Consider the following 56,794-nt stretch of genomic DNA (forward strand, 5'->3'; position numbering starts at 1 on the left):
GCGCTCAACTCGCTGACCCTCAGCCCGGCCCTGGCGGGCCTGCTGTTGCGTCCGCGGCCGGCCGGAGGTGCGGTGGCGGGGCGTTTCCAGCGACTGCTCCAGGCCCTCGGCCGACCGTTGCGAAATGCCCCCGAGGCCTACGGCAACGCGGTGCGCAAGGTGGTGCGGGTGAGCGGCCTGGCCCTGGTGGTGTATGGGGGCCTGCTTGGCCTGACCTGGGTCGGTTTCCAGGCGGTGCCACCGGGCTTCGTGCCGATGCAGGACAAGTACTATCTGGTCGGCATCGCCCAGTTGCCGAACGGAGCGTCGCTGGAGCGTACCGATGCGGTGGTCAGGCAGATGTCCCGGATCGGCCTCGACGAGCCGGGGGTGGAGAGCGTCGTGGCCTTCCCGGGCCTGTCGGTGAACGGCTTCGTCAACGTGCCGAACGCCGCGGTCATGTTCTTCATGCTCGACCCGTTCGAATCGCGCACCTCCGCCGATCTCGGCGCGCTGGCCATCGCCGGGCGCCTGCAAGCCAAGTTCGCCAGCATTCCCGACGGCTTCCTCGGGGTCTTCCCACCGCCGCCGGTACCGGGGCTGGGAACCATCGGCGGCTTCAAGATGCAGGTCGAGGATCGCGGCGGCGCCGGGCTGGAAGCCCTGGCCAGGCAGACCCAGGTGCTGATGATGAAGGCCACTGAGTCCGGCCAGCTCGGGGGCTTGATGACCAGCTTCGATATCAATGCCCCGCAGCTCGAGGTGGTGGTCGACCGCACCAAGGTGAAGAGCCAGGGCGTTCGCCTGGCCGATGTGTTCGAGGCATTGCAGGTCTACCTCGGCTCGCTGTACATCAACGACTTCAACCGCTTCGGGCGCACCTACAAGGTCACTGCCCAGGCCGATGCGCCGCACCGCATGCAGGCCGAAGCCATCGGGCGCCTGCAGGTACGCAATGCCGCCGGGGCGATGTTGCCGCTGTCCTCGTTCGTCACCGTGACGCCCAGCTCCGGTCCCGACCGGGTGATCCACTACAACGGCTATCCGTCGGCCGATATCAGCGGCGGCGCGCTTCCCGGCGTCAGTTCGGGACAGGCGGTGGCGTTGATGGAGCGCCTGGCCGGCGAAGTGCTGCCCGAGGGCATGACCTTCGAATGGACCGACCTGACCTACCAGCAGAAGCTGGCCGGCAACAGCGCGCTGTTCATCTTCCCGCTGTGCGTGCTGCTGGCCTACCTGATCCTCGCCGCGCAGTACAACAGCTGGCTGTTGCCGCTGGCGGTCCTGCTGATCGTGCCGATGTGCCTGCTCAGCGCGATCGCCGGGGTGTGGCTGGTGGGCGGCGACAACAACGTGTTCGTCCAGATCGGGCTGGTGGTGCTGGTAGGCCTGGCGGCGAAGAACGCGATCCTGATCGTCGAGTTCGCCCGCACGCTGGAGGCCGAGGGCGCCCGTGCGCTGGAGGCGGTGGTCGAGGCTTGCCGCCTGCGCCTGCGGCCGATCCTGATGACCTCGCTGGCGTTCATCGCCGGCGTGGTGCCGTTGGTCATGGCCAGCGGCGCCGGAGCGGAAATGCGCCAGGCGATGGGCGTCGCGGTATTCGCCGGGATGCTCGGGGTGACGCTGTTCGGCCTGTTCCTCACGCCGGTGTTCTACGTACTGGTACGGGCACTGGCGGCGCGCCTGGAGCGACGCGCCGGCGGCAGCCTGGCGCATCTGGAGGGAGGCCGTCCATGAAGCCATACCTGCGGTCTTCGTTGAGCGCGCTGATCCTGCTGGGCGGCTGTGCCGCGGTGGGGCCCGACTATGCGCCGCCGAGCGCGTCCGCACCGGCCAGCTTCGGCGCGATGCCGGCGGGTATCGATGGCAGTGGCGTGGAGATCGAGTGGTGGCGCGGGTTCGACGAGCCAGCCCTGGAGTCTCTGATCCAGCGGGCGCTCGCGGCGAACCTCGACATCGCCCTTGCCGGCGCGCGCCTGGACGAAGCGAAGGCGCTGCTGCGCGAGAACCGCGAGGAGTTCCTGCCGCGCGGCGGGCCGGCGTTCGATTACCAGGCCCGGCGGCGCGGCGAGGTGGAAACACCGGCCGGCCAGCAGCGCGACATCGAGACCTATCGCGGCGCGCTGGATGCTTCCTGGGAAATCGACCTGTTCGGCCGGGTGCGGCGCTCGGTGGAGGCCGCCGAGGCGCAGGCGGGTTCGCGCGAGGCCCTGCTGCGCAACGTGCAGGCGAGCGTCGCGGCTACGGTTGCCATGACCTGGTTCCAGCTACAGGGCATCGAGGCCGAACTTGCGGTGGTCCATGACATCGCCGGCAACCAGCGCGACAGCCTGGAGATGGTCGAGCGCCTGGTCAGCGCCGGCTCCGCCCACGAGTTCGACCGGTTGCGCGCCGAAGCGTTATTGCACAACGTCGAGGCGGCCGTGCCCGACCTCGAACGGCGCCGCGCCGCCACCCGCAATGCGCTGGCCGTTCTCCTCGCGGAAGCCCCGCAGGCCTTCAGCCCGCCGGTCGCCCGCGCCTCCGGGGAAAGGCTGACGCTCCGCACCCTCGGGGTCGGCGACCCGTCGGGACTGCTGGCGCGTCGCGCCGACATCGCCGCGGCCGAACGCAACCTGGCGGCCGCGACCGCACGTATCGGCGTCGAGACCGCGGGGCTGTATCCGCAGGTCGAGGTACGCGGCTCGATCGGCCTGGTCGCCGGCAATCTCGATGCTTTGGACGAGAGTGGTACGTCCTTCAACGTCCTGAACCCGGTGATTCGCTGGGCGTTACTCGACCGCGGTCGCGTGCGGGCGCGGATCGCCGCCAGCGAGGCCCGTGCGCAGGAGGCATTGATCCTCTACGACCGGACGGTGCTGCGCGCCCTGCAGGAGACCGATGATGCCTTCAACGGCTATGGCGCTGCCGCTGACAGGCTCCGCCTGCGCCTGCTCGAGGCGACGGCCAATCGCGAGGCGGCGCGCCTGGCCCGGGAACGCTTCGTCCAGGGGGACGGCGAGTACCTGGACGTGCTCGAGGCGGAACGCTCGGACTACCTCAGCCGGCGCGCATTGAGCATCGCGCGCACCGAGCAGCGCCTTGCCGTCGTGGGTATCTACAAGGCGCTGGGTGGTGGCTGGGAAGCCTGCGCGGGGGCGCGGCGCTGTGGCGTGGCTACCGACGATACCTCTCCAGGCGTGGCACGGCAGCGCGACAGTCGCTCCTGATCAGCCGCCGGCGGTTTCCGGCCGCCGGCCTTCGCTCGACTGCCTGGGTCGAGGGCCGTGCGGCGCGTCCTCCGGTTATTTGGCGAACCCCGGGAGTACGGATTGCCTGGCGCGGATCGCTCGTCCCTGTCCGCCTTATCGATAAGTCGGTTCCGAACTCTTTTTCGGTAGCTCATTCAGATGGATGAGTGAAGAGGGCAGATGGAAAGTATCTGCTCGGGACTTCAATGTTCAGAAGAGTGGGGAAGTATTACTTTCTCATTGTTCTTCAGGTACGTTCCGGCTGCCCGCCGTTTCCTATTGAACGAAGTCACTCCTGTGCCTCTGCGCTCGCGCCGCACGGAGACGTCGAATACATATCGTCGAGAGGTTATTCAATGGTGAGTGGAGCTGGCTGACGCGGTATCTCGGTTGTCTGGCGGAGTTGTTCTATATGTTCGAACTTGGCTTTGCCCGTTGTTTTAAGTTTGCGGAATAACCTCTGGAACTATTCATATGAATTTTTGAAAGTTTGGTTTACCTGAGAGATTTATGAGTTGACCTTGTCACGATGGCAGGACTCATGGTTCGCAGGAGTCAACAAACCAGGAGGTTGCGATGTTTTCTTTCCATATTCCGAACATGACCTGCGGCGGTTGTGCCAAGACTGTCACCCGTATCCTGCACGGCGTCGATCCCCAGGCGCGCGTAGAGACCGATCCCCCTCGGCGCGAGGCCAGGGTCGAGAGCACTCTGGACAAGCACGCATTCCTCGAGGCGTTGAGCGAGGCCGGTTATCCGGAGGGCCGTTGAGTGCATGGGCATGACGCAGGCGTAGGGTCGGATAGTAGCGTTTCGCCCAGAGCCGGCAATAGGAAAATGATTTTCATTGAAGTCTGCGCGCCATATGCCATCAATGGCGCTTGGCTATTGTGGAAAGAACGCTTTGGAATTTGTAAATCAATATTTCAGTCGGCCGCGAGGTGACAGTTATGTGAACGGAAAGAGGCGCTGACAGGAAACCCTAAAAGTTATTCTCCGATGGATTCGCAGGCCTTTAGCTCGGGGTTTTTCGCAGCGCATCCAGTGTTATCGAAGAGCACCTTTCGGCGAACTCCGTTGTCCGCCGAGAAGGCCGCTGCATTGCTTGACCTTGCCACCGTGGCAAGCTTTACGGTCGCCCCGCACAACAACAAAAACAAGGGTGATCCAAATGACTTCAAATCCGTTACAGCAATGCTGCAGTTCTTCCTCCGATATGAATATCCGTTCCCAGCGGACAATGTCGGAACCTGCCCGAAATGCATCGGCTCTCCTGGCTGAAGCCTTGAAACCCGGTGCCTCCCTGGACCAGATCACGCTCGCGCTCGAGGCGATTCTCGCGGTCACGGCCAAAGGCCTGGGCGGCGATGCTTCGGCTTACGCGCAGTACCAGGCGTTGCTCCTGGAACTGCACGTAGGCAGCGATCCGCATACGGAGCCGACCCGCCGCTGGATGGCGAGCCAGGTCTACCTGGTCGAGGATCGTTTCGCTCCCGAGCCGGCCGGTTTCAGCGCCGTCCCGGTGGAGGAGTTCCGCAAGAAGGTCGACGCCGAGATCGAGGCGCGCAGCCGGGTGCGCCATCCCATGTCGGTCCACCTGTTCCAGGGCACGCCGCCGGTCGAGGACGTGCGCTTCTTCCTGGAACACCATTGGGTCCGTTCCTACAACTTCTACAGCCTCCTGGCGGAGCTGGCCTTCCGCTTCGAAAACATCGAGGACGCCTCGGTGTTCTACCGCAACCTCTACGGCGAGGCCGGGGCGGAGACGCCGGAGCGCTCGCACCCCGCGTTGCTGTCCCACCTGATGACCTACTTCGACATACCGCTGCGCATCGATTTCCCGGCGCTGCATCCGCTGGAGAAGGCCTACCTCAACAACCGTATCCGTTGCGTGCGGCACACCGATGTCGCCTGGGGCCTTGCGCTCCTGTACGCGGTCGAGTCGGTGAGCTGCGTCAATCACCGGCGCATCTACGAACTCCTGCAGCGCCTGGGCGTGCCCGAGCAACCCAGCGAGTTCCATCGCCTGCACGGCACCCAGGACGAGATCGATACCGAGGAGATGTGGGCGCTGATCGCCAAGTTCGCGCCGAGCGAAGACTTCCAGCGCAAGTTCATGCAGTCGCTGGCGCGCCACTTCGAAATCAACCGGGCCTACTTCGACCTGCTCTGGGAGCAGATGCAGGCGAATTCCCTGGCCATGGCCTGATGCCTATCCAGAACAAGAACAAGGAGTACAGGATGAATACCCGCAATTTTTCCCTGCCGCAGTTGCAGAACCTGCCCATCGAAGAAGCACGCATCGTTGCCGATGCGCTGGCCGTCCACGCTACTTCCCGCCAGATCGATAGCGCCGCGAGCAAGCTGGCCGCGCTGGCCGAGGCAGGGCTCAAGGGCGACCGCCAGGCCTATGCCGCGTACCAGCAGTTGCTCTACGTCCTTTCGTTGAGCGACGACGTGGCGACCGCCCAGACCCGGCGCTGGCTGGCCCGGGCGATCTATCGCGTCGAAGAGCGTTTCATGCCCGCCGCCGATCTTTCCAGGGCGCTGTCCGAGGAGGATTTCCAGAAGCGTCTCGAACAGGAAATCGCCGCGCAGTCCCGCGAGCGGCACCCGATGTCGCAGTACGTGTTCTCCGGCTCGGCCTCCCGCGCGCAGCTCCAGGTGTTCCTCCGTCACCAGTGGTTCCGCACCTTCCGCCTGTACCGCGATGCGGCCGACCTGTTGGTCAACCTGACCGATGTGGACGAGGCCGCGGCGCTCGCGCGTTACCTCTATGGCGAGTTGGGCGAGGAAGACGAAAAGGGTTCGCATCCGCGCCTGCTGGCCAAGCTGCTCGAGGCCATCGGCCTGGAGGCGGACTTCCAGGCCGTGTCGACGATGCCCGAGGAAATCGCCTACCTGAACAATCGTGCCCGTGCCTTCCGGCATGCCGAGGTCGGTTGGGGGCTGGCGGTGTTCTACATCACCGAACTGGTCGTGCCGGGGAACCACGAAAAGCTCTATCGGGCCCTGCTCCAGGCCGGCCTGAGCGAGGACCAGGCGGAGTACTACAAGGTCCACATCAGCCTCGTACCGCCGCGGGCCAAGCGCGAATGGCAACTCATCGCGCGGCGGATTCCGGACGTGCAGTTCCAGAATGCGTTCCTGACCTCGCTATCGCAGCACTTCCGTGTGGAAAGGGCCTATTACGACGCGATCTGGGAAGAGATGCAGAGCGTCAAGTGACTTCCACCGGGACAAAGCGAGCACTCGAAAATGCCAAGTCACATTACGGAATCCCGTATACACGGGGGCGCCTACTCGTCCCCGGCATTCGCCGCGATCTTTTCCGATACCAACCAGGTGCGGAGGTGGCTGGATGTCGAGCGAGCCTTGGCGGCGACCCAGGGCGAGATGGGCATCATCCCCCACGAGGCGGCGCGGGAGATCGACCGCGCCGCCCAGGTGGAGCGCTTCGACCTCATGCAACTGGGCCGCGAAAGCCTGGAGACAGGGCACCTGCTGGTGCCTACCATCCGCGCCCTGGCGAGGTTGTGCGAGGGTAGCTGGGGGGAGTACGTGCACTATGGCGTGACCACTCAGGACATCCTAGACACCGGGCTGATGCTGCAGGTCAAGGAAGCCTGGGGCCATGCGCTCGGGCTCCTGCACTCGATCCGTGGCCATCTGCTGGCGCTCGCCCTGCGCCACCAGCACACGCCGATGGTTGCACGCACCCACGGGCAGCAGGCGCTGCCCACGACCTTCGGCTACAAGGTCGCCGTCTGGGTGGATGAAATCGACCGTCACCTGGCGCGCTTCGACGAGGCGCGCGAACGCGTCCTGGTCGGCAATCTGACCGGTGCCGTGGGAACCCTGGCGTCGTTCGGCGCCCAGGGCTTCGAGCTACAGCGGCGAACCCTGGCCAGGCTTGGTCTCGGCGCGCCGTCGACCAGTTGGCACAGCGCCCGGGACCGGGTGCTGGAGGTTGCCGGGTTGCTGGTCCAGGTGTCGGTGACGCTGGGCCGGGTGGCGAACGAGATCTACCACCTGCAGCGCAGCGAAATCGACGAGGTACGCGAGGGCAGCCGGCCGGGACAGGTGGGCAGCAGCACCATGCCGCACAAGCGGAACCCGTCGTCGGTCGACCTGGTCAGCGCGCTGTCGCGGCTGGTGCGGGCACAGATGGTGGCGCTCACCGATGCCGCGTTTCAGTTGCACGAGCGCGACGGCACCGCCTGGCGCATCGAGTGGGCGGCGTTGCCGGAGCTGTTCGTCTACGCCGGCGCCTTGCTGACCCGCATGGAGGCGGTGCTGGCCGAGGGGCTCGAGGTGCGCGAGGAACGCATGCGCGCCAACCTCGACCTGCTGGGTGGGCTGATCCTGTCGGAGCGGGTCATGCTCGCGCTGGCGGGGCAGTTCGGCAAGCAGACCGCCCACGAACTGCTCCATGAGATAACCCAGGCCTCCCAGCGGCAGGGCGTTCCGTTCCGCGAGGCGCTGCTCGGGCAGCCAAGGTTGCGCGGCTGTTTCAGCGCCGAGGCGCTCGAAGAACTGCTCGACCCCGTCGGCTACGTCGGCCTCGCCGCGGAGATGGTCGACCTGGTCGCCGGCAAACCACGAACCGGCGCGTCGGGCGACAGGCCCGAAGGCGCCGCCTCTTCCCAAGGAAATCCCGGTCAGTCCCAGTACGTGATGGAGGATAGGTGATGGATGCTGAATCGCTGGAAATGCTTGCCCGTTCCTCGTGCACCGCGCATCCGCAGAGCTTCGGCGGCGCACCGGCCGAGTCGTCCTGCAAGCACGAACACAGTCACATCGTTGACTCTAAAACCCATGGCGGCGGCTACGCCGGTCCGGTGAGCCGCCGGATCTTCTGTAGCCACTGCCGCCTGCAACGCTGGCTCGACGTGGAGGCGGCGCTGGCGCTGGCGCAGGCCGATGTCGGCGTCATCCCGCCCGAGGCGGCGCTGGAGATCGCGAAGGCCGCCAGGCTTTCGGCCGTCGACCTGCAGCAGATCGCCGACGGCGTGGCCAGCACCGGGCACTCGCTGATGCCCCTGCTGGGCGCGCTGCAAAGGAACTGCAGCCCCAGCGCGCGCGAGTACGTGCATTTCGGCGCGACCACGCAGGATATCCAGGACACCGCGCAGTCCCTGGAAATGCGCGATGTGCTGGATGAAACGGAGCGGGCGCTGGACATCCTCCTGGACCGGCTCTCGGTGCTGGCGAGCGGGACCCGCAATGCGCTGATGGTCGCCAGGACCCACTCGATCCCGGCGTTGCCGACCACCTTCGGGCTGAAGGTGGCCGGCTGGATCGACGAGTTGCTGCGTCACCGCGAACGCCTGGGCGAGGCGCGCAAGCGGATCCTGGTGGTGCAACTGTTCGGCGGCGTGGGCACGATGGCCGCCTTCGGCGACGAGGCCATGCTCCTGCTCGAAAGCTTCGCGCGGCGGCTGTCGCTGGACGTGCCGCTGGCGGGTTGGCACGTGTCCCGCGACCGGGTTACCGAGTTCGTCAGCACCCTGGCCATGGTCACCGCGTCCCTGGCGCGGATCGCCGACGAGATCCGCACCCTGAACCGCTGGGAGATCGGCGAGCTGGAGGTGGGCTGGACGCAGCAGCAGATCGGTAGCAGCACCATGCCCCACAAGCGCAATCCGGAAGGCTGCGAGCAGGTCGTGGTGCTGGCCCGGCTGGCCAAGGCCCAGGTCCTGCTCGCGTTGGACGCCATGATCCTCGAGCACGAGCGGGACTACCGCGGCACGCGCCTGGAATGGTGTGCGGTGGCGGACGTTTCCCACTATGCGCTGATGGCGCTGTCGCTGCTGACCGACACCATCGACGGGCTCACGGTCCACGACGAGACCATGGCGCGGACGGCGAATGCATACAGCGATGCGATCTGTACCGAGGCGTTCGTCTTCGAGATGGCCAAGCAACTGGGCAAGAGCAGCGCTTACGAAATCATCTTCGAGATCACCCAGGCCTGCCAGCGCAAGCGGATTCCGATGCGCCAGGCGCTCGAGTCGGATCCGCGGGTGGGCGCCGTCATGCCGAAGGAAACCCTGGCCAGGCTGTTCGAGCCGCGGACCCATCTCGGCATGGCCGGGACCATCGTCGACAAGGTGCTGGACAAGGTCGCCAGCCACCACTGAATCACCCGCCGCCAGAGGCGGCGGTACTGCATATCAACGGAGAACAAGAATGACAAAGGCTAACGAGATCGAAACCGCGAAGGTCAAGCAGTTTTCAGCACGGATCATGGAGGACTACGGCAATACCCTGCGCGGCGCGATGCTCTACATCGGCGACCGCCTGGGGCTGTTCAAGGCGCTCGCCCATGGCCAATGGGTGACCCTGGAAGAGCTGGCGCAGCAGACCGGCTACACCACCCGCTACCTGCGCGAATGGCTGGGCAGCATGGTCACCGGCAACTACCTGGCCTACGATCCGCAGAGCAGGAGCTATCGGTTGCCGGCCGAGTTCGTCCCGGTGCTCGCCGACGAGGACTCGCCTTATTTCGCCGGCGGGATCATCCAGTTGAGCGTGCCCTTCGTGAGCATGGCGCCGAAGATCATCGAGGCCTTCCGCTGCGGCGGCGGTTGCCCCGAGGAATCCTTCCCGCTGGAAACCTGGGAAGGCATGGAGCGCATGACCATGCCCTGGTACAAGCACTTCCTCGTGCAGCACTGGATTCCTTCGCTGGATGGCGTCAAGGAAAAGCTCCAGGCGGGTGGCAGCGTGCTCGATTTCGGCTGCGGCAGCGGGCTGGCCGCGATCATGATGGCCAAGGCGTTCCCCGAAGCCCAGGTCTATGGCTGTGACTTCCACGCGCCGTCCATCGAACGCGCGCGGGCGAACGCCGAGGCCGCGGGGGTCGGCGACCGGGTGCGCTTCGAGGTCAGCGATTCCGATGCGCTGGCGGGCAAGAAGTTCGACTTCGTCACGACCTTCGTGGTCATCCACGACGCGACCGACCCGCAGCAGATGATGAAGGACCTGCGCGAGTCGACCGCCGACGATGGGACCTACCTGATGGTGGAACTCAACCTGTCGCAGGAACTGCACGAGAACATGAACCTGTTCGGTCGCGTGATGTACCCGCAGAGCACGCTGTATTGCATGACCTGTTCGCTGTCCCACGGCGGCGAGGGCCTCGGCGCCTTCATGGGCGAGGACCGCGCGCGGCAGATGGCCGAGGCCGCCGGCTTCAGTCGCTTCCGCAAGGTGCCTTCGGAGTGGCCGCCGCTGCCGGCGCTGTTCGAACTGCGACCCTGACGGCGTTATCCGGGACGGCCGGGACGGCGACCGTCGGATAGCGGTTGCCGTGGCCGCCGCCCGGCGCGTGCCGGCTGGGCATGGCGGTCTCGGCTCGATCGCACCGGTGTTCAGGCCCGCTTCGGCGGGCTTTTCATGGCCCCCGGAAAAACGAAGCCCCGCCAATTGCGGGGCTTGCTTGCGGTGTGGGCGGCGCTCTCACAGGTCGAAGTCGTAGTCCGACAACTGGCGCTGCAGGCGGCGTTCTTCCAGCAGGTTGTCGATGATGCGACGCTTGGTCAGGTTGGTCTTGGCCACCTCGACGCTGGTTTCCTCGCCGTCATCCTCTTCAACGCCGGCTTCGTCGTCGATCTCGAGTTCTTCTTTGGCTTTTGCCATGACATTCACTCCAACTTATGGGGTGGTAATGGCGCACCTTATAGCGACAAAGCCGTGGCTGGTAAAAAAGATTTTTTCAATCGTAAAGATAGGATTTCGAATAGTTGATCAATCGTCTGAAGTCTTGTGCTTGTATTCGCACAGGTCCTCGATCCGGCAGCTTCCGCATTGCGGCTTGCGCGCCTTGCAGACGTAGCGGCCATGCAGGATCAGCCAGTGGTGGGCATCGAGCAGGTACTCGCGCGGCACGAACTTCAGCAGTTTCTTCTCCACCTCCAGAACGTTCTTTCCCGGTGCTATGCCGGTGCGGTTGGCGACGCGGAAGATATGCGTGTCCACCGCCATGGCCAGTTGCCGGAAGGCGGTGTTGAGCACCACGTTGGCGGTCTTGCGGCCAACCCCGGGCAGGGCTTCGAGGTCCTCGCGGTTGTCGGGGACCTGGCCGCCGTGCTTTTCGATGAGGATGCGGCAGGTTTCGATGACGTTCTTCGCCTTGCTGTTGTAGAGGCCGATGGTCTTGATGTACTCCGACAGCCCCTCGACGCCGAGGGCGTGGATCGCCTCGGGGGTGTTGGCCACCGGATAGAGGCGGGCGGTGGCCTTGTTCACCCCGACGTCGGTGGCCTGGGCGGAGAGGATCACCGCGATGAGCAGTTCGAAGGGGGTGGTGTAGGCCAGTTCGGTCCTTGGCTCGGGGTTGTCTTCGTGCAGTCGGCGGAAGATCTCCGCGCGCTTGGCGGCATTCATTCAATCACTCCGGTGACGCGGACGCGCTGGCGCTGGGTGGCGGGTACGTCGCCCGCCTGCACCTTGGCGCGTTCCGCCAGGCTTTCATCGATACGGTTCTTCAGGGCGATCAGCAGGCCGAGCATGATGAACGCGCCCGGCGGCAGGATCGCCAGCAGGAAGCCCTGGTACTGCGGGAACGGCTGGATCTTCCAGTCCGCCGCCGCCGGGCCGAACAGCAAGTGCATGTCGGCCAGCAGGGTACCCTGGCCGAGCAGCTCGCGCAGGCCGCCGAGGACCAGCAGGACCAGGGCGAAGCCGAGGCCCATCAGCAGTCCGTCGAAGCTGGCGCGCAGCACGCCGTTCTTCGCCGCGAAGGCCTCGGCGCGACCGAGGATCACGCAGTTGGTGGTGATCAGCGGGATGAAGATGCCGAGGACCTGGTACAGCTCGTAGGTCCAGGCCTGCATCAGCAGTTCGATGCAGGTGGTCAGCACGGCGATGATCATGACGAACGCCGGCAGCCGGATCGCCTCGCTCACCGCGCCGCGCACCAACGATACCGCGGCATTGGAGCAGGCCAGCACGAGCATGGTGGCCAGGCCCAGGCCGAGGGCGTTGACCGTCGAGTTGCTGGTGCCCAGCAGCGGGCACAGGCCGAGCAACTGGACCAGGCCCGGGTTGTTGCGCCACAGGCCGTTGCGGGCGATCTCGCGGAAATCTTGTTCACTCATGTCCGGCAGCCTCTTCGGGGGCGAGCAGGCGTTCGCGGTTGGCGTCGAAGTAGCGCAGCGCCTTGTGCACGGCGCGGACCACGGCGCGCGGGGTGACGGTGGCGCCGACGAACTGGTCGAACGTACCGCCGTCCTTCTTCACCGCCCAGCCGGCGTCCGCCGGATCGCCCAGGCCCTTGCCGTCGAAACCGTGCACCCAGGGACTCTTGGCCAGTTCGATGCGGTCGCCGAGACCGGGGGTTTCCTTGTGCGCGACGACCCGCACGCCGAGCAGCCGACCCTGGGCGGTGACCCCGACCAGTAGCTGGATGGCGCCGCTGTAGCCATCCGGCGCGCTGGCCTGGAGGATCACTGCGCTGGCCTGGCCGTGCAGGCGGGCGACATAGGCCGGACGCGGCGCATCCAGGCCGAGCAGCTTCGGCGCGAAGGTTGGCACCTGGCTGTCCAGCGGATGGTTGTCGTAGCTGCCCGGCGGCAGCAGTTCCAGCAGGGCGCGGCCGCGCGCCTCGCGCTGGGCTTCGGCGATGCGCGCCTCTGTGAATTGCTGCACCAGGGCCACCAGGCCCACCCCGACCAGGGCGAAGAGCCCGAGCAGGAGGGCGTTGCGCAGCATCGAGCGGCGAGTCGCGGCGTCCATCAGTCGCCTGCCTTGAAGCCGCGCTCGGCCTTGCGATGGCCGTAGGTGCGCGGCCGGGTGTAGTAGTCGATGGTCGGCGCCGCCAGGTTCATCAGCAGCACGGCGAACGCCACGCCATCGGGATAGCCGCCCCAGGCGCGGATGACGTAGGTGAGGACGCCGACGCCGAGGCCGAAGACCAGCCGCCCGCGATTGCTGGTGGCGCCGGACACCGGGTCGGTGACGATGAAGAAGGCGCCGAGCATGGTCGCCCCGCTGAACAGATGGAACAGTGGCGAGCCATGGGAATCGGAGCCGGAACCATTCCAGAACAGCAGGCTCATGGCGAACAGGCCGGCGAGCATGCCCAGCGGCGCGTGCCAGGTGAACAGCCGGCGCCAGAGCAGGAACAGGCCGCCGAGGAGGAACGCCAGGTTGACCCACTCGCTGCCGGCGCTACCGAGGTGGCCGAAGGCCGGGTTGCCGGCGAACAGCTCATCGACGGTCAGGCTGCGGTCGGTCTTCAGCACGTCGAGGGCGGTGGCGTGGGCCCAGGCGTCCGGCCGGGTAGCGAGGCCGAGGAATTCGCGGAGGCTGTCGGGCAGGCCGAGGGCGCTGTCCGGCGAGGGCCAGCGGGTCATTTCCAGGGGAAACGAGACCAGCGCCACGACGTAGCCGAGCATCGCCGGGTTGAACGGGTTCTGTCCGAGGCCGCCGTACAGGTGCTTGCCGAATACCAGGGCGAAGAAGGTCGCCACCAGGGTCAGCCACCAGGGGGCGTAGGGCGGCAGGGCGACTGCCAGCAACAGGGCGGTGACCAGCGCGCTGCCGTCCTTGAGGAACACCCCCGGCGGACGTTTGCGCAGGGCCAGCATGGCGGCTTCGCAGGCCAGCGCGACGAGGCTGGCCCAGGCCAGGTTGAGCAGGGTGCCCGGGCCGTACAGCCAGGTCAGCGTCAGCAGGCCGGGGACGCAGGCGCCGAGCACCAGGCGCATGATCGCCGGGGTACGGTTGGAGCCGCGGGCGTGGGGCGAGGTGGGGCGGGGCAGGGCCATGGTCACTCCGTGCCGTGTTCGGTCAGGGCGCGCTCGGCGGCGCTCAGGCGCGTGCGGGCGGCGGCGAGTGCGGCGGCGTCGGCGTTCGCCAGGCGTTCGAGCTTCTTCAGGGCGGCGCGGGCGTAGGCCAGCTCGGTCTTCAGCTCGCGGGTGCGCGGGTCGACCGGGCGCTTGTCGATCCGCACCAGCTCCGGCGCCGGCTTGCCGCAGGCGTCCTCGGCGGCATGCAGGTCGCGCTCGGCGGCTTGCAGCTCGCCGCGCAGGCGTTCCAGCTCGCTGTCCATCACCCCGGCCTGCTCGGCCTTCTTCAAGGCCGCGCGCTTGCCGACCAGGGCGATCTTCGCCCGCTTCAGCGCCGCCTGGCCGTCGTCGCCGGGCGCCGCGGGCTTCGGCGCGTGACGCTCGAGGCGGGCCAGGGTGGCTTCGCAACGCTCGACCTCGGCGCGCAGTTCGTCGAGGGTCGCCCGCTGCTCGGCGCCGGGCGCTTCGCCGAAGGCCTTTTCCGAGCGCTTGAGCTGGGCGCGGGCCATGGCGGCCTGGGCCTTGGCCTTCTTCAGTTCGGCTTCGTCGTCGAGCGCGGCAGGCGGTGCGCTGGGTAGGTCGCGCGGCAGGCTGGCTTCGGCATCGGCCAGGGCCTTGTCGGCGGCCTCGGCGGCGGCGCGCAGTTCCGCGACCAGGCCATGCTGTTCCGGGGTGTCGTGGCTGAGCAACTGTTTCTCGGCCTTCTTCAGGGCCACCCGCGCCATGCTCGCTTCGATCTTCAGCCGTTTCAGCCGTTCGCTGCCGCTACCGGCCTGCTTGCGCGCCCTGGCCCGCTCGATCGCCGCCTGCACCGGGTCGACCGCCGTGGCGGGGGCGGCTTCCTCGCGCTCGGCCTGGGCGGCGCGCGCCAGCGCGGCCTTCTCCGCGCGTTGGGCGCGTTCTGCGGCCCGGCGCTCCTCGTCGCGGCGCAGGCGAGCCTGGCGTTGCTCGAAACGCTCACGGGATTGTTCGGCCTTCAGCAGCTTCTGCCGCTGCTCGCGGACCTCCGCCTTGGACGCGCGGTAGTACTGCACCAGGGGAATGCTCGACGGGCAGACGTAGGCGCAGGCGCCGCATTCGATGCAATCGAACAGGTTGTGGGCGAGCAATTGCTCGTGCTCGTCGCCCAGGGCGAAGAAATGCAGTTGTTGTGGCAGCAGGCTGACGGGGCAGACCTGGGCGCAGTCGCCGCAGCGGATACAGGGCATGGCCGGCACTGGTTCCGGCAGCTCCGTGGCATCGCCGGCGAGCAGGCAGTTGCAGGTCTTGATCAGCGGCACCGAGAGATCGGGCAGGGCGAAGCCCATCATCGGCCCGCCCATCAGCACGCGTTCCAGGCGTCCCTCGGCGAGGCCGGCGAACGCCAGCAACTCGTGTACCGGCGTACCGATCAGCGCCTCGACGTTCATCGGCCGCTCCAGGGCGCCGCCGGCGAGGGTAGTGATCCGCGAGATCAGCGGCCGACCGAGGACGACGGCATCGTGCACGGCGGCCAGGGTGCCGACGTTCTGGCACAGGATGCCGATGTCCGCCGGCAGGCCGTCCGCCGGGACTTCCCTGCCGGTGAGCAACTGGATCAGCTGGCGCTCGCCGCCCGAGGGATAGCGGGTCGGCAGGGCGACGATGCGATAGGGCCGTTCACCGAGGGCGGCGCCGAGGGCGGCGATGGCTTCCGGCTTGTCGTCCTCGATGCCGACCAGCACCTCTTCGGGGCGCAGGATCTGCACCAGGATATCGATGCCGCCCAGCACCTGCGTGGCGCGCTCGCGCATGAGCAGGTCGTCGGCGCTGATGTAGGGCTCGCATTCGGCGCCGTTCACCACCAGCGTATGGATCTTTTCCGCCGGGCGCGCGGCGAGCTTGGCGGCGGTGGGGAAGCCGGCGCCGCCGAGACCGCCGATGCCGGCCGCGCGGATGCGTTCGAGCAACGCCAGCGGGCTTTCGGCGCGGAAGTCCGGGCAGGGATGCAGCTCGGTCCAGCGCTCCAGGCCGTCGCTGGCGATGACGATGGCCGGCGCGGGAAGACCGGAGGCATGCGGATAGGGGTGTGCGCCGATCGCCACCACGGTACCCGAGGTCGGGGCATGCAGCGCGGCGCTGACGGTGCCGTCCGGGAGGGCGATGGTCTGGCCCTTGAGTACGGCCTGGCCGACTTCCACGCAAGGTCGCGCCGGCGCGCCGATGTGCTGGCCGAGCGGCACGATGTAGCGCTGCGCCAGCGGCGCCTGCTGGATCGGCAGGGCGGTGGAGCGCTCCTTGTTGGCCGGCAGGCAGAGGCCGCCGGGGAAGGCGTGCAGGGCGCTCATGCCGCTCGCTCCCGGTCGCTGGCGATCAGTCGCGGCGACGGCTGCGGCCATTTCCAGTGGCGCACGTCGTCCGGTATCTCGCGCATCTCGATGCAGTCCACCGGACAGGGCTCCAGGCACAGGTCGCAACCGGTGCATTCGTCGGCGATCACCGTGTGCATCAACCGTGCGGCGCCGACGATGGCGTCCACCGGGCAGGCCTGGATGCACTTGGTGCAGCCGATGCATTCGGCCTCGCGGATGTAGGCTACCCGCGGCGGGGTTTCCTCGGCGGCGTCGAGCGGCTCGGGCTCCAGGTCGAGCAGGTCGGCGAGGGCGCGGATGGTCGCTTCGCCGCCCGGCGGGCACTTGTTGATCTTGTCGCCGGCGGCGATCGCCTCGGCGTAGGGCTTGCAGCCGGGGTAGCCACACTGGCCGCACTGGGTCTGCGGCAACAGGGCGTTGACCTGCTCGGCGACCGGATCGCCCTGGACGCGGAAGCGCACCGCCGCATAGCCGAGCAGCGCACCGCCGGCCAGGCAGATCGGCAGCAGCGCGCCGATCGCCAGGAACACGCCGTTCATGGCCGGACCAACCCACTGAAGCCCATGAACGCCAGCGACATCAGGCCGGCGGTGATCATGCCGATGGCCGCGCCGCGGAACGGCGCCGGCACGTCGGCGATGGCGATGCGCTCGCGCAGGGCGGCGAACAGCACCAGCACCAGGGAAAAGCCCAGCCCGGCGCCGAAGCCCTGGGTAGTGGCCTGGAGGAAGCCGTATTCAGCCTTGTTGGCGTTGAGCAGGGCGACGCCGAGGACGATGCAATTGGTGGTGATCAGCGGCAGGAAGATGCCGAGCACCCGGTACAGCAGCGGGCTGGTCTTCTTCACCAGCATCTCGGTGAACTGCACCACCACCGCGATCACCAGGATGAAGCCGATGGTGCGCAGGTACTCCAGGTCCAGCGGGCGCAGCACGTAGCGTTGCAGGATATGGCTGCACATCGCCGCCAGGGTCAGGACGAAGGTGGTGGCGAGGGACAGGCCGATGGCCGTCTCGATCTTCCGCGACACGCCCATGAACGGGCACAGGCCGAGGAACTGCACCAGGACAAAGTTGTTGACCAGGATGGCGCTGACCAGGATCAGGGCGAGTTCAGTCATACGCGAAGCATTCGTTGCAGGGCCGGGGCCGTCGGGGAAATCCCCTATTATCGGGTGGGATTGCCCTGCAAGGCTAGCGTACCTTCGCAGTTTGGCATGGCAACCCAGTCAGTCGCAGGCGCCGCCAGGACCCATGGTCCATGGCGGAGGCTCGTGCAAGTGCCCGCGATGTGGGTTTCAGCGCGCCAGCCGCTGCTCGATGCTTTGGCTTAGGGCCTTCAGGCGGGGCAGTACTTCTTCGGGGGGCGGGGTGTAGTCGGTGAGGTCGTCGGTGCCTTTCTGGAAGGTCTGCACCTGGATCGCTACCAGCGGATCGAGGGTGCCGCCTGTATGGGCCAGGCCGAACCAGGCGCGTTCCCGTTCGCCGGAGTCGGGGCGCGGGTCGAGGCGCCAGCCTTCGAAGGCGGCCAGGCGCTTGCCGATGTGGAGGCTGTCGAGCAGCGCGCTTTTTTTCCATTTCTGCCGGTCGTAGCCGGGACGGAAGTCGCTGTCGTAGAGGCCGCTGGTGGGACGGGTCTGCCAGGGATCGTTGGCCGAGGCGGTGAGCAGGCTGAAGATCACGTTGGGCGTGCGGGTGAAACGCAGGCTGTTCTTCAGTTCGTAGGCGGTCTTGCCGTCGTCGGCGATAAAGCCGTAGGGGAAGCAGATGCCCGGTTCGTTCGGCACTTCGTAAAGCTCGCGGGTGCGGAAACGGGCGATTAAGTCCTTGATGCGCTGGGCGGAGTTCTCGGTCGGCTTGGAGAAGGTGAAGTAATAGACCCGCTGGTTGCGCCAGAGCAGGACATGGAAGGGGATATTCTTGCTGCCAAGGATATGGGAGTCGGGGATGCCGAGATCGTGTTCGTAGATCTTGGCGAGAGGAATCTTGGCCTCCATTTCTGCGATTCCTTTTTTTATCCGTTCAATACTTTTCTCTTCGCTCTTGTTTTTTTGGAGCGTACTTATTGCTTTCTTATCTAGTTTTATGTTTTCTCTAAGATGGTCTTGGTATATTTCTGCTGTTCCTTTTATGTAGTTTGAGGCGTTATGGAATTCATTTTTATCAACCTTTTCGGAAACGTAAAAAATCATACTGTCGTAGTCATAGCTGCCGTTGTCACCTACGGCGGTCACCTCGGCGGTAAAGTTATGCCCCCCCCCTTTGGATATCTGCCAGACTCGTGAGGCATCATAAGTTGCCCACTCCATCTCCTCCGGTATCTCGAAGGTCATTCGACCCAGACACTCCTGGTATTTACTTGAGGGGGCTTCTGCCCAAGTTATATTCGAGCTGCTCAATAGGATAAGCCCCATCAAAACCCTTTTCATGTGCGATGCTTTCCTTGTGCCGAGCTATCTCCATTCATGGCGACCTGGGTGGGAAGCGATCTGCTGTCCTGATGTGCCAGGATGCTTAGATTCAAGCCAGAATCATTGCGCTCACCACGGGTCCAACTGGTTGGTAGAGCCGTGATGAAACCGGAAACCCCGTTGGGTGGTGGGAAGGTTTTCACCGAAGTGAGATTAGATGAGCGCCAGAAGATTTCCTGATATGGCATCGGCTCCATCAGTTGTCCGCCCGCCCTTAACTCGCCAGGTTTTCTGTATGCCCAGGTGGGCCATATGGAGGCGGGAAATCCGTCCTCAAATCCTTTAGGCGGCTCTGGAGTCAGTTGCAGTGGAGTCTGGCTGATATTTTGGGGAATAAAATTGAAAGTCCGTTCATAGGCACGAGTATTCTCCTTGGCTAATGTTTGTATAGCTTCCCAGGCCTCTTGAGCCGCCGGGATGGACAGATAAGCACTCAACTCGCTGGCCGGCTTGACGAAACCGCCTGGCCCCTGGCTCAAGCCAAAATGCTTCTTCCACAAATTCACCCGCAACTGGTGGATGGCCTTGCCGACGATGGCGTCGTTCTTGCCGTCCAGCCTGACCGTCAGCGGCTCGCTGTCGCGCACCATCACCGCCAGCTCGGAGTCGCGCTCGCCTTGCAGGCTGCGGTCGTTGATATTGGCGCTGCCGAGGATGGCCACCCGGTCGTCGGCGATCAGCAGCTTGCTGTGCACGTAGATCTGTTCGGTGACCACCCGCCCGCCGAGCACCGCCCAGGTGCGCAGGTTGAGCAGGGTCAGGTAGCGGCTCCAGTCCTGCTGTTCGTAGACCGGGCGACCGCGAGCGTCCTTGCGCTCGATGATTTCCCGGGCCTGGGCCGGGTCGGACTTGCCTTCCAGGGCCTTGAGCGCCATCTGCCGCTGAATGCGCTTGACCAGGCTCTGTTCGCCGAACACCAGGCTCTGCTGGGTCAGGTGCACCTGGTGCATGATGTTCGGCACGTTCAGCGCGCCCTCCGGGTGCACCGGCAGGACCAGGTAGACGTGGAACGGGTGCTCGCGCTGGATGGCCCGTTCGATGCGCCGCGCCAGGGCTTCGCCGATCTCGTTGAGCAGGCCGTGCTGGGCCTCGCCGAGCTTGTGGGTGAGCCAGCCCTGGGCGTTCACGCCCCACATGGCGAGCATCGACTTGAGGAACTGGCGGGCCTCGGTGCCAGGCTCCTGGGCGATCTTCTCCACTTCGGCCCAGTCCAGCAGCCAGAGGTCGCGCTGCTCCAGGGCTTCCTCCAAGCGTATCCGGACGACGAAGTCGCGTCGCAGGCTGCCAACGTCGCGCAGACTGGCCATGGGGCCTGAAAGGGGCAGATCCTTGAAAACTTCACCTTCCTTGCCGAACTCGCTCTGGAAGAACTGGTTCTCGATATAGATGAACTTCTGCGCCCCGGAAATCGCCAGGAGCATGGCGTCCTTGCAGTTGCTCTGGACTCCTTCGGTGGAGACGCCGACCTGCAAGGGCAGGTTCACTCCCGCGCCGAGGCGGCCGGCCTGCTCCTGTTCGAGCATGCGCGCCGCGGCGCTGCGCAGTACCTGTACGGTCATGCCGCCGCGGCGCACCTCCGGCTCTTGCGGCAACTGTTCCGGCGCGTTGATCCAGCAGGGCATGGGTGGGTCCAGTTCGAGCCAGAGGTTGCGCTTCTCGTCCAGGTAGTTCTCCAATCCCGCGGCGGCGGCCAGGCTGTTCAGCCACTTCATCACGGCTTCCAGGGCGCTGCGTACCAGCGCCGTATCCTGTAGCGCCGGCGTCTTGGCCAGGTAGGCCTGCTGGCCGTTCCAGCGGTCGATGAAGTTGCGCGCCAGGTCGTACACCGACGGCCCTTCGATGCGGCAATGCACATCCTGCCAGGGCATGCGCGGCTGGTCGGCGGCCAGCCGGGCGTTGTCCGGCGAGGCCAATGGCTGAGGCGCTTCGTCCAGGTAGCGATAGGGTTGCTGGTGGCCTCCGGCGCGGGCCTGCAACAGCCTGTGGAGTGTCCAGAACAGCGAGCCGGCCAACTCGCCGGCCTTGCCGCTCAGGTTCTGCGGGATATCTTCGAAGCCCTTGCCGCTGATCAGGGTCAGGACCTGGCCCAGTTCGGTTTCGCTCATCCACTGGTTGATCAGGAGCAGGCTCTTGATCCGCAGGGCTTCCGGCAGGTTGAGCGCGGCCGTGCGCAGTTCCTCCAGCCAGGCGCGCAGGCGGCGTTCGAGTTCAGGCTCGATGGGCAGGGAGTCGAGGTTGTCGGCGATCAGGTTGGCAATGGCGCGGATGCTGCTGGCGACCATCTGCCGCCTGAGCGCATCGAGCCGTTCGAAGCCTTCGTCCAGGCCTTCTTTCGAGCTGTTGTAGGCGCGGCCGAGCCATTGCAGGGAGGGCAGCATCGGGCTGCGGAACAGGTCGGAAAGGTAGGCGGCGCCGTTGAGGGCGCGGGCGCGGCTGGGTGCGAGGGGAATGCTCAGCAGCGGTTCGTCGCTGGCGGCGATGTGCGGGAAGGGCGACAGGCGAAGGGTGGGCGCATGCAGCGTCAGGCTGGCGAGCGGCCTGGAAAGGTCGAACAGGGTGGCCATCATCAGGCCCATGGAGCTGACGTGTTCGTCCTCCGCCATCCAGCCAAGATGCGGTAGGCCGGGATTATAGGCGTCGTTGCCCCGGCGCCCGGAGGCGTCGAGGCTGAAATCGTTGTCGTCGCGACGGCCATAGGCAAGGTCGATCCCGCCGACATAGCCGATGCGGTTGTCGATCACCACGGATTTCTGGTGGTGGGAGAAGGCGACGCCCAGTCCCTGCATGTCGCTCTGCTGGATCGCCGGCGTACAGAAGGCGCGCGCGCCGCCCTCGAGTCCGGCGTTGAGCTGGAACACCGCGAGCATGGTTTCGAAGTCATAGGTGCCGAGGCTGCCGGAAGGGCTGAGCCAGGGCATCACGTAGACCTTCAGCGCGGGCGAGCGCTCCAGCGCCTGGCGCAGGCACTGCCAGAGGCTGCGGCGGCCGTCGAGGAGGACGTCGTAGTTGACCTGCCAGCCGGTGATGAAGATGCTCGAACTGGCGCTGTCGAGGGCGCTGGCCAAGTCGCTGAAGTAGTCCCGGCCGGTGGTGAAGAAGCGGACCCGGTTACCGGCCCGCTTTTCGGAAAAGAGGTTGGACCCCTTGATGAAACAGCCCGGTGCGGAAATGGCTACGCAGGGGCTGCCATCCTGCTGGTTGATCTGGTTGAGTTCCTTTTCGTGGAGGCCGTTGTAGGGCTTCTTCTGCAACATGGATCAGTCCTTGGCCAGTAGGTGGGAATAAAGGTCGCCTTCGCAGCAACTGTCGAGCTTGCCGCGCTGGTGTTCGAGCGGGGTGGGCGCGCGCTGGCCGCCCAGGGTGTCATGGAAGTCCAGCGCGCCCAGCGCGTGGCGCGTGGCGTCCCAACCCTCACGCTCCCGATGCGGACGGATGCCTATTCGTTGCCCCGGATACACCAGCCAGACATCGCCAGGCGCACGCTCGCAGGCGTTCGATAGCTGACGCTGTTGAGTGTCGTCCAGCACCAACCGTCCCTTCTCGTCGCTCTCGCCTTCCAATACCAGGTTGTGCTCCTTACCCTGGACGATGCGCCAGGGCGTATGAATCAAGGGGAATCCTTCGTCTCCGGGAATATCCTGCAAACGGATATCGAAGCGGTATTCGCCGTTCTGCTTCGGATCGCTGGCGTGGAGACCGGCGTTGGCGGGTTGTAGCGGGCGTCCTGCGACATCGGCGTCCGCCGCCCCCGGCGTCAACGGCATCTTGATCGCGATCCCCGAGCCGCTTCCCGGTGCGCCGCCTGCATTGATCCGTGCCAGCGGGCCGCTGATGGCGATGCCGCTTGCGTCAAGCCGGATGAAGCTGCCGCCGGCCTTCACCGTCAGTTCGCTGTCAGCCTCGATCACCATCTTCTGCCCGGCCTTCAGGTGGATCTCGCGCCCGGCCCTGGCCAGGTAGGCACGACCGAGCTTCACGTGCTGGCTGTCGCCGACCGTCAGATGGTCATCGGCCTTCAGCTCGACCTTGCGCTCTCCGTGCACGGTGTGATGCTCCTCGGCCTTGAACTCGCTGTAGCTGTTCGCCTCCACGGTGTCGTGGCGTTCGTGGCCGACGCGGATCTTCTGGTCGTGCTCGATGTTCTCGTCCCAGTCGCGCTGGGCATGGACGAAGATCTGTTCCTGGCCCTTGCGATCCTCGATGCGCAGCTCGTTGTAGCCACCACCGCCAGGGCTGCTGAGGCTCTTGAAGACGCTGCGGGTCTGGTTCGCCGGCAACTCGTAGGGCACCGGGTGGGCGGCGTGGTAGACGCAGCCGCTGACCAGCGGCTGGTCGGGATCGCCTTCGAGGAAGTCCACCAGCACTTCCATGCCGACCCGCGGAATGACGATGCCGCCATAGCCGTTGCCGGCCCAACCGCTGGCTACGCGTAGCCAGCAACTGCTCTTGTCGTCGCCCTGGCCCTCGCGGTCCCAGTGGAACTGCACCCTGACCCGGCCGTAGCGGTCGCAGTGGATTTCCTCGCCTGGCGGGCCGGTCACCACCGCGGTCTGGCTGCCCAGCACGCGCGGCTTCGGGTGCTCCAGCGGCGGGCGGAAGAACACCTCCCAGGGCGTGGCGAGGAAGCGGTTGCGGTAGCCCTGCTGGAAGTCGTCCGTGCTGGCCGACGTGTCGGAGGTAACGTTCTCTTCCAGCACCTGCGGCTGCTTGCCTTCGTGGAAGACTTCGCTGAGCAGCCACAGGTCGTTCCACTCCGCGCGCGGGTGCTCGGCGATCTCCAGGAAATGCCCGCTGACCAGCAGCGGCTGGTCGCTGACCCCTTCGCCCAGGCGCCGGTCGGCGCGGTGCCGCTCCAGGGCGCGCTGGCTGAGCAGCTTGCCGCGCTGGCGATCGACGAAGCGACCGGGGTAGTCGTAGTCCTCCAGGTCCGGCTCGGCCGGGGCGTCGGCAGCGGGGCGATTGCCGGCCTCCAGCAGCAGCCGCGGCTTCTCGAAGTCGTAGTCGCGGCGAGTGGTGCGCGTGGTGCGGCTGGCCAGGCGCAGGCTGAAGCGCTTGATCACCGGTTCGTCGGCGACCAGCCCGCTGTCGTGCACGTAGGCGGTGGGACGGCCCAGGCGGGGGAACACCGTCTGGTCGTCGCCGAACACCAGCAGGTGCGCCTCGGCGCTGTGCCGGAAATGGAAATGGATGCCCTCTTCGGCACAGAGGCGCTGGACGAAATGCAGGTCGCTTTCGTCGTACTGCACGCAGTATTCGCGCTCGGGATACCGGGTGCCGAGCTGGAAGCGGTAGGCGTCGGCGAGGATGCCGTGCTCCTCGAGGATCAGGGCGACGATCTGCGGCACCGTGAGGTGCTGGAAGATCCGCTGGTTGTTGCGCTGGGCGAGGTAGGCCAGGTGTGGGACGAGGGTGAGGCGATAGCGGGTCAGGCGCTTGCCGGCATCGCCCTGGGCAGCGCCGTAGACCAGGCCGTGGACACCCTGGCCCTGCGGGGTGAAGGCGAGGAAGGCGGGCCGGTGGAGGAACGTTTCGAGGTCGAGGCCGGCACGCTCTCCGACCAGTTCGAGTTCGAAACGGTAGGGGCGACTGATGCCTTCGTGGCCGTTGAAGGCGAGGACCTGCAGGTCATGGCGGAGGCCGTCGAGGCTGAGGCTGAAGTGGGTCTGGTTGGCCGGGTTGAACATCCGCTGTCCCCTGTTACTCGAAAAACCTGCACGGCTGGCGTCCCTGTTCGCCGTGCTCGATCCGAAGTGCGTGATCGCGCGGATGCTACGTCAAAAAAACTGTGCAAATTGTTGCGCACATCGCCGGAAAACCGCGGCGCGCCTGAGTCTCAGTACTATGAAACAAAATATGTCAGGGAAAATCCGATGGGCGCAGACTGAGCGAAAAAGCGCTACCGCAACCCGAGCAGGATGCTGCTCCGCCCGGATCGACGGAGGTTCCACGGAGCGTCCGGCACTCCGCAGAGAGCGGTTCTATTGCAACCTGGCCCGCTCCAGCAGCGCCCAGGCCAGAGCGAAGGTCGGTTCGCCATCCTCGCTCTGCTCGCTGGCGCTGACCACGATCCACCGCGCGCCCGCCGGCTTGGCTGCCCACAGGCGGTATTCGCTGCCTGCGGAGCCGCCGTCGTCTTCCTCTACCTTGTAGCGCGCCTCGCCGTCGCCCAGGCGCCTGCTCGCCAGGTCGGGCGGGGGCGGCGCGTCCTGGCGCTGGACCTCCAGTTGGCGTGGGTTGCGCAGCTTGCCGCCTTCGTCGAAGCGGAAGCCCTCGGCGCTGCGCCGCGCGTCGAAGCCGACGGGGCGCTCCACCACCAGGCCGTTCGGGTGGGTCAGGGTCTTGTCGAAGTCCACCCCGGACTCCGCGGTGCAGGCCAGCAGGGCGAGGCTGGCGAGAATCAGGGCGACTGTCTTCATGGGAACCTCATTCCAGGGTCGAGGAAGGTGGCGTAGGCATCGTCGACGAACATCGGCCAGCCCGGCGACAGGTTGTCGTCCCAGGGCCGCGAGGTGTATTCCGAGGCCAGCGCGCGGACATTGTCCCGCGGCCAGTTGCGCGGATTGCCGGCGTAGGCGCGGAGATCGATGGAGGGAAATGCGCCGCGGGTCTTCGGCAGCTTGCGCAGGTCCTGTTGCGACGCGAGGTTGGCGACGTAGCGGATGTAACGGGCGGTGGCGAAGATGTTGAATTCGTCGGAAGCCAGCAGGGTGGCGACCGCCTTGCGCGACAGGCCGCGGCGCACCGGCTGGCCGAGCAGGTCGGTGAACAGCTCGTACTTGATCGCGGTGGAGACCACTACCTGGCCGAGGCCGATGGAGGTGTTGGCGCTCTTGATGCTGACTGCCGCCTGATAGTCCTTGGCGTCTTCGTCGCGAGTCTGGTCACGCTGCTCGGCGAGGATGATCGCGCCGATCAGTTGCGGCGTCAGGTCGTACTTGCGCGCGGCCGCGGACATGACCTTGGCCCGCGACGGCGGGTTGCCCGGATAGGCGTCGGGGAACAGCGTGCTGATCGGCTGGCCGACCAGCGTCTGTGCCTGGTTCAGCTTGTCTTGCGGCGACAGCTGGCTCAGGTAGGCGCCCAGGTCGCCGAGCGGGTTGCTGTACTTGGTGACGGTCGCCGGGTCCTTGTTGAGCAGCTTGAGCTGGTCGCCGAAGGCAATGGACGGCAGGTCGGTCGGATTGACGCCGGTGGCGCCGACCCCGCTGAACGGACCCTGGATCGCCTGGCTGGCCACCCCGGTGGCTCCCGCCGCGGCGAAGCCCAGGCGACCGGCGGCGTCGGCGAGGTCGGCGCAGATGTCGAAGAAGGTGATGGTGGGGAAGTAGATCCAGTTGTCGGTCTGGGTGCCCAGGGGATTGTTGATCAGGCTGCGGATCAAGGCATTGCGTGCCTGGTAGCGCTGCATGGTGGTGCGCCCGGCGATGCTGGCGATCAGCGAGCGCGCCAGTTCCGGCGGGCCCACCCGCTGGAACAGCTTGATCAGCGAGCCGCTCTTGTCGAGTGCGGCGATGGTCGCATCGGGCACGTTGTCGTTGCGGATCGCGGCGATCACCCGGCGGGCTTCCTGGCGGGTCACCTGCCAGTCGTCCCAGCTATAGGAAATCAGTGACTCGATCAGGTCGCTGGTGGCGGTCATCGGTCTTCCTCCTTGTGAGTTGCCAGGCCCGTCAGGCGGTCCTGGGCGAAAGAGCGGACCCTCCCGGTCCGCCCGTATGCCTGGGCTCAGCGCGCCTCGTTCTTGCCGGGCCGCCGCAGCCAGCGCCACAGGCCGCGCAGCAACAGGCCCAGCGGCAGCAGCACGACGAGGAACGGCAGGCTGTAGGCGAAGAACTTCATTGCGGCGATGGTGCCATCGACAAGGTCGTCGAGCAGTTGCCCGGCGGCCGTGGCGAGCTGGCCGAGGCGGCTGTCCGGCTGCGCCTCGCTGCTGAAGCTCAGGGTCAGCAGGTTGGTAGCGATGCGCCGCTGCTGCTGGGCGCCGGCCTGGGCGTTGTCGGCCAGTTGGGCTTCCACCGCGGCGATTTCCTTGGCCAGGGCCAGCAGGTCGCCGACGCTCATGTCCTTGCGCCCCTGGTATTGCTGTAGGGTCTGGTACTCGCGTTGCAGGCGCTCGCGTTGCTGGCGGGTGTCGGCGACCGCCTGGGCCAGGTCCTCGGCGCGGGTCTGCCGGCTTTCCAGCGTGCCGCCCTCGGCAGCGGCCGCGACCAGCTTCTCCACGCCGTCCGGGACGATGCGCACGGTGAGTTCGGCGTAATGGCCGATACCGCCGCGTTGTTCGATGGCGAGCACGTCGCACTGGCCGAAGCGCTCGCTGTTGCAGGCGTCGCGGCTGGCGGCGAGTTGCGCGTCGATACGCGCGGCGGGAAGGCGGATGCCGACGCGGTGTTCGTAGGCGAGGGCGGTGCCGGGTTTGCCCGTCTCGCCCTGGAAACCGGCATTGCCGGAGACGCTTTCGGCGTGTTCGGCGGAGCATCCGTAGAGCGCCGCCAGCAGGACGCCGGCGGCAAGCTTCCATGCGTTCATTCTATCGAGCCCTCCGTGGCTTCGTGGTCTGCGTTACTTGACGCGCTGGCCCGGCTTGGCGCCGCTGTCCGGACTCAGCAGGTAGATCTCCTCGCCACCCGGGCCGGCGGCCAGGACCATGCCCTCGGACACCCCGAACTTCATCTTGCGCGGCGCCAGGTTGGCCACATAGAGCGTCAGGCGGCCTTCCAGGGCACTCGGGTCGGGATATGCGCTCTTGATCCCGGAGAACACGTTACGCTTCGCGTCGCCGATGTCCAGCGACAGGCGCAGCAGCTTGTCGGCGCCTTCGACGAATTCGCACTTCTCGATCAGGGCGATGCGCAGGTCGACCGCGGCGAAAGCGTCGAAGTCGATCTCCGCGGCGATGGGTTCCTTGACCAGCTCGCCATTGCCGGCGGGTTGGGATGCGGCGGCGAGGTCTTCCTTGGAGGCTTCGATCATGGCTTCTACTTTCGCGGGCTCGATACGGGTCATCAGGGGCTGGAACGGGTTCAACTGGTGGTTGGCCAGCAGGGTCTGGTGGTCGGCCCAGGTCAGCGGGGCGACGTTGAGGAAGGCTTCGGCGGCGGCGGCCAGCTTCGGCAGCACCGGCTTGAGGAAGATCACCAACTGGCGGAACAGGTTGATGCCCAGGCCGCAGACGGCCTGGACCTTGTCCTGCTGGCCTTCCTGCTTGGCCAGCGCCCAGGGCGCCTGTTCGGCGATCCAGGCGTTGGCGCGGTCGGCGAGGGCCATGATCTCGCGCATGGCGCGATTGAAGTCGCGGGCCTCATAGGCCTCGGCGATGCCCGGTGCGGCCTCGCGGAAGGCGGCGAGCAGCTCCGGCGCAGGATCGGCGCCGACCAGCACGCCGGCGTTGCCCTTGTGGATGAAGCCGGCGCAGCGGCTGGCGATGTTGACGACCTTGCCGACCAGGTCGGAGTTGACCTTCTGCACGAAGTCCTCGAGGTTCAGGTCGAGGTCCTCGACGCCGCGGCCGAGCTTGGAGGCGTAGTAGTAGCGCAGGTATTCCGGGTCCAGGTGGTCGAGGTAGGTGCGCGCCTTGACGAAGGTGCCGCGCGACTTGGACATCTTCTGGCCGTTCACGGTCAGGTAGCCGTGCACGTTCAGCGCGGTCGGCTTGCGGTAGCCGGCGCCTTCGAGCATGGCCGGCCAGAACAGCGCGTGGAAGTTGACGATGTCCTTGCCGATGAAGTGGTACAGCTCGGCGCCGGAGTCCTTGCCCCAGAACGCGTCGAAGTCCAGCTCGGGACGCCGCGCGCAGAGGTTCTTGAAGCTGGCCATGTAGCCGATCGGCGCGTCCAGCCAGACGTAGAAGTACTTGCCGGGAGCGTCGGGAATCTCGAAGCCGAAGTACGGCGCGTCACGCGAGATGTCCCACTGCTGGAGGCCGCTGTCCAGCCATTCGGCGAGCTTGTTGGCCACCGACTCCTGAAGGGCGCCGCTGCGGGTCCATTGCTTGAGCATGGCCTCGAAGTCCGGCAGCTTGAAGAAGTAGTGCAGCGATTCCTTGAGCACCGGGGTGGCGCCGGAGATCGCCGATTTCGGGTCCTTCAGTTCGGTCGGGGCGTAGGTCGCGCCGCAGGCCTCGCAGTTGTCGCCGTACTGGTCGGCGGTGCCGCACTTCGGGCAGGTGCCCTTGATGAAGCGGTCGGCGAGGAACATCTGCTTTTCCGGGTCGAAGTACTGGGTCACCGGGCGGGTGTCGATGTGCCCGGCGTCGCGCAGTTTCAGGTAGATCGCGCTGGACAGCTCGCGGTTCTCTTCCGAGTGGGTCGAGTGGTAGTTGTCGAAGTCCACCAGGAAGTCGGCGAAGTCGCCCATGTGTTCGGCGCGCACGGCGTCGATCAGTTGCTCGGAGGTGATGCCCTCGCGCTCGGCGCGGAGCATGATCGCCGAACCGTGGGCGTCGTCGGCGCAGACGTAGACGGCCTGGTTGCCACGCATCTTCTGGAAGCGCACCCACATGTCCGTCTGGATGTACTCCAGCATGTGTCCCAGGTGAATGGAACCGTTGGCGTAGGGGAGGGCGCTGGTAACGAGGATCTTGCGTGGTTCGGACATGGGTTCGGCTTATCGGCTGAGAGCTAAACGGATCGGTCACTATAAAGAAGCGGCGGTTTTTTTTCATCCGCGCGCCACTCGGGTAGGATGACCGGCATCGATTCCCCGCTTAACCCTCAGGAAATCCCCCATGTCCGCTATCACTCGCCAAACGGTGGAAGCCACCCTCCGCCAGTACCAGGACCCCTATCTGAACCAGGACCCCGTCAGCGCCGGCTGCCTGCGCGAGGTGGAGATCCAGGGCGACCGCGTGCGGGTGCGCCTGGAACTGGGGTACGCCGCCGGGCTGTTCAGAAACGGCCTGGCGCAAACCCTGCAAATGGCCCTGGAGGCGCTCGACGGCGTCGCTCGCGCCGAGGTCCGGGTCGACTGCGTGATCCAGCCGCACAAGGCACAGCCGCAGGTCGAGGTGATGGGCAACGTGAAGAACATCGTCGCGGTGGCTTCCGGCAAGGGCGGCGTCGGCAAGTCCACCACCGCCGCCAACCTGGCCCTGGCCTTGGCCCGCGAGGGTGCGCGGGTGGGCATCCTCGACGCGGACATCTACGGACCCAGCCAGGGCATCATGTTCGGCCTGCCGGAAGGCACCCGGCCGAAGGTCCGTGAGCAGAAGTGGTTCGAGCCCCTGGAGGCGCACGGGGTGCAGGTGATGTCGATGGCCTTCCTCACCGACGACAGCACGCCGGTGGTCTGGCGCGGGCCGATGGTCTCCGGTGCCCTGATCCAACTGATCACCCAGACCGCCTGGGACAACCTCGACTACCTGGTGGTGGACATGCCGCCGGGCACCGGCGACATCCAGCTGACCCTGGCGCAGAAGGTGCCGGTGGCCGGCGCGGTGATCGTCACCACCCCGCAGGACCTGGCGCTGCTCGACGCGAAGAAGGGCGTGGAGATGTTCCGCAAGGTGAACATCCCGGTGCTCGGCGTGGTGGAGAACATGGCGGTGCATATCTGCTCCAACTGCGGCCATGCCGAGCACCTGTTCGGCGAGGGCGGCGGCGAGAAGCTGGCGGCGCAGTTCGGCGTCGAGCTGCTGGCGTCCATGCCGCTGTCGATCGCCATCCGCACCCAGGCCGACAGCGGCCGGCCGACGGTGATCGCCGACCCGGAAAGCCAACTGGCGATGCTCTACCAGGAAATCGCCCGCCATGTCGGCGCGCGCATCGTTCTCAGCGAGCGGGCCAGCGTCGGCCTGCCGAACATCAGCATCAGCGACGACTGAGGCGCTCGGGCAGCCGTCGGCGACGGCTGCCTTTGCCCTGGGGCGGCGGCCCCGGTAAGATTCGCGATCATTTTTCGCAGCTTTCGACAGGACACCCTCCATGACCATCAAATCGGACAAGTGGATTCGCCGCATGGCTCAGGAGCACGGCATGATCGAGCCGTTCGTCGAGCGCCAGGTGCGCGGCGCGGACGACAGCCGGGTGATTTCCTACGGGGTGTCCAGCTACGGCTACGACGTGCGCTGCGCCGCCGAATTCAAGGTGTTCACCAACATCCATTCGGCGGTGGTCGATCCGAAGAACTTCGACGAGAAAAGCTTCGTCGACATCAACAGCGACGTCTGCATCATCCCGCCGAACTCCTTCGCCCTGGCGCGCACCGTCGAGTACTTCCGCATCCCGCGCGACGTCCTGACCATCTGCCTGGGCAAGAGCACCTACGCGCGTTGCGGCATCATCGTCAACGTCACCCCGCTGGAGCCGGAGTGGGAAGGCCATGTGACCCTCGAGTTCTCCAATACCACCAACCTGCCGGCGAAGATCTACGCCAACGAAGGCGTGGCGCAGATGCTCTTCCTGCAATCCGACGAGGCCTGCGAAGTGTCCTATAAGGATCGCGGCGGCAAATACCAGGGCCAGCGCGGCGTGACCCTGCCAAAAGCCTGACGCCAGAGCGTTTCGACACCGGAAACCGGGCCTGGCGCCCGGTTTTTTCATGCCTTTTCCGCCAACCCCTCGCTGTTCCCCGCCGGCCGCTCTGGCACGCCTTATCGCGGGCGGGCAGGGGCTTATGCGCAGGCGGCCGCCCGTCCTGTGAAATCTGGCAGTTACCGTTAGCTTTCGAATTGGCTAAAAAGTGTTCATCGGCTACGCGTGAACACGGACGCCAATCGTTTGCGCAGGCCGATCTGCAAGACCCACACAAGCCCCTCGCCTGAAGGGGTACGCATCCGCCGTGGCTGGTCCGCGCGGATGGCCGCTGAGTTACTTGTCTGCCGTTCGAACAATAAGAACGAACTCTACGTAATGCCGGGATACCCGTGGCAGCGATAGCTGTTTGCCTGTTCGAAAATTTTTGGGAGGTGTGAAATGCGGCGCGAAAGTCTGTTGGTATCGGTTTGCAAGGGCCTGCGGGTACATGTCGAGCGCGTTGGGCAGGATCCCGGGCGCAGCACGGTGATGCTGGTCAACGGCGCGATGGCGACCACCGCCTCGTTCGCCCGGACCTGCAAGTGCCTGGCCGAACATTTCAACGTGGTGCTGTTCGACCTGCCCTTCGCCGGGCAGTCGCGTCAGCACAACCCGCAGCGCGGGTTGATCACCAAGGACGACGAGGTGGAAATCCTCCTGGCGCTGATCGAGCGCTTCGAGGTCAATCACCTGGTCTCCGCGTCCTGGGGCGGTATCTCCACGCTGCTGGCGCTGTCGCGCAATCCGCGCGGCATCCGCAGCTCGGTGGTGATGGCATTCGCCCCTGGACTGAACCAGGCGATGCTCGACTACGTCGGGCGGGCGCAGGCGCTGATCGAGCTGGACGACAAGTCGGCGATCGGCCATCTGCTCAACGAGACCGTCGGCAAATACCTGCCGCCGCGCCTGAAAGCCAGCAACCATCAGCACATGGCTTCGCTGGCCACCGGCGAATACGAGCAGGCGCGCTTTCACATCGACCAGGTGCTGGCGCTCAACGATCGGGGCTACCTGGCTTGCCTGGAGCGGATCCAGAGCCACGTGCATTTCATCAACGGCAGCTGGGACGAATACACCACCGCCGAGGACGCCCGCCAGTTCCGCGACTACCTGCCGCACTGCAGTTTCTCGCGGGTGGAGGGCACCGGGCATTTCCTCGACCTGGAGTCCAAGCTGGCCGCGGTACGCGTGCACCGCGCCCTGCTCGAGCACCTGCTGAAGCAACCGGAGCCGCAGCGGGCGGAACGCGCGGCGGGATTCCACGAGATGGCCATCGGCTACGCCTGAACCCTTGACCTGCGAAGACCCGGCCTGGCCGGGCTTTGCGGTTGCATAACGCACGGAGTAGCCCCATGCACGCCATCCTCATCGCCATCGGCTCGGCCGGCGACGTATTTCCCTTCATCGGCCTGGCCCGGACCCTGAAATTGCGCGGGCACCGCGTGAGCCTCTGCACCATCCCGGTGTTTCGCGACGCGGTGGAGCAGCACGGCATCGCGTTCGTCCCGCTGAGCGACGAACTGACCTACCGCCGGACCATGGGCGATCCGCGCCTGTGGGACCCCAAGACGTCCTTCGGCGTGCTCTGGCAAGCCATCGCCGGGATGATCGAGCCGGTCTACGAGTACGTCTCGGCGCAGCGCCATGACGACATCGTGGTGGTCGGCTCGCTCTGGGCGCTGGGCGCACGCATCGCTCACGAGAAGTACGGGATTCCCTACCTGTCCGCGCAGGTCTCGCCATCGACCTTGCTGTCGGCGCACCTGCCGCCGGTACACCCCAAGTTCAACGTGCCCGAGCAGATGCCGCTGGCGATGCGCAAGCTGCTCTGGCGCTGCATCGAGCGCTTCAAGCTGGATCGCACCTGCGCGCCGGAGATCAACGCGGTGCGCCGCAAGGTCGGCCTGGAAACGCCGGTGAAGCGCATCTTCACCCAATGGATGCATTCGCCGCAGGGCGTGGTCTGCCTGTTCCCGGCCTGGTTCGCGCCACCCCAGCAGGATTGGCCGCAACCCCTGCACATGACCGGCTTCCCGCTGTTCGACGGCAGTATCCCGGGAACCCCGCTCGACGACGAACTGCAACGCTTTCTCGATCAGGGCAGCCGGCCGCTGGTGTTCACCCAGGGCTCGACCGAACACCTGCAGGGCGACTTCTACGCCATGGCCCTGCGCGCGCTGGAACGCCTCGGCGCGCGTGGGATCTTCCTCACCGGCGCCGGCCAGGAACCGCTGCGCGGCTTGCCGAACCACGTGCTGCAGCGCGCCTACGCGCCACTGGGAGCCTTGCTGCCATCGTGCGCCGGGCTGGTCCATCCGGGCGGTATCGGCGCCATGAGCCTGGCCTTGGCGGCGGGGGTGCCGCAGGTGCTGCTGCCCTGTGCCCACGACCAGTTCGACAATGCTGAACGGCTGGTCCGGCTCGGCTGCGGGATGCGCCTGGGCGTGCCGTTGCGCGAGCAGGAGTTGCGCGGGGCGCTGTGGCGCTTGCTCGAGGACCCGGCCATGGCGGCGGCCTGTCGGCGTTTCATGGAATTGTCACAACCGCACAGTATCGCTTGCGGTAAAGCGGCCCAGGTGGTCGAACGTTGTCATAGGGAGGGGGATGCTCGATGGCTGAAGGCTGCGTCCTGAACGGTGCTGGCATAACAGATAGGGTTGCCATGATTTTGCCGTATCGGCAAGGCTGCGCGCTTGACAGCGTCATACCCCGGGCCAATTCTGCTGTGATGCATTTTATCGATCAGGGCTTACTGCAATGAGGAATGACGGAGGCTTTTTGCTGTGGTGGGACGGTTTGCGTAGCGAGATGCAGCCGATCCACGACAGCCAGGGCGTGTTCGCCGTCCTGGAAAAGGAAGTGCGGCGCCTGGGCTTCGATTACTACGCCTATGGCGTGCGCCACACGATTCCCTTCACCCGGCCGAAGACCGAGGTCCATGGCACCTATCCCAAGGCCTGGCTGGAGCGATACCAGATGCAGAACTACGGGGCCGTGGATCCGGCGATCCTCAACGGCCTGCGCTCCTCGGAAATGGTGGTCTGGAGCGACAGCCTGTTCGACCAGAGCCGGATGCTCTGGAACGAGGCTCGCGATTGGGGCCTCTGTGTCGGCGCGACCCTGCCGATCCGCGCGCCGAACAATTTGCTCAGCGTGCTTTCCGTGGCGCGCGACCAGCAGAACATCTCCAGCTTCGAGCGCGAGGAAATCCGCCTGCGGCTGCGTTGCATGATCGAGTTGCTGACCCAGAAGCTGACCGACCTGGAGCATCCGATGCTGATGTCCAACCCGGTCTGCCTGAGCCATCGCGAACGCGAGATCCTGCAATGGACCGCCGACGGCAAGAGCTCCGGGGAAATCGCCATCATCCTGAGCATCTCCGAGAGCACGGTGAACTTCCACCACAAGAACATCCAGAAGAAGTTCGACGCGCCGAACAAGACGCTGGCTGCCGCCTACGCCGCGGCGCTGGGCCTCATCTGAAGCGCAGGGCGCGCCGGCCGGCGCGCCCTACCAGATCTGGCAGGTTGCCTGCCGTTCATCCTCCTTTAGTCTTCCCCCTCATGTGTGTGCTGGTATGTCCTCCGACTGAGAGGGCCCAGGAGTATCAGGGTAGGGATGCCGCCTTTTTTTTCTCGGCCGGCACGACACGGGGACTTGGTCATGATCGAATTGCTCTCTGAATCGCTGGAAGGGCTTTCCGCCGCCATGATCGCCGAGCTGGGACGCTACCGGCATCAGGTCTTCATCGAGAAGCTGGGCTGGGACGTGGTCTCCACCTCCAGGGTCCGCGACCAGGAATTCGACCAGTTCGACCATCCGCAAACCCGCTACATCGTCGCCATGAGCCGCCAGGGTATCTGCGGTTGCGCCCGCCTGTTGCCGACGACCGACGCCTACCTGCTCAAGGAAGTCTTCGCCTACCTGTGCAGCGAAACCCCGCCCAGCGATCCGTCGGTATGGGAGCTTTCGCGCTACGCCGCCAGCGCGGCGGACGATCCGCAACTGGCGATGAAGATATTCTGGTCCAGCCTGCAATGCGCCTGGTACCTGGGCGCCAGTTCGGTGGTGGCGGTGACCACCACGGCCATGGAGCGCTATTTCGTTCGCAACGGCGTGATCCTCCAGCGCCTCGGCCCGCCGCAGAAGGTCAAGGGCGAGACGCTGGTCGCGATCAGCTTCCCGGCCTACCAGGAGCGCGGCCTGGAGATGCTGCTGCGCTACCACCCGGAATGGCTGCAGGGCGTACCGCTGTCGATGGCGGTGTGAGGTCGTCAGCCGTTTCGCGCACTTTTTTCCGCTTCTCCTGCCGCATGCTCGGCCCGCGCCCCGGCGTCATCGGGCGTTCCCCTGCATTCCGGGATTTGGCCGCGGCTGCCGACTTGCGTAGTCTCTCTGCGGTCCGCCATCCCGAGGAGTCGCCATGCCGAAGTCATTCCGCCATCTCGTCCAGGCCCTGGCCTGCCTTGCGCTGCTGGCCAGCGCCAGCCTCCAGGCGCAGGAGAGCCGCCTCGACCGCATCCTCGAGAGCGGCGTGCTGCGCGTCGCCACCACTGGCGACTACAAGCCCTTCAGTTACCGCACGGAAGAGGGCGGCTATGCTGGCTTCGATGTGGACATGGCGCAGCGCCTGGCCGAGAGCCTGGGGACCAAGCTGGTAGTGGTGCCGACCAGTTGGCCGAACCTGATGCGCGATTTCGCCGACGACCGCTTCGACATCGCCATGAGCGGCATCTCGATCAACCTGGAGCGCCAGCGCCAGGCGTATTTCTCGATTCCCTACCTGCGCGACGGCAAGACGCCGATCACCCTCTGTAGCGAAGAAGCGCGTTTCCAGACCCTGGAGCAGATCGACCAGCCGGGCGTGACGGCCATCGTCAACCCCGGCGGCACCAACGAGAAGTTCGCCCGGGCGAACCTGAAGAAGGCCCGGATCCTGGTGCATCCGGACAACGTGACGATCTTCCAGCAGATCGTCGACGGCAAGGCCGACCTGATGATGACCGACGCCATCGAGGCCCGCCTGCAGTCGCGTCTGCACCCGGAACTCTGCGCCGTGCATCCGCAGCAACCCTTCGACTTCGCCGAGAAGGCCTACCTGCTGCCGCGCGACGAGGCCTTCAAGCGCTACGTCGACCAGTGGCTGCACATCGCCGAGCAGAGCGGCTTGTTGCGCCAGCGCATGGAGCACTGGCTCGAATACCGCTGGCCCACCGCGCACGGCAAGTAATACAGGGGCGGCGAGGGTGGCCGCGGGCCCGCGCGGCCTTCCTTGGCGGCGGCAAAAACGTTATGGTCGGCGCCCCATCCTGGTGCCTGGTCCATGCGTTATCTACTGTTCGTCACCGTCCTCTGGGCGTTCTCCTTCAACCTGATCGGCGAGTACCTCGCCGGCCAGGTCGACAGCTACTTCGCCGTGCTTACCCGGGTCCTTCTCGCTGGCCTGGTGTTTCTCCCGCTGACCCGCTGGCGCGGCGTCGAACCGCGTTTCGTCGGTGGGGTGATGCTGGTCGGCGCGCTGCAGTTCGGCATCACCTACGTCTGCCTGTACCTGAGCTTCAACGTGCTGACGGTGCCCGAGGTGCTGCTGTTCACCGTGCTGACGCCGGTCCACGTGGCCCTGTTCGACGACCTGCTCAACCGCCGCTTCAACTTCTGGGCCCTGGCCGCCGCGCTGGTGGCGGTGCTGGGCGCGGCGATCATCCGCTACGACGGGATCACTGGCGAGTTCCTCCAGGGCTTCCTGCTGCTGCAACTGGCCAACGCCACCTTCGCCGCCGGCCAGGTGCTGTACAAGCGCCTGGTGCGCAAGTACCCGTCCGAGCTGCCGCAGCGCCAGCGCTTCGGTTATTTCTTCGTTGGCGCGCTGCTGGTGGCGTTGCCTGCCTGGCTGCTGTTCGGCGATCCGCAGCGCCTGCCGGCCGGCGAGCTGCAATGGGGCGTACTGGTATGGATGGGGCTGCTGGCCACCGCCCTCGGCCAGTTCTGGTGGAACAAGGGCGCCACCGAGGTGGACGCCGGTACCCTGGCGGTGATGAACAACCTGCACGTGCCGGTCGGGTTGCTGCTCAACCTGCTGATCTGGAACCAGCACGCCGACCTGCCGCGCCTGGCCCTGGGCGGCGCGGTGATCGTCGCTTCGCTGTGGGTCAACCGGCTCGGCCGGCGCGAGGTGCGTGCATGAGGATTTCCGGACAGGGCGTGCTGCTGTCGCTGGCCGCCTCGGTGCTGTTCGTTACCCTGCCGGGCTACGTCCACCTGCTGGAGCCGCTGGACAGCCTGCAGGTGGTGGCGCATCGGGTGGTCTGGTCGATCCCGATGGTATTCCTGCTGGTCGTCGCCACCCGCCAGTGGCCGACCCTGCGCGCCGCCTGGCGCCGGCTGTTCGCCGAGCCCTGGCTGCTGGCCTGCTTCCCGCTGACCGCGGCGATGATGCTGCTGCAATGGGGCATCTTCATCTGGGCGCCGTTGGCCGGGAAAACCCTTGAACTGTCGCTGGGCTACTTCCTCCTGCCGCTGGCGATGGTGCTGGTGGGGCGGGTGTTCTACGGCGAGCGCCTGACGCCGCTGCAGGCTATCGCCGTGGCCTGCGCGCTGGCCGGGGTGCTCCACGAGTTCTGGCTGACCCGCGCGTTCTCCTGGGTCTCCCTGGTCACCGCGCTGGGCTATCCCCCATACTTCATGCTGCGGCGCAGGATGGGCGTGGACGCGCTGTCCGGGTTCGTCTTCGAGATGCTCTTCCTGCTGCCGCTGGCGTTGGCCGCGCTGTACTGGCTGGGCGACGAGAGCCAGGCCTTCCGCGAGGCGCCGCGCCTGTGGCTGCTACTGCCGATGCTGGGGCTGATCAGCGCCCTGGCCTTCGGCGCGATGATGGCTTCCAGCCGGCTGCTGCCGATGGGGCTGTTCGGGATTCTCAGCTACGTCGAACCGGTGCTGCTGTTCCTGGTGGCGGTACTGTTCCTCGGCGAGGCGTTCCGTCCCGAGCAGCTATGGACCTACGCGCCGATCTGGCTGGCGGTGCTGTTGACCGGCTGGGACAGCGCGCGCCTGCTGAGGAAACAGGCGCGGCGGGGCATCTGAGCGAGCCGCAGGCGCCGGAATCAGCGCTTGCGGGTGCTTTCGACCTGGGCGAGGGTGGTCGGCAGGATGCGCTTGCCGGCCAGGTAGTGGCGTTTCCAGTAGCTGCTGTTGAGGTCGGAGACGCGGACCTTCTTGCCGCGCCGCGGCGCATGCACGAAGCGGTCGTTGCCGACGTAGATGCCGACGTGGTCGACGCTGCGGCTGCGGATCCGGAAGAACACCAGGTCGCCCGGTTGCAGCTTGCCGCGGGAGACCTTGTTGTTGTCCATGTTGTAGATGGCGCGGGCGGTCCGCGGCAGGTCGACGTCATCGACGTCCTGGAACACATAGTTGACCAGGCCGCTGCAATCGAAGCCTTTCTTCGGCGTGGTGCCGCCCCAGCGGTAGGGGGTGCCGATCATGCTGAAGGCGCGGTCGGTGACTTCGGAAGCGGCGGCCGCGACCACCGAGCGGTTGGCGGACTGGCGGGTGCTGACGACCCGGCTGGGCGACAGGGTGGAATTCTTCGACGGCTTGAAGGTGTGGGTGACCTGGTTGGAAGCCAGGCTGGGCGTCGAGAGGGCGGCCAGAAGGGCCGCGAAGCCTACAGACAGGCATGTCAAAAAGGGTGAACGCATTTCGGCATGTCTTCGCGTGCGTGAATAACGGTCCAGGCTTCCGCTGGTTCGTGGTTACTCTCTGTTCATCGGAGTGTCTTCTGGGTGACCGGAACGAGCCCTCCTGACTCTTCCGACCAGGCCGTCAAACGAAACGGCCAACTGCTTCCGGGCCTGGATGCATTCAGGTTGTCCCGGCGATAACGGGCTTAACGAAGGAAAATCGGGGACTCATCGGCGTTCCCAGCGTATTCCCCTACGAAAGCGGCGGCTATTGTGACCTATTTTGACGCCGGCCTTCTGACCATTCGTCGAATGATCGGTTCCGGATGTGACGCGCCGGTTTCGCCGTGCAAGTGGCGATACTTGCGGGTCCGGCAATGACCTGTTGTTCGCCGTGGCCTTGGAAAGCCTCTGCGCCGGGGGTATGTTCGTGTTCCCCGTACCCGAGTGAAGCCCGTAGAAGCGAGTCCAGATATGACCGAAACAGCCAAGCGTCCCTTGTACGTTCCCCATGCCGGCCCATCGCTGCTGGAGATGCCGCTGCTGAACAAAGGCAGCGCGTTCAGTACCCAGGAACGCATCGATTTCAACCTGCAGGGCCTGCTGCCGCACAACATCGAGACCATCGAGGAGCAGACCGAGCGCGCCTACAGCCAGTACAACCTGTGCAACACCGATCTGGACCGCCACATCTTCCTGCGCTCGATCCAGGACAACAACGAGACCCTGTTCTTCCGCCTGCTCGAGGAGCACCTGGAAGAAATGATGCCGATCATCTACACCCCCACGGTCGGCCAGGCCTGCCAGGAGTTCTCGAAGATCTACCGGACCCACCGCGGCCTGTTCATCTCCTACCCGGACCGCGAGCGGATCGACGACATCCTGCGCAGCGCCACCAAGAACAACGTGAAGATCGTGGTGGTCACCGACAGCGAGCGGATCCTCGGCCTCGGCGACCAGGGCATCGGCGGGATGGGCATCCCGATCGGCAAGCTGTCGCTGTACACCGCCTGCGGCGGTATCAGCCCGGCCTACACCCTGCCGGTGGTGCTGGACGTCGGCACCAACAACCCGGACCTGCTCAACGACCCGATGTACATGGGCTGGCGCCACGAGCGGGTGAGCGGGGCGCAGTACGAGGAGTTCGTCGACCTGTTCATCCAGGCGATCAAGCGCCGCTGGCCCAACGTCCTGCTGCAATTCGAGGACTTCGCCCAGACCAATGCCATGCCGTTGCTGGAGCGCTACAAGGACGAGCTGTGCTGCTTCAACGACGACATCCAGGGCACCGCCGCGGTGGCCGTGGGCACCCTGCTGGCGGCTTGCAAGGCCAAGGGCGAGAAGCTCAGCGAGCAGACCGTGACCTTCGTCGGCGCCGGCTCCGCCGGTTGCGGCATCGCCGAACAGATCATCGCCGCCATGCAACTGGAGGGCCTGGACGAGGCCCAGGCGCGTCGGCGCATCTTCATGGTCGACCGCTGGGGCCTGCTCACCGACGACATGAGCAACCTGCTCGACTTCCAGCACCGCCTGGCGCAGAAGCGCGCCGATCTCGGTGCCTGGGGCGGCCAGCAGGGCGACGACCTGGCGTTGCTGGAAGTGATCCGCAATGCCCGGCCGACGGTGCTGATCGGCGTCTCCGGGCAGCGCGGGCTGTTTTCCGAAGAGGTCATCCGTGAGCTGCACAGCCATTGCAAGCAGCCGCTGGTGATGCCGCTGTCCAACCCGACCTCGCGGGTCGAGGCGACTCCGCAGGAAATCCTCAACTGGACCGACGGCCAGGCGCTGGTCGCCACCGGTAGCCCGTTCCAACCGGTGCAGGTGGGCGACAAGCGGATTCCCATCGCCCAGTGCAACAACGCCTATATCTTCCCCGGCATCGGCCTGGGGGTGATCGCCGCGCGGGCCAACCGGGTCACCGAAGGCATGCTGATGGCCGCGGCCAACGCCCTGGCCAACTGCTCGCCGATCGTTACCCAGGGCGAGGGCGCCGTGTTGCCGGCGCTGGGCGACATCCGCGAGGTCAGCAAGCGCATCGCCGTCGCCGTGGCCAAGCAGGCCCAGGCCGAGGGCAAGGCCCTGCATACCAGCGACGAGGTACTGAACGACGCCATCGAGGCGAACTTCTGGTTCCCGCGCTACCGTGCCTACCGCCGGACTTCGTTCTGAGGCTCAGCCGCAGGCTGCGCACGGGGGAGAGGCGCTAACCGCCGATATTCCGCGCGATCGGTGCGAGAACGCGAAAAGGCCACCCCGAGGTGGCCTTTTTCGTTGACGGTAGCGCTAGCGCTCAGCGCACATGATCGGGGCGCGTCCGGTGTTCGGCCTGGGTTTCCGGGTTTTCCGCCGCGCGCCGCGCCAGGGCCGGCAGGACATGATCGCGCAGCAGCGGCGCGAGATTGTCCGGCTGCGCTTGGCCGGGGACCAGCCAGGCCAGTTCCTCCAGCTCCGCCTGCGCACAGACGGCGTGGGGCAAGCGGGCGACGTAGATATCGGCATCGACGCGGGTGTTCGCCTCGTTGGCCGCCGGCGCCTGGAAGCTGCCGAGGTGCTCGAAGGTCGAGGCGCCCATCGGCAGGCGCAGTTCCTCCAGCAGTTCGCGCTGTAGCGCGGCGAGGGGCGTTTCGCCCGGCTCGCGCTTGCCGCCCGGGAGCATGAAGGCCTGGGTGCCGCGCTTGCGCACCAGCAACAGGTTGCCCTGGTCGTCGAACAGGCAGGCGGCGGAAATGCTCAGCAGGTTGTCGGTCATTGCGGGTCGTCCTCGGCGATCACCTGGTAGCGCATCTGTACGATGCCGCTGTTGTAGCCATGTTGTTCCAGCAGTTGCAGGCGCCGCTCGCGGCCGCCGGCGAACAGCGGGATGCCGGCGCCGAGCAGCTGCGGAATGACGCTGACGATCACCTCGTCGAGCAGCCCGGCCGCCAGGCAACTACCGGCGAGGCTGCCGCCGCCGGCCAGCCAGACCCGCCGGCAGCCCTGTTCGCCGAGGCGTGCGAGGCCTTCCTGGGGCGTGTCATGGCGCAACTCGACGCCTTCCACCGCGCTCTCCCGGGGATTGCGGGTGAGCACCTGGCAGGGCTTGCCCGGATACGGCCAGTCGCCGAAGCCGCGCACGATATCGTAGGTGCCGCGGCCCATCAGCAGCCCGTCGATGCCCTGGTAGAAGCCGTTGTAGCCATGGTCGTTGCCGCCCTCGGCGAAACGGTCGAGCCAGTCGACGCTACCGTCGGGACGGGCGATGAAGCCGTCCAGGCTGGTGGCGACGTAGTAGATCAGGTGCGGTTTCATGGACGGCGCTCCCCTCGCTTCAGACAGTGGCTTCGTCGCTGCGGCTCGGTGCGGCCAACGCCTCGAACGAACGGGCCTCGGCGTCACGCCCTTCGAGCATGCCCTGCAGCCCCTGGCGCAGGTCCTGGCCGCTGGGCTGCTGGTAGGCGCCGAGGCCGAACTCCGGCATCACCGCCAGCAGGTAGTCGAACACGTCGCCCTGGATGCGCTCGTAGTCGACCCAGGCGGTGGTGCGGGTGAAGCAGTATATCTCCAGCGGGATGCCCTGGGCGGTCGGCTGCAACTGGCGGACCATGCAGGTCATGTGCGGATGGATGTCCGGATGGTTCTGCAGGTAGGCGAGGGCGTAGGCGCGGAACGTACCGATGTTGGTCAGCCGGCGGCGGTTGGCGGCCAGCGGGGCGACCCCGCCGTTGGCGGCATTCCACTCCTGCAACTCGGTCTGCTTGCGGGCCATGTATTCGGTGAGCAGGCGCACCTGGCTCAGGCGCCGCTCTTCCTTCTCGTCGAGGAAACGCACCTGGCTGGAGTCGACGTAGATCGCCCGCTTGATCCGCCGTCCGCCGGACTGCTGCATGCCGCGCCAGTTCTTGAACGACTCCGACATCAGGCGCCAGGTCGGCACCGAGACGATGGTCTTGTCGAAGTTCTGCACCTTCACGGTGTACAGGGTGATGTCCACCACGTCGCCGTCGGCGCCGACCTGCGGCATCTCGATCCAGTCGCCGACTCGCAGCATGTCGTTGCTGGTGAGCTGCACGCTGGCGACGAAGGACATCAGGGTGTCCTTGTAGACCAGCAGGAGGACCGCCGACATCGCGCCGAGGCCGGACAGCAGCAGGAGCGGCGAGCGGTCGATGATGATCGAGACGATGATGATCGCGCCGAACACGAACACGGCGATCTTCGCCAGTTGCACGTAGCCCTTGATCGAGCGGGTGCGGGCGTGCTCGGTACGCGCGTAGATGTCCAGCAGGGCATTCAGCAGCGCGGTGAGGGCGAGGATCAGGAACAGCACGGTGAAGGCCAGTGCCAGGTTGCCGAGGAAGTGCGCGGCCTTGTCCGGCATCTCCGGGATCCATGGCAGGCCGAATTGCACCAGCAGCGAGGGCGTGGTCTGCGCCAGGCGCTGGAACACCTTGTTGCGGATCAGGTCGCCGAGCCAGTGCAGCGCGGGCTGGCGGGCGAGCAGGTTGGCGGCGTAGAGGACGATGTAGCGGGCCACCCGGCCGAGGATCAGGGCGCCCACCAGCAGCAGGCCGAAGGCCAGGCCGGCGTGCAGGATAGGGTGTTGGTCGAGCGCCGACCAGTACCCGGAGAGCTGGTCGAGAAGGGATGTGGAGTCCATGGACAGGCGACTTCCTTTGTTGCGGGCGGGGGGGACGGGCCGGCCCCGCGGTTGAACGGACATCCCGACGCGGGGGCCGGGAACGCACAAAGGAACCAAGAGTGCCCCATCGGGCGCCGGATCGCATCCCCGACGTGTCTACAAAGGTTTTCCGCCGACGCGCGGGCTCAGCCGGCAAGCTCCTCCAGGGTGCGCCCGCGGGTCTCGATGCCGAAGGCCCAGACCACCAGGGCGGCGACGCCGAAACAGAGGGCGCCGAGGGTGAACACCCCACCCTGGCCGGTGAGCGGCAGGACCAGCCCGGTGACCAGCGGGCCGAGCAGCGAGCCGATTCGCCCGACCGCCGAGGCGAAGCCCGAGCCGGTGGCGCGCGCGGAGGTCGGATAGAGTTCCGGAGTATAGGTGTAGAGCACCGCCCACATGCCGAACAGGAAGAACTGCATGGCCAGGCCGAAGCCGATCAGCAGCGCCAGGCTGCCGCCGAACACCGCGGTCTGGCCGTAGGCGTAGGCCATCGCGCCGCCGCCGAGGAGCATCAGCACGCAGCTCGGCTTGCGGCCCCAGCTTTCCACCAGCCAGGCCGCGCAGAGGAAGCCGGGTATCCCGGCCAGCGAAATCAGCACCGTGTAGTACACCGACTGGGTGACGGCGAAGCCGGATTGCTGGAGCAGCGCGCTGAGCCAGGAGGTCAGGCCGTAGAAACCGAGCAGGGCGAAGAACCACAGGCCCCAGACGGTCAGGGTGCGGCGCCGGTAGGCTGGCGACCAGAGTTCGGCGAAGGCGCTGAAGAAGCCCGGACGGCTGCGTTCCCGCTGCGGCTGGCGCAGCGGCGGCGGCAGCTCGGTCAGGCCCAGCGAACGCATCACCCGTGCTTCTATGTCGCGCAATACCCGGTCCGCCTGTTCGCGCCGGCCGGCCTGCTCCAGCCAGCGCGGCGACTCGGGAATCAGGAAGCGGATGGCGAGGACGAACACCGCCGGCAGCGCCAGCACCAGGAAAATGCTGCGCCAGCCGGTCAGCGGCAGCAGGAAGTAGGACAGGCAGCCGGCAGCGACGAAGCCCAGCGGCCAGAAGCCGTCCATCAGCGCAATGTACTTGCCGCGGCGGCTGGCCGGGATCATCTCCGACAGCAGCGACTGGGCGATGGGAAACTCCATCCCCATGCCGATCCCCAGCAATACCCGGTAGAAGGTCAGGTTGTCGAGGTCGCCGGCGGTGGAGCACAGGTAGCTGGCCAGGCCCCAGAGCACGATGCTGGCCTGGAATACCGGCTTGCGCCCGAAGCGGTCGGCGAGCATGCCCGACAGGGCCGCGCCGATCACCATGCCGAAGAAGCTCGAGCTGGCCAGCAGCCCGGCCTGCGCCGAGTCGAGCCCGAACTCGGCTTTGATCGAGCCGAGCAGGAAGGTCATCATCGCCAGGTCCATCGAGTCGAAGAAGAACGCCAGCGCGATGATCACGAAGACCAGTCGGTGATACGGACTCAGCGGCAGCCGTTCGAGGCGTTCGGCGGCGGATGCGGGCGCGTCGGGCATGACCTGGTTCCTCTGGGCGGCGGGCGTCGAACGAGTCTGCGATCGCCGCCCCCGCCGTGCTTGCCTGGCGGCGACCCGGCGTCGAGCCGATTGCGACGCCGGCGCTGGCCGTCGCGCCGCGCGAATAAAGCCTGCGCGCCGGCGCGGCAACCGTTAGGCTATGCACCTGTCCATTTTCACGTGCAATGCCGAGGTTTCCCTTGTTCAGCCAATTTCCCCTCCACGAACGCCTGCTGAAGGCACTGGAAAGCCTGTCCTTCAGCGAGCCGACGCCGGTCCAGGCCGCGGCCATTCCCAAGGCGCTGGAGGGGCACGACCTGCGGGTCACGGCGCAGACCGGCAGCGGCAAGACCGCGGCCTTCCTGCTGCCGCTGCTGCACCGCCTGCTGGCCGAGGACAAGCCGCGCTCCCTGGCGCGCGCGCTGATCCTCCTGCCGACCCGCGAGCTGGCCCAGCAGACCCTCAAGGAAGTCGAGCGCTTCGCCCAGTTCACCTTCATCAAGGCCTGCCTGATCACTGGCGGCGAGGACTTCAAGGTGCAGGGCGCGCGCCTGCGCAAGAACCCGGAGATCATCATCGGCACCCCCGGCCGCCTGCTCGAGCAGCGCAACGCCGGCAACCTGCCGTTGCAGGACATCGAGGTGCTGGTGCTGGACGAGGCCGACCGCATGCTCGACATGGGCTTCGCCGACGACGTGCTGGCCCTGGCCAATGCCTGCCCGGCCGAGCGCCAGACCCTGCTGTTCTCCGCCACCCACAGCGGCGCCGGGTTGAACAAGGTGATCGCCGAGGTGCTGCGCGAGCCGCAAGTGCTGCGCCTGAACCAGGTCGGCGAGCTGAACGAGAACGTCCGCCAGCAGGTCATCACCGCCGACGACGTGGCGCACAAGGAACAGTTGCTGCAATGGCTGCTGAGCAACGAGACCTACACCAAGGCCATCGTCTTCACCAATACCCGGGTCTCCGCCGATCGCCTGACCGGGCGGCTGATCGCCAACCAGCACAAGGTCTTCGTCCTGCATGGCGAGAAGGACCAGAAGGACCGCAAGCTGGCCATCGAGCGCCTGAAGCAGGGCGCGGTGAAGATCCTCGTCGCCACCGACGTCGCCGCACGCGGCCTGGACGTCGAAGGCCTGGACCTGGTGATCAACTTTGACATGCCGCGCAGCGGCGACGAGTACGTGCACCGCATCGGCCGGACCGGTCGCGCCGGCGCCGAGGGCCTGGCGATCTCGCTGATCTGCCATGGCGACTGGAACCTGATGTCGAGCGTCGAACGCTACCTCAAGCAGAACTTCGAACGACGCAACATCAAGGAACTGAAGGCCGCCTACCAGGGGCCGAAGAAACTCAAGGCGTCGGGCAAGGCCGCCGGCAGCAAGAAGAAAAAGCAGGACAGGAAGGGCGCCGCCGCCAAGCCCGCGGCCAAGCGCAAGCCCGCCGCGCGGCCGAAGGCCGGGCCGTCGGCGGTGGTCAGCGCCGACGGCATGGCGCCGCTCAAGCGCAAGAAGCCGACGGCGGAGTGATCGCGCGCCGCCGACCGCTTCGGAGGGCGGATAACCGTTTGCTGTTATCCGCCGCGCCGGCGTTGGATGGCGGATAACGCCGCTGGCGCTGTCCGCCCCGGGGGACTGCCTGGCCCCGTTCTCAGCTCCCCGCCGTCGCGCCCGCCTCGTCGTTGGCCGGCGGCGTGGCACTCTTCACCAGCGGCGTATCGTAGCTGCTGGCCTCGTAGCTCACGCAATGGCGGATCTGCGGCGGACCGTCGCCGGCATGCAGGGCGGTGACGTTGTCGATGACGATCTTGTCGGCCAGGGTCATGCGGTCGAGCATGCGCAGGTGCTGGATCCAGTTGTCCACCAGGAACAGTTCCTGCCAGACCTCCGGGTTGCTCACGTCGCGGAACAGCGACCAGCGCTCCGCGCCGTTGCGCAGGCGCAGGCGGCGCAGCGGCTGGGCGGCGCGAACGAAGTCGCGGGTGCGCTCGGCGGGAATCCGGTATTCGATGGAGACCAGCACCATGCCCCGCCGCGTGTTGAAGACGAAGCTCGGCTGCCCGGGCATGCTCGCCGGCGCGCGGGAAATACTGGCGGCGTCCATTTCCGGCAGGCGCGAGTTGTACAGGAGGATCACCGAGGCCAGCAGCAGGCAGCCGGCGGCCAGCAGCGCACCGTGCACGGTCATGGTCTCGGCGAGATGGCCCCAGAGGAACGAACCCAGCGCCAGGCCACCGTACAGCGCGGTCTGGTACAACGCCAGGGCGCGCGCCTTGATCCAGTCGGGGACGAGGATCTGCACCGCCGAGTTGTAGGTGGCGAGGGCGCCGATCCAGCAGCCGCCGCCGAGGATCAGCACCGGGAACAGGACCCAGAGGTTGTCTACCAGGCCGAGGGTCAGCAGGATCAGCGCCAGGGTGAAGCCGGCCAGGCTAATCAGCCGGCTGCTGCCGATCCGCTGGCGCAGGCGCGAGACCTGGGTGCTGCCGAGAATCGCGCCGAGGCCGAGGGCGCCGAGCATGTAGCCGTAGATCGCCGCGTCGCCGTCCGGGTTGCGGTGCGCCAGCAGCGGCAGCAGGGCCCAGACCGCGCTGGCGGAGAGGCCGAAGGCGAAGGAGCGCATCATCACCAGGCGGGTGACGGTGGAGTACTGGGTGAAGCGCAGCGCCGCGGTGACACCTTCGAGGATGCCTTCCGGCGGCAGGCTGCGCTTGGGCACCTCGCGCCGCCACTGCCAGATCGCCCAGATCAGGGCCATGTAGCAGAAGCTGTTGAACAGGAACACCCAGGCCGGTCCCACCGCGCTCAGCAACAGGCCGCCGAGGGCCGGGCCGGCGGCGCGGGCGACGTTGTAGTTGACGCTGTTGAGCAGCACCGCGTCGCTGACCATGCGCGCCGGCACCTGCTCGTTGACCGCCGCCTGCCAGGCCGGGATGGTCACCGAGCCGCCGAGGGAGATCCAGAGGATGGAGATGATCAGCAGCACCGGGTCGAGGTAGCCGAGGAAGGCCAGCAGGGTGGCGAACATCGCCCCGGTCATCTCGAAGCTGAGTCCCCAGAGCATGATCTTGCGCCGGTCGTGGTTGTCGGCGATGACCCCGGAGAGGATCGACAGCAGCACCAGCGGCAGCGCCGCGGCGACCTGGATCATCGCCACCATCAGCGGGCTGGCGTGGGCGTCGGTGACCACCCAGGCGGCGGCCACCGACTGGGCCCAGGTGCCGAGGTTGGCGAACAGGTTGCAGATCCAGATGATGCGGAAGGCCTGGATCGAGAACGGCGCCCAGGTGCCGGTGCGTTCTGGCTTGGCCGCTTGGCCTTCGGGTTTGAGGGGCAGGTCGTGCTTGGGCGAAACGGACTGGAGCATCAGATGGGTGCCTTGTATCAGCGTGCCTGATGTCGGGAAAGTCTAGCCGCCTGGCGCCTGGGCGCCATTGATGGCGGTCATGGGGCCGGCCCGGCGTGGATAGACATTGGTCCGATGGCGCTATCGGAGAGTTCCGATGTCCAGGCAGGACAGTGCCCTGGGTGTCCCGCATTGGTAGGCTTGCCGGCACCGAGTCGAGACAAGAGCGAAAAGCCGATGAAGTTGCTGTTGCGTTGCCTGCTGCTGGGGGCGTGGGTCGTCTCGCCGAGCCTGTGGGCCTGGTCCAACCATACGGTGGGCAGCTACCTGGCATTGCGCGAGCTGGCGGCCATCCGCGAGGCGCCGGAAGTCGAGGTGGAGCCGCTGGAGGCGTTCCTCGCCGCCGAGCGCGGCGGACTGGCCGCCCTGCTGGACGAGCAGGAAGCCTACGCCCGAGCGCATATCGGCAACTACCCGGCGCGTCCGGACGCCCTGCGCTTCGCTGCCGAGGGCGAGGCCGGCGACTTGCGTCAGGCGTTCCTCGCGGCGCTGCGGGTCAACCCGGAGATCCGCCTGGCGCTGGCGCTCCAGCCGCTTCCCGGGCAGGACCAGCCGCAGCGCCCGCACCTCAAGCCACAGGAGGTGCTGGTGTTCCAGAACCTCTCGCCGTGGACCGCCTGGCGTTTCATCCGCCTGGAGCCCGGCGAGCGAGTCGCGCCCCTGGCAGTGCTGGCCACCGCCGCCGACGAACCGGACTACGGCCACGACATCAACCTGTTCAGCGACAACCCCGGCGAAGCCGGCCAGCGCTACGGCTTCGGCACCCAGCCATTCGGCGACCCGCGCTTCGAGTTCAGCTCCCAGGCGCCGTTCCACATGGGCTTCTATCACGAGGCGGCGGTGATCTACAGCGGCGCGCCGTTCCTCGCCCGGGCCTGGCCGGAATGGCGTGCCTACCAGTACTTCGGCCTGTCCCGCTTCGCCTTCGCCAACGGTCATCCCTACTGGGGCTACCGGTTCCTTGGCTGGGGCATGCACTACATCCAGGACATCACCCAGCCCTACCACTCCACGCCGCTGCCCGGTGCCAGCCTGGCGGCGATGCTACAGATGGAGGGCAAGGCATTGCTCGGCTACCCGGAGGAAAAGCAGGCGGCCATCGAGCGTGTCGCGAACCGCCATACCGCGGTGGAGAAATACCAGTTCGACTGGCTGCGCCAACTGCTCCGCGACGGCCGCCCGCAGCCGATGCTCGACGCCTACGCCGACACCCGCCGCGACGGTGCCTATCCGGCCTATTCGCCGACCTACTTGCGCGACGTGGTGGCCGCCGAGTCGAACGCCCACGCCGCGGCCTTCGACGCCGCCATCGGCGAATGGCTGGCCGCCCGCCCGGCCTCCGCCGCGCAGGACTTCAGCGAGAGCAACCAGCCACGCCCCGAGGCCCACGACAATGCGGGGCTGAACGCGCAACTGATCGAGCTGATCGGGCATTTCGGCGCGCATAGCCGGAACATCGTCAGGGCGGCGTTGGAGACGGAGGAGGGTGGGGCGAAGGAGTGAGGGGGCGGCGGATAAGCGGCGGATAACCGCGAGCGGTTATTCGCCCTACGGAGCGGGGGCACTGTCCGGCGTTTCCGGGGCGTGTAGGGCGGATAACGCCATGGGCGTTATCCGCCGATGTCGCGGATGAGCGGCGGATGACCGCGAGCGGTTATTCGCCCTACGGAGCAGGGGCGCTGTCCGGCTTTTTCGGGGTGTGTAGGGCGAATAACGCCATGGGCGTTATCCGCCGATGTCGCGGATGAGCGGCGGATGACCGCGGGCGGTTATTCGCCCTACGGAGCGGAGGCGCAGTCCGGCGGTTCCGGGGTGTGCAGGGCGAATAACGCCATGGGCGTTATCCGCCGATGTCGCGGATGAGTGGCGGATGACCGCGAGCGGTTATTCGCCCTACGGAGCTGGGGCGCAGTCCGGCGTTTCCGGGGGGGCAGGGCGGCGAACCCGCCCCGCCAGGCGGGGCGATGCCGCGACTCAGTCGCGCAACAGCTCCGCAGGCACCTCGCTGCGCAACATCAACTGGCACTGCTGGCTCTCCGGGTCGAACAGGATCACCGCCTCGCCCCGCCGCAAGGCATGCCGGGCGCGTTCTACACGCACGTCCAGCGGGGTCTCGTCGCCATTGTCGGTGCCTTCGCGGGTGACGAAGTCTTCCAGCAGGTTGTTCAGGGTGTCGGCTTCGAGCAGGTCGTGGGGGATCAGCATTGGCGGTACTCCGGGATGGCGGCGAATGCTAGCGCGACGCATCGCGCACTGTCATGCCTGTCGCGAAGGCTGGCCGAGTAGGCGTTCGAGGGTGGCATAGAGTTCCGCCCGGTCCACCGGCTTGCCGAGGTAGGCGTCCATGCCAGCCTCGATTCCGGCCCGGCGGTGTTCGTCGAGGATGTGCGCGGTCAGGGCGACGATCGGTACGCGTGGCCAGCCCTGGGCACGCTCCTCCCGGCGGATCAGGCGGGTCGCCTCGAAGCCGTCCATTTCCGGCATCTCGCCATCCATCAGGATCAACTGGATGCCGTTCGGATCGCGCAGGTACTCGTCCAGCGCGAGCCGTCCGTTGCCGGCCAGGCGCACCGCGTAGCCGCGCTTGGCGAGGAAGCCGCGCACCACCAGCTGGTTCACCGGGTTGTCCTCGGCGACCAGGATGCATGGGGCGTCCAGGCGTTCGTCCGGGGCCGCCTCGCTGCTCCGCCCTGGCTGTCGGCGCCGCTCCCGGTACAGTTCCAGCAGGGCTTCGCGCAGGGCCTTCACCGCCACCGGCTGGGCCAGGGCCAGCAGGCGCAGGCCTTCGTGCGGCGGCAGGTCCTGGCAGTGCTGCGGCGGGCATAGCAGGAGGATGCGCTGGCCTTGCTCCAGTTGCGCATAGAGGGTGTCCAGCCAGATCGACGGCGGCCCCGGCCAGGGCGCCGCCAGGACCAGCAGGGGCGGTGCGCTGAAGTCCTCCAGGTAGGCGTTCAGCCGTCTCGGCTGCAGGCAGCGTTCGACCCGCAGTCCCCAACGCTCCAGCAATGCCTGCAGGCAGTCCAGGGTCAGGTTGTCCTCGCTGGCCAGCAGGGCCGGGCGGTGTTGCAGCAGTTGCGCCAGTTCGTCCGCTTCGCCGGCGTCGAGGGCGGGGCTGAGCGGCAGGTCGACGCTGAACCGGGTGCCCTTGCCCGGCTCGCTGCTCACCTCGATGCGCCCGCCCATCATCTGCACCAGCTCGCGGCTGATCGCCAGGCCCAGGCCGCTGCCGCCGTAGCGGCGGGTGGTGCTGGAGTCGGCCTGGGAGAAGGATTCGAACAGGGTCTTCTGCGCCTGGGCGGATATCCCGATGCCGCTGTCGCTGACGCTGTACAGCAGGCGCTCGCGTCCGCCCTCGTCGAAGCGCCGCTGCACGCGCACGGCGACATGGCCTTCGGCGGTGAACTTGAGGGCATTGCTGAGCAGGTTCATCAGTACCTGGCGTAACCGCGTCGGGTCGCCGTTGAGGCGGCGCGGCACGCCCCTGTCCAGGCCGAGATGCAGGCGCAGGCGTTTTTCCACGGCCTGGGCGCTGAACAGCGCCAGGGTGTCGGAGAGCAGCTCCTCAAGGTCGAAGTCGATGCGCTCCAGGTGCAGCTTGCCGGACTCGATGCGAGCGTAGTCGAGGATATCGTTGATCACCGACATCAGCGCGCTGCCGGAGCTGGCGATGGTCTCCACGTAGGCCGCCTGGCCGCGGTCCAGCGGGGTGTCGCGGAGCAGTTGCAGCATGCCCAGCACGCCGTTCAGCGGGGTGCGAATCTCATGGCTCATCTTCGCCAGGAAGCGGCTCTTCGCCTCGTTCTCCACCCGCGCCTGCTCGGCCGCCTGGCGCGAGCGGAAGCCTTCCTCCTTGAGCGCATTGATGCGGTCGGCGAGGCCGATGGACAGGGTCACCAGTTCCACGGTCATGCCGATCTTGACCACGCTGCTGCCGAACAGGCCGAACAGTTCGAAGCCCAGCGAGGCGGCGGTGGTGACCAGGAACGACAGCAGCAGCGCGCCCCAGGCCAGGATGTAGTAGAGGCCGTAGCGCAGGCCCTGGCGCCAGACGTGGACGCCGGCCAGCAGCAGGCTGAGGGATACCAGCATCACCGTCAGGCTGGCGAGGACGTTCCAGGCGCGCAGCCCCACCAGCGGCTCGCTGGCCAACAGGACCACGCAGGCCAGCAGCAGGCCGCGGAGGAAGCGGTCGAGGCGCGGGAAGTCGCGGCGGGTGTAGAGGTAGCCGCGGCTGAACTGGATCGACACCAGGCAGCTCAGGTACATCAGCAGGTAGATGCCGGCCGACTCCAGCGCCACATGTCCGGGCAGCAGCTTGAACAGCAGGCCGTCGAAGCTGGCGGAAAACAGGCCGAGGCTGAGGTTGTACAGCAGGTACCAGGCATAGGTGGCCTCGCGTAGCGAGACGAAGAGGAACAGGTTGTAGCAGAACAACCCGAACAGCACCCCGTAGAAGGCCCCGTTGAAGCCCATCAGGGTTTCCTGGCTGGCCGCGCTGGCCGCGTAGGTGCTGAAGTACAGCGGCACGTAGACGGTGCTGGTGCTCTGCACGCGCAGCAGCAGGGTGCTCTCGCCGGGCGGCAGTCGCAGCGGGAACCAGAAGTTGCGCACTTGCACCGGGCGCTGGGAGAAGGCGAACAGGTCGCCGCTCTCCTGCTGTTCGATGCGCCCATCGGCGGTCAGCAGGTAGACCTTGAGGTCGTCCAGCAGCGGGTAGTTGATCTCCAGGAAACCGGCCAGGTCGGTGCCGTTGCGGTTGTCCAGGCGCACCCTGAACCACCAGGCTGCGGCGTTCTTACCGAAGTTCGCGTGGTCGCCGCGCAGGGCGGCGAAGGCCTGCGCCGGCAAGGCGAGGATGTCGCCCAGGCGCGCCTTGCCGCCGGCGTCGCGGTAGTACTCGGCGTACTCGCCCAGGGACAGGCGCAGGTCCTCTCCGTCCAGCGGTGCGGGCGGCTGCGCCCGGGCCGGCAGCGCGCAGCAGAGCAACAGCAGGACCAGGCAGAGTCGAGACATGCAACTACTCCATGGACACGAGTCGGCACGCATGATGCTACGGAGGAAACGAGACAGGCGAGGGAACCTGCCATCAGCCTAGCAGTTGGCTGGAGAGGAGGGCGGCCTCCCCGGGGGGGGCGGGGAGGCCGGCGCGGGCTCAGCCCTTGTCGCTGTTGTTGCTGCTGTCGAGCACTTCGTCCACCGGCGGGACGTGGGTGCAGCTTTCCATGTGCACCGGATGCTCGAGCTGCTTGTTGAAGCGTTCCAGCGAGGTTTCCCGGGGCTTGGCGTCGCTGGCGAAGACCGGCGGGCTGAGGATGTAGGCGGTTAGCAGGCGGCTCAGCGCGGCGAGGCTGTCGATGTGCGTGCGCTCGTAGCCGTGGGTGGCGTCGCAGCCGAACGCCAGCAGCGCGGCGCGGGTGTCGTGGCCGGCGGCGATCGCCGACTGCGCGTCGCTGTGGTAGTAGCGGAACAGGTCGCGGCGCAGGGCGATGTCGTGGCGCTCGCCGAGCCGCAGCAGGTGCCGCGACAGATGGAAGTCGTAGGGCCCGCCGGAGTCCTGCATGGCCACGCTGACGCTGTGCTCGTTGGAATTCTGGCCTTCGGCCACCGGGGCGATGTCGATGCCGACGAACTCGCTGACGTCCCAGGGCAGGGCGCCGGCGGCGCCGGAGCCGACTTCCTCGGTGATGGTGAACAGCGGGTGGCAGTCGATCGGCGGCTCCTGGCCGCTTTCCTTGACCGCCTTCAGCGCCGCCAGCAGCGCCGCGACCCCGGCCTTGTCGTCCAGGTGGCGGGCGCTGATATGGCCGCTCTCGGTGAACTCCGGCAGCGGATCGAAGGCCACGTAGTCACCCACCGAGATGCCCAGGCTCTCGCTGTCGGCGCGACTGGCGGTATAGGCGTCGAGACGCAGCTCGATGTTGTCCCAACTGATCTTCAGGTTGTCCACCTCGGTATTGAAGGCGTGGCCCGAAGCCAGCAGCGGCAGCACGCTGCCACGGAACACGCCCTGTTCGGTGAACACCGTGACCCGGCTACCCTCGGCGAAGCGGCTCGACCAGCAGCCTACCGGGGCCAGGCCGAGGCGGCCGTTGGGCTTGATCTCGCGGACCAGCGCGCCGATCGTGTCGAGGTGCGCGGAAACCGCCCGGTCAGGGGTATTCAGGCGGCCCTGGAGGGTCGCCCGGATGGTTCCCCGGCGAGTCATCTCGAAGGGCACGCCAAGTTCGTCGAGCTGCTCGGCGACATAGCGCACGATGGTATCGGTGAAGCCGGTGGGGCTGGGGATGGCGAGCATCTCCAGCAGCACCCGTTGCAGGTAGTTGAGGTCCGGTTGTGGCAGAGGGGTCATGAAGGCACCTCGCGGCTGAGGGGGAAGAGAAGATCGACGAAGCGTTCGGCGGTCGGCTGCGGCTCGTGGTTGGCCAGGCCGGCGCGCTCGTTGGCTTCGATGATCACGTAGTCGGGCTGGTCGGCGGCCTCGACCAGGAAGTCCAGGCCCACCACCGGTATTTCCAGGGCCCGCGCGGCCTGGATCGCGGCCTCGCGGAGGGCCGGATGGAGGGCGTCGGTGACGTCCTCGAGGATGCCGCCGGTGTGCAGGTTGGCGGTGCGCCGCACGGCCAGGTGTTCGCCGCTGGGCAACACGTCGTCGTAGCCATAGCCGGCGGCCCGCAGGGTGCGCTCGGTCTCGTGGTCGAGCGGGATGCGGCTTTCCCCGCCGGTGGCGGCCTGGCGCCGGCGGCTCTGCGCCTCGATCAGCTCGCGGATGCTGTGCCGGCCGTCGCCGATCACCGCGGCGGGACGACGGATGGCGGCGGCCACCACCTCGTAGCCAATCACCAGCACGCGCAGGTCGTGGCCGGCGTGGTAGCTCTCCAGCAGCACGCGCGAATCGAAATGGCGGGCGGCCTCGATGGCCTCCTCGACCTCTTCCGCGGTGCGCAGGTCCACCGCCACGCCCTGGCCCTGCTCGCCGTCCACCGGCTTGACCACCAGCGAACCGTGCTCGGCGAGGAACGCGGCGTTTTCCTCCGCGCTGCCGGCCAGGCGCTGCTGTGGCTGGCGCAGGCCGGCGTGCTGCAGGGCGCGGTGGGTGAGGACCTTGTCCTGGCAGAGGGTCATGCTTACCGCCGTGGTCAGGTCGGAGAGCGATTCACGGCAGCGGATCTGCCGGCCGCCCTGGGTCAGGGTGAACAGGCCGCCCTCGGCGTCGTCGACGCGCACCTCGATGCCGCGCCGGTGGGCTTCGTCGACGATGATCCGGGCGTAGGGGTTGAGGTCTTCCTCCGGGCCGGGGCCGAGGAACAGCGACTGGTTGATGCCGTTCTTGCGCTTGATGGTGAAGGTCGCCAGTTCGCGGAAGCCGAGCTTGCGGTAGAGCGCCTTGGCCTGCTGGTTGTTGTGCAGCACCGAGAGGTCGAGGTAAGCCAGTTCGCGGCTCATGAAGTGCTCGACCAGGTGCCGTACCAGCGCCTCGCCGACGCCCGGCCGGCTGCATTGCGGGTCCACCGCCAGGCACCAGAGGCTGGAGCCGCCCTCCGGATCCTGGAACGCCTTGGCGTGGTTGAGGCCCATCACCGTGCCTACCGCGACGCCAGTGTCGGCGTCCTCGGCCAGCCAGTAGATCGGCCCGCCCTGGTGGCGCGGGCTGAGGCGCTCGGTCTGCACCGGAAGCATGCCGCGCGCCAGGTACAGGCGGTTGATCGCCGCCCAGTCCTCCTCGGTATGCACCCGGCGGATGCGGAAACCGCGTGGCGGACGGCGCGCCGGGCGGTAGTCGGTGAACCACAGGCGCAGGGTATCCGAGGGATCGAGGAAGAGCTGCTGCGGGGCGTGGGCCAGGACCTGCTGCGGCGCCGCCACGTAGAGCGCGATGTCGCGTTCGCCGGGGGCTTCCTGCAACAGGTCGCGGGCCAGTTCCTCGGCGTCCGGGTAGGTCTGCCCGATCAGCAGGCGGCCCCAGCCGCAGTGGATGCTCAGCGGTTTCTCGGTGGGCTCGCTGTGATCTTCGGCGAGACGCGCCTGGAGGCGTTCGTAGGTGGGCGCCTGGATACGTTGCAGGCGCTGGTTGTGCGGGTGAGGCAGATGCAAGTGGCCTTTCATGATCGCTCCTGGTTCGGGCCCCTGCGTTGGGGGCCCATTTTCAAAGTCCCTGTTCGCTGAGCCAGAGGTTGAGGGCGGCCAGCTGCCACAGCTTGGAGCCGCGCAGCGGTGTGAGGTCGCCGTCC

Annotated in this window: 47 protein-coding genes (2 of these 47 cut by a window edge); 21 read left to right on the forward strand and 26 right to left on the reverse strand. The window is 66.7% G+C overall.

The window, feature by feature from the left end; genetic code table 11:
* From mexQ to ACM0M4_RS08390, 9 genes are all read left to right on the forward strand, one after another.
* On the forward strand, positions 1-1,716 hold the 3' portion of the coding sequence (gene mexQ, locus ACM0M4_RS08350) for a multidrug efflux RND transporter permease subunit MexQ (RefSeq protein ID WP_033994061.1). The gene continues 1,446 nt to the left of window position 1, outside the view; the window shows 1,716 of its 3,162 coding nt (coding positions 1,447-3,162); its start codon lies off the left edge, out of view; its stop codon occupies positions 1,714-1,716.
* Positions 1,713-3,188, forward strand: a complete 1,476-nt coding sequence (opmE, locus tag ACM0M4_RS08355) for a multidrug efflux transporter outer membrane subunit OpmE (RefSeq protein WP_003119553.1) — start codon at positions 1,713-1,715, stop codon at positions 3,186-3,188. The genes mexQ and opmE overlap by 4 nt, the downstream gene beginning before the upstream one ends.
* Positions 3,189-3,785: 597 nt before the next feature.
* Positions 3,786-3,980, forward strand: a complete 195-nt coding sequence (locus ACM0M4_RS08360; RefSeq protein ID WP_003092060.1) for a heavy-metal-associated domain-containing protein — start codon at positions 3,786-3,788, stop codon at positions 3,978-3,980.
* 228 nt (positions 3,981-4,208) lie between these two features.
* The gene (locus ACM0M4_RS08365; protein ID WP_161789441.1) at positions 4,209-4,490 is read left to right on the forward strand and encodes a hypothetical protein; all 282 of its coding nucleotides are present in this window, start codon (positions 4,209-4,211) and stop codon (positions 4,488-4,490) included.
* The gene (locus ACM0M4_RS08370; protein ID WP_003119554.1) at positions 4,381-5,418 is read left to right on the forward strand and encodes an HOASN domain-containing protein; all 1,038 of its coding nucleotides are present in this window, start codon (positions 4,381-4,383) and stop codon (positions 5,416-5,418) included. The genes ACM0M4_RS08365 and ACM0M4_RS08370 overlap by 110 nt, the downstream gene beginning before the upstream one ends.
* A gap of 32 nt (positions 5,419-5,450) precedes the next feature.
* On the forward strand, positions 5,451-6,437 hold the full coding sequence (locus ACM0M4_RS08375; protein WP_003112894.1) for an HOASN domain-containing protein: 987 nt from the start codon (positions 5,451-5,453) through the stop codon (positions 6,435-6,437).
* A 30-nt stretch (positions 6,438-6,467) separates the two neighbouring features.
* Complete coding sequence (purB, locus tag ACM0M4_RS08380) at positions 6,468-7,901, forward strand: adenylosuccinate lyase (protein WP_016852582.1); 1,434 nt, start codon at positions 6,468-6,470, stop codon at positions 7,899-7,901.
* Positions 7,901-9,352: a class-II fumarase/aspartase family protein gene (locus ACM0M4_RS08385; protein WP_003092055.1), complete on the forward strand. Its 1,452-nt coding sequence runs from the start codon at positions 7,901-7,903 to the stop codon at positions 9,350-9,352. Before purB ends, ACM0M4_RS08385 begins: the two co-directional genes overlap by 1 nt.
* A gap of 49 nt (positions 9,353-9,401) precedes the next feature.
* Positions 9,402-10,475 (forward strand): class I SAM-dependent methyltransferase, encoded by a 1,074-nt coding sequence (locus ACM0M4_RS08390; RefSeq protein ID WP_003092054.1) that lies wholly within the window; start codon positions 9,402-9,404, stop codon positions 10,473-10,475.
* 198 nt (positions 10,476-10,673) lie between these two features.
* Here the strand turns inward: ACM0M4_RS08390 and ACM0M4_RS08395 are convergent, their stop codons facing one another.
* The 15 genes from ACM0M4_RS08395 to metG all read right to left on the reverse strand — a co-directional run bounded on the left by ACM0M4_RS08395 (position 10,674) and on the right by metG (position 29,398).
* Positions 10,674-10,853 carry a PA3496 family putative envelope integrity protein gene (locus ACM0M4_RS08395; RefSeq protein WP_003092052.1) on the reverse strand — a complete coding sequence of 60 codons (180 nt, stop codon included), beginning with the start codon at positions 10,851-10,853 and terminating at the stop codon, positions 10,674-10,676.
* Positions 10,854-10,961: 108 nt separating this feature from the next.
* On the reverse strand, positions 10,962-11,600 hold the full coding sequence (gene nth / locus ACM0M4_RS08400; RefSeq protein WP_003092050.1) for an endonuclease III: 639 nt from the start codon (positions 11,598-11,600) through the stop codon (positions 10,962-10,964).
* Positions 11,597-12,313 (reverse strand): electron transport complex subunit E, encoded by a 717-nt coding sequence (locus ACM0M4_RS08405; RefSeq protein ID WP_003107418.1) that lies wholly within the window; start codon positions 12,311-12,313, stop codon positions 11,597-11,599. The genes nth and ACM0M4_RS08405 overlap by 4 nt, the downstream gene beginning before the upstream one ends.
* The gene (gene rsxG / locus ACM0M4_RS08410; protein ID WP_023118769.1) at positions 12,306-12,950 is read right to left on the reverse strand and encodes an electron transport complex subunit RsxG; all 645 of its coding nucleotides are present in this window, start codon (positions 12,948-12,950) and stop codon (positions 12,306-12,308) included. The genes ACM0M4_RS08405 and rsxG overlap by 8 nt, the downstream gene beginning before the upstream one ends.
* Positions 12,950-13,984: an RnfABCDGE type electron transport complex subunit D gene (locus ACM0M4_RS08415; protein ID WP_003092045.1), complete on the reverse strand. Its 1,035-nt coding sequence runs from the start codon at positions 13,982-13,984 to the stop codon at positions 12,950-12,952. The genes rsxG and ACM0M4_RS08415 overlap by 1 nt, the downstream gene beginning before the upstream one ends.
* Positions 13,985-13,986: 2 nt before the next feature.
* On the reverse strand, positions 13,987-16,311 hold the full coding sequence (gene rsxC / locus ACM0M4_RS08420) for an electron transport complex subunit RsxC (protein WP_221345526.1): 2,325 nt from the start codon (positions 16,309-16,311) through the stop codon (positions 13,987-13,989).
* Positions 16,308-16,874 (reverse strand): electron transport complex subunit RsxB, encoded by a 567-nt coding sequence (rsxB, locus tag ACM0M4_RS08425; RefSeq protein WP_003103780.1) that lies wholly within the window; start codon positions 16,872-16,874, stop codon positions 16,308-16,310. The genes rsxC and rsxB overlap by 4 nt, the downstream gene beginning before the upstream one ends.
* Positions 16,871-17,455, reverse strand: coding sequence for an electron transport complex subunit RsxA (gene rsxA / locus ACM0M4_RS08430; RefSeq protein WP_003092041.1), 585 nt, complete (start codon positions 17,453-17,455; stop codon positions 16,871-16,873). The genes rsxB and rsxA overlap by 4 nt, the downstream gene beginning before the upstream one ends.
* Positions 17,456-17,632: 177 nt before the next feature.
* Positions 17,633-18,331 (reverse strand): T6SS immunity protein Tli4 family protein, encoded by a 699-nt coding sequence (locus ACM0M4_RS08435; RefSeq protein ID WP_003109999.1) that lies wholly within the window; start codon positions 18,329-18,331, stop codon positions 17,633-17,635.
* Between the two features lie 428 nt (positions 18,332-18,759).
* Positions 18,760-22,059 carry a phospholipase D-like domain-containing protein gene (locus tag ACM0M4_RS08440; protein ID WP_221345527.1) on the reverse strand — a complete coding sequence of 1,100 codons (3,300 nt, stop codon included), beginning with the start codon at positions 22,057-22,059 and terminating at the stop codon, positions 18,760-18,762.
* Between the two features lie 3 nt (positions 22,060-22,062).
* Positions 22,063-24,489, reverse strand: coding sequence for a type VI secretion system tip protein TssI/VgrG (gene tssI, locus ACM0M4_RS08445; protein WP_058153827.1), 2,427 nt, complete (start codon positions 24,487-24,489; stop codon positions 22,063-22,065).
* Between the two features lie 294 nt (positions 24,490-24,783).
* Positions 24,784-25,221 (reverse strand): T6SS effector muramidase immunity protein Tsi3, encoded by a 438-nt coding sequence (tsi3, locus tag ACM0M4_RS08450; protein ID WP_003113900.1) that lies wholly within the window; start codon positions 25,219-25,221, stop codon positions 24,784-24,786.
* Positions 25,218-26,444 carry a type VI secretion system effector muramidase Tse3 gene (tse3, locus tag ACM0M4_RS08455; protein WP_003092026.1) on the reverse strand — a complete coding sequence of 409 codons (1,227 nt, stop codon included), beginning with the start codon at positions 26,442-26,444 and terminating at the stop codon, positions 25,218-25,220. The genes tsi3 and tse3 overlap by 4 nt, the downstream gene beginning before the upstream one ends.
* Positions 26,445-26,530: 86 nt before the next feature.
* Positions 26,531-27,331, reverse strand: coding sequence for a DUF4349 domain-containing protein (locus tag ACM0M4_RS08460; RefSeq protein ID WP_003117530.1), 801 nt, complete (start codon positions 27,329-27,331; stop codon positions 26,531-26,533).
* A gap of 33 nt (positions 27,332-27,364) precedes the next feature.
* A complete protein-coding gene (metG, locus tag ACM0M4_RS08465) occupies positions 27,365-29,398 on the reverse strand; it encodes a methionine--tRNA ligase (protein ID WP_003113898.1) in 2,034 nt (677 codons plus the stop codon).
* Between the two features lie 130 nt (positions 29,399-29,528).
* Between metG and apbC the strand changes: the two genes are divergently transcribed.
* The 9 genes from apbC (at position 29,529) to rarD (ending at position 38,394) form a co-directional block, all read left to right on the forward strand.
* Complete coding sequence (gene apbC / locus ACM0M4_RS08470) at positions 29,529-30,623, forward strand: iron-sulfur cluster carrier protein ApbC (protein ID WP_003092020.1); 1,095 nt, start codon at positions 29,529-29,531, stop codon at positions 30,621-30,623.
* 100 nt (positions 30,624-30,723) lie between these two features.
* On the forward strand, positions 30,724-31,290 hold the full coding sequence (dcd, locus tag ACM0M4_RS08475) for a dCTP deaminase (protein ID WP_003092017.1): 567 nt from the start codon (positions 30,724-30,726) through the stop codon (positions 31,288-31,290).
* A gap of 423 nt (positions 31,291-31,713) precedes the next feature.
* Positions 31,714-32,601: a 3-(3-hydroxydecanoyloxy)decanoate synthase gene (gene rhlA, locus ACM0M4_RS08480; protein WP_003092013.1), complete on the forward strand. Its 888-nt coding sequence runs from the start codon at positions 31,714-31,716 to the stop codon at positions 32,599-32,601.
* Positions 32,602-32,666: 65 nt separating this feature from the next.
* A complete protein-coding gene (locus ACM0M4_RS08485; protein WP_003092007.1) occupies positions 32,667-33,947 on the forward strand; it encodes a glycosyltransferase in 1,281 nt (426 codons plus the stop codon).
* 124 nt (positions 33,948-34,071) lie between these two features.
* Positions 34,072-34,797, forward strand: a complete 726-nt coding sequence (gene rhlR, locus ACM0M4_RS08490; RefSeq protein ID WP_003119559.1) for a quorum sensing system transcriptional regulator RhlR — start codon at positions 34,072-34,074, stop codon at positions 34,795-34,797.
* A gap of 180 nt (positions 34,798-34,977) precedes the next feature.
* Positions 34,978-35,583, forward strand: a complete 606-nt coding sequence (gene rhlI, locus ACM0M4_RS08495; RefSeq protein ID WP_017149259.1) for an acyl-homoserine-lactone synthase RhlI — start codon at positions 34,978-34,980, stop codon at positions 35,581-35,583.
* A gap of 154 nt (positions 35,584-35,737) precedes the next feature.
* On the forward strand, positions 35,738-36,544 hold the full coding sequence (gene pheC, locus ACM0M4_RS08500; protein ID WP_017149258.1) for a cyclohexadienyl dehydratase: 807 nt from the start codon (positions 35,738-35,740) through the stop codon (positions 36,542-36,544).
* 93 nt (positions 36,545-36,637) lie between these two features.
* On the forward strand, positions 36,638-37,498 hold the full coding sequence (locus ACM0M4_RS08505; RefSeq protein ID WP_003092000.1) for a carboxylate/amino acid/amine transporter: 861 nt from the start codon (positions 36,638-36,640) through the stop codon (positions 37,496-37,498).
* Positions 37,495-38,394 (forward strand): EamA family transporter RarD, encoded by a 900-nt coding sequence (gene rarD, locus ACM0M4_RS08510; protein ID WP_003091995.1) that lies wholly within the window; start codon positions 37,495-37,497, stop codon positions 38,392-38,394. The genes ACM0M4_RS08505 and rarD overlap by 4 nt, the downstream gene beginning before the upstream one ends.
* A 20-nt stretch (positions 38,395-38,414) precedes the next feature.
* Here rarD and ACM0M4_RS08515 read toward each other — a convergent pair whose 3' ends face one another.
* Positions 38,415-39,011 carry a C40 family peptidase gene (locus ACM0M4_RS08515; RefSeq protein WP_003103763.1) on the reverse strand — a complete coding sequence of 199 codons (597 nt, stop codon included), beginning with the start codon at positions 39,009-39,011 and terminating at the stop codon, positions 38,415-38,417.
* A gap of 456 nt (positions 39,012-39,467) precedes the next feature.
* Between ACM0M4_RS08515 and ACM0M4_RS08520 the strand changes: the two genes are divergently transcribed.
* Entirely contained in the window at positions 39,468-41,162 is a 1,695-nt protein-coding gene (locus ACM0M4_RS08520; protein WP_003103761.1) for an NAD-dependent malic enzyme, read from the forward strand.
* 121 nt (positions 41,163-41,283) lie between these two features.
* On the opposite strand, the gene ACM0M4_RS08525 is transcribed toward ACM0M4_RS08520, so the two are convergent.
* From ACM0M4_RS08525 to ACM0M4_RS08540, 4 genes are all read right to left on the reverse strand, one after another.
* A complete protein-coding gene (locus tag ACM0M4_RS08525) occupies positions 41,284-41,742 on the reverse strand; it encodes an NUDIX hydrolase (RefSeq protein WP_003113894.1) in 459 nt (152 codons plus the stop codon).
* A complete protein-coding gene (locus ACM0M4_RS08530; protein WP_003103756.1) occupies positions 41,739-42,281 on the reverse strand; it encodes a dihydrofolate reductase family protein in 543 nt (180 codons plus the stop codon). Before ACM0M4_RS08530 ends, ACM0M4_RS08525 begins: the two co-directional genes overlap by 4 nt.
* 19 nt (positions 42,282-42,300) lie before the next feature.
* On the reverse strand, positions 42,301-43,629 hold the full coding sequence (locus tag ACM0M4_RS08535; protein WP_003103754.1) for a mechanosensitive ion channel family protein: 1,329 nt from the start codon (positions 43,627-43,629) through the stop codon (positions 42,301-42,303).
* 167 nt (positions 43,630-43,796) lie between these two features.
* Entirely contained in the window at positions 43,797-45,164 is a 1,368-nt protein-coding gene (locus ACM0M4_RS08540; protein ID WP_054376106.1) for an MFS transporter, read from the reverse strand.
* A 185-nt stretch (positions 45,165-45,349) separates the two neighbouring features.
* Between ACM0M4_RS08540 and ACM0M4_RS08545 the strand changes: the two genes are divergently transcribed.
* On the forward strand, positions 45,350-46,690 hold the full coding sequence (locus ACM0M4_RS08545) for a DEAD/DEAH box helicase (protein ID WP_016852586.1): 1,341 nt from the start codon (positions 45,350-45,352) through the stop codon (positions 46,688-46,690).
* A 121-nt stretch (positions 46,691-46,811) separates the two neighbouring features.
* Here ACM0M4_RS08545 and ACM0M4_RS08550 read toward each other — a convergent pair whose 3' ends face one another.
* Positions 46,812-48,527: an MFS transporter gene (locus tag ACM0M4_RS08550; protein ID WP_003091965.1), complete on the reverse strand. Its 1,716-nt coding sequence runs from the start codon at positions 48,525-48,527 to the stop codon at positions 46,812-46,814.
* A gap of 216 nt (positions 48,528-48,743) precedes the next feature.
* Here ACM0M4_RS08550 and ACM0M4_RS08555 point away from each other — a divergent pair, with 216 nt between their 5' ends.
* On the forward strand, positions 48,744-50,069 hold the full coding sequence (locus ACM0M4_RS08555; protein WP_023102930.1) for a hypothetical protein: 1,326 nt from the start codon (positions 48,744-48,746) through the stop codon (positions 50,067-50,069).
* Positions 50,070-50,540: 471 nt separating this feature from the next.
* Here ACM0M4_RS08555 and ACM0M4_RS08560 read toward each other — a convergent pair whose 3' ends face one another.
* The 5 genes from ACM0M4_RS08560 to ACM0M4_RS08580 all read right to left on the reverse strand — a co-directional run.
* Positions 50,541-50,771 carry a YheU family protein gene (locus ACM0M4_RS08560; RefSeq protein ID WP_003091959.1) on the reverse strand — a complete coding sequence of 77 codons (231 nt, stop codon included), beginning with the start codon at positions 50,769-50,771 and terminating at the stop codon, positions 50,541-50,543.
* 51 nt (positions 50,772-50,822) lie between these two features.
* Positions 50,823-53,579 carry a hybrid sensor histidine kinase/response regulator gene (locus ACM0M4_RS08565; protein WP_014602640.1) on the reverse strand — a complete coding sequence of 919 codons (2,757 nt, stop codon included), beginning with the start codon at positions 53,577-53,579 and terminating at the stop codon, positions 50,823-50,825.
* A gap of 139 nt (positions 53,580-53,718) precedes the next feature.
* Entirely contained in the window at positions 53,719-54,915 is a 1,197-nt protein-coding gene (locus tag ACM0M4_RS08570) for an osmoprotectant NAGGN system M42 family peptidase (protein WP_003111432.1), read from the reverse strand.
* Complete coding sequence (ngg, locus tag ACM0M4_RS08575; protein WP_003111433.1) at positions 54,912-56,669, reverse strand: N-acetylglutaminylglutamine synthetase; 1,758 nt, start codon at positions 56,667-56,669, stop codon at positions 54,912-54,914. Before ngg ends, ACM0M4_RS08570 begins: the two co-directional genes overlap by 4 nt.
* Before the next feature lie 40 nt (positions 56,670-56,709).
* On the reverse strand, positions 56,710-56,794 hold the end of the coding sequence (locus ACM0M4_RS08580; RefSeq protein WP_003106635.1) for an N-acetylglutaminylglutamine amidotransferase. The gene runs 1,685 nt beyond the window's last position; 85 of the gene's 1,770 nt are visible here — the last part of the coding sequence; the start codon falls outside the window, past its right edge; its stop codon occupies positions 56,710-56,712.

Source organism: Pseudomonas sp. 18-147 (genome assembly GCF_051048045.1).
Classification (GTDB): domain Bacteria; phylum Pseudomonadota; class Gammaproteobacteria; order Pseudomonadales; family Pseudomonadaceae; genus Pseudomonas; species Pseudomonas aeruginosa.

Excerpts from the sequence above, each read along its gene's own strand:
- ACM0M4_RS08525 (WP_003113894.1), bottom strand. The coding sequence starts at position 41,742 with ATGACCGACAACCTGCTGAGCATTTCCGCCGCCTGCCTGTTCGACGAC.
- rarD (WP_003091995.1), top strand. The coding sequence starts at position 37,495 with ATGAGGATTTCCGGACAGGGCGTGCTGCTGTCGCTGGCCGCCTCGGTG.
- ACM0M4_RS08515 (WP_003103763.1), bottom strand. The coding sequence starts at position 39,011 with ATGCGTTCACCCTTTTTGACATGCCTGTCTGTAGGCTTCGCGGCCCTT.
- ACM0M4_RS08385 (WP_003092055.1), top strand. The coding sequence starts at position 7,901 with ATGGATGCTGAATCGCTGGAAATGCTTGCCCGTTCCTCGTGCACCGCG.
- ACM0M4_RS08395 (WP_003092052.1), bottom strand. The coding sequence starts at position 10,853 with ATGGCAAAAGCCAAAGAAGAACTCGAGATCGACGACGAAGCCGGCGTT.
- ACM0M4_RS08405 (WP_003107418.1), bottom strand. The coding sequence starts at position 12,313 with ATGAGTGAACAAGATTTCCGCGAGATCGCCCGCAACGGCCTGTGGCGC.
- rsxC (WP_221345526.1), bottom strand. The coding sequence starts at position 16,311 with ATGAGCGCCCTGCACGCCTTCCCCGGCGGCCTCTGCCTGCCGGCCAAC.
- ACM0M4_RS08365 (WP_161789441.1), top strand. The coding sequence starts at position 4,209 with ATGGATTCGCAGGCCTTTAGCTCGGGGTTTTTCGCAGCGCATCCAGTG.
- rsxG (WP_023118769.1), bottom strand. The coding sequence starts at position 12,950 with ATGGACGCCGCGACTCGCCGCTCGATGCTGCGCAACGCCCTCCTGCTC.
- ACM0M4_RS08565 (WP_014602640.1), bottom strand. The coding sequence starts at position 53,579 with ATGTCTCGACTCTGCCTGGTCCTGCTGTTGCTCTGCTGCGCGCTGCCG.
- ACM0M4_RS08440 (WP_221345527.1), bottom strand. The coding sequence starts at position 22,059 with ATGTTGCAGAAGAAGCCCTACAACGGCCTCCACGAAAAGGAACTCAAC.
- nth (WP_003092050.1), bottom strand. The coding sequence starts at position 11,600 with ATGAATGCCGCCAAGCGCGCGGAGATCTTCCGCCGACTGCACGAAGAC.
- apbC (WP_003092020.1), top strand. The coding sequence starts at position 29,529 with ATGTCCGCTATCACTCGCCAAACGGTGGAAGCCACCCTCCGCCAGTAC.
- ACM0M4_RS08530 (WP_003103756.1), bottom strand. The coding sequence starts at position 42,281 with ATGAAACCGCACCTGATCTACTACGTCGCCACCAGCCTGGACGGCTTC.
- ngg (WP_003111433.1), bottom strand. The coding sequence starts at position 56,669 with ATGAAAGGCCACTTGCATCTGCCTCACCCGCACAACCAGCGCCTGCAA.
- pheC (WP_017149258.1), top strand. The coding sequence starts at position 35,738 with ATGCCGAAGTCATTCCGCCATCTCGTCCAGGCCCTGGCCTGCCTTGCG.
- ACM0M4_RS08485 (WP_003092007.1), top strand. The coding sequence starts at position 32,667 with ATGCACGCCATCCTCATCGCCATCGGCTCGGCCGGCGACGTATTTCCC.
- tssI (WP_058153827.1), bottom strand. The coding sequence starts at position 24,489 with ATGTTCAACCCGGCCAACCAGACCCACTTCAGCCTCAGCCTCGACGGC.
- ACM0M4_RS08360 (WP_003092060.1), top strand. The coding sequence starts at position 3,786 with ATGTTTTCTTTCCATATTCCGAACATGACCTGCGGCGGTTGTGCCAAG.
- ACM0M4_RS08435 (WP_003109999.1), bottom strand. The coding sequence starts at position 18,331 with ATGGAGGCCAAGATTCCTCTCGCCAAGATCTACGAACACGATCTCGGC.
- ACM0M4_RS08460 (WP_003117530.1), bottom strand. The coding sequence starts at position 27,331 with ATGAACGCATGGAAGCTTGCCGCCGGCGTCCTGCTGGCGGCGCTCTAC.
- rhlR (WP_003119559.1), top strand. The coding sequence starts at position 34,072 with ATGAGGAATGACGGAGGCTTTTTGCTGTGGTGGGACGGTTTGCGTAGC.
- opmE (WP_003119553.1), top strand. The coding sequence starts at position 1,713 with ATGAAGCCATACCTGCGGTCTTCGTTGAGCGCGCTGATCCTGCTGGGC.
- rhlA (WP_003092013.1), top strand. The coding sequence starts at position 31,714 with ATGCGGCGCGAAAGTCTGTTGGTATCGGTTTGCAAGGGCCTGCGGGTA.
- ACM0M4_RS08415 (WP_003092045.1), bottom strand. The coding sequence starts at position 13,984 with ATGGCCCTGCCCCGCCCCACCTCGCCCCACGCCCGCGGCTCCAACCGT.
- ACM0M4_RS08390 (WP_003092054.1), top strand. The coding sequence starts at position 9,402 with ATGACAAAGGCTAACGAGATCGAAACCGCGAAGGTCAAGCAGTTTTCA.
- ACM0M4_RS08505 (WP_003092000.1), top strand. The coding sequence starts at position 36,638 with ATGCGTTATCTACTGTTCGTCACCGTCCTCTGGGCGTTCTCCTTCAAC.
- ACM0M4_RS08570 (WP_003111432.1), bottom strand. The coding sequence starts at position 54,915 with ATGACCCCTCTGCCACAACCGGACCTCAACTACCTGCAACGGGTGCTG.
- rhlI (WP_017149259.1), top strand. The coding sequence starts at position 34,978 with ATGATCGAATTGCTCTCTGAATCGCTGGAAGGGCTTTCCGCCGCCATG.
- metG (WP_003113898.1), bottom strand. The coding sequence starts at position 29,398 with ATGTCCGAACCACGCAAGATCCTCGTTACCAGCGCCCTCCCCTACGCC.
- tse3 (WP_003092026.1), bottom strand. The coding sequence starts at position 26,444 with ATGACCGCCACCAGCGACCTGATCGAGTCACTGATTTCCTATAGCTGG.
- purB (WP_016852582.1), top strand. The coding sequence starts at position 6,468 with ATGCCAAGTCACATTACGGAATCCCGTATACACGGGGGCGCCTACTCG.
- ACM0M4_RS08560 (WP_003091959.1), bottom strand. The coding sequence starts at position 50,771 with ATGCTGATCCCCCACGACCTGCTCGAAGCCGACACCCTGAACAACCTG.
- rsxA (WP_003092041.1), bottom strand. The coding sequence starts at position 17,455 with ATGACTGAACTCGCCCTGATCCTGGTCAGCGCCATCCTGGTCAACAAC.
- dcd (WP_003092017.1), top strand. The coding sequence starts at position 30,724 with ATGACCATCAAATCGGACAAGTGGATTCGCCGCATGGCTCAGGAGCAC.
- ACM0M4_RS08550 (WP_003091965.1), bottom strand. The coding sequence starts at position 48,527 with ATGCTCCAGTCCGTTTCGCCCAAGCACGACCTGCCCCTCAAACCCGAA.
- ACM0M4_RS08555 (WP_023102930.1), top strand. The coding sequence starts at position 48,744 with ATGAAGTTGCTGTTGCGTTGCCTGCTGCTGGGGGCGTGGGTCGTCTCG.
- ACM0M4_RS08535 (WP_003103754.1), bottom strand. The coding sequence starts at position 43,629 with ATGGACTCCACATCCCTTCTCGACCAGCTCTCCGGGTACTGGTCGGCG.
- rsxB (WP_003103780.1), bottom strand. The coding sequence starts at position 16,874 with ATGAACGGCGTGTTCCTGGCGATCGGCGCGCTGCTGCCGATCTGCCTG.
- ACM0M4_RS08540 (WP_054376106.1), bottom strand. The coding sequence starts at position 45,164 with ATGCCCGACGCGCCCGCATCCGCCGCCGAACGCCTCGAACGGCTGCCG.
- ACM0M4_RS08375 (WP_003112894.1), top strand. The coding sequence starts at position 5,451 with ATGAATACCCGCAATTTTTCCCTGCCGCAGTTGCAGAACCTGCCCATC.
- tsi3 (WP_003113900.1), bottom strand. The coding sequence starts at position 25,221 with ATGAAGACAGTCGCCCTGATTCTCGCCAGCCTCGCCCTGCTGGCCTGC.
- ACM0M4_RS08520 (WP_003103761.1), top strand. The coding sequence starts at position 39,468 with ATGACCGAAACAGCCAAGCGTCCCTTGTACGTTCCCCATGCCGGCCCA.
- ACM0M4_RS08370 (WP_003119554.1), top strand. The coding sequence starts at position 4,381 with ATGACTTCAAATCCGTTACAGCAATGCTGCAGTTCTTCCTCCGATATG.
- ACM0M4_RS08545 (WP_016852586.1), top strand. The coding sequence starts at position 45,350 with ATGCCGAGGTTTCCCTTGTTCAGCCAATTTCCCCTCCACGAACGCCTG.